This is a genomic window from Bacillaceae bacterium S4-13-56, from assembly GCA_040191315.1.
Lineage (GTDB): Bacteria > Bacillota > Bacilli > Bacillales > JAWJLM01 > JAWJLM01.
In genome coordinates this window covers 1-57,671 of record JAWJLM010000016.1, presented here as the reverse complement: position 1 = coordinate 57,671, position 57,671 = coordinate 1, and the positions used below count along the sequence as shown (strand labels likewise).

The window sequence follows — 57,671 nt, the reverse complement described above, 5'->3', positions numbered from 1 at the left end:
CTTTTAATGTTAGCCAAGTAATTTGATAGATTTCTGGATCTCCCGTTATAAGAAGACGTATGGCTTCTAGTATTCCTTCTACAATGTAATCCATGGACATCACCTAAATATTTAGTAGTTAGTTAGCATCTGGGAAGAACAATGGTTGACCATATTTTTCTTTACCAAATTCCCTAATAACCTCTTGAACATCTTCTCTAATCATAAAGTCAACGAAAGTTTCTGCTGGCTCAGCTTTAATTTTATCATTAAGTTCAGGGTTAACCTGCATCACATGATAAATATTAAATAATTCATCGGCTCCTTCAAAAACGATTTCAAGATCCATCTCACTCTGGAGAGCTAGATAAGTAGCACGGTCAGTCATTGTATATCCAGCTTTTTGATCAGCTACTTTTAAAGTGTCTCCCATACCTGACCCTGTCTCTTGATACGTTTGTCCTGTTGGTATTTCCACTCCAGCTAATTCCCACAGAGAAAGCTCCATTTTATGTGTTCCAGAATCATCTCCACGGGATACAAAAATACCTTCTTCAGAAGAAGCGAAAGTTGTAAAAACATCTTTAAGTGAATCTAATTCTTTTATTCCTAATGGGTCGGCTTTTGGACCGACTATGACAAAGTCGTTATGCATAACAAGTTGATAATTGATTGCCTGTCCACCATCTACTAACTCCTGTTCAGAAGCTGGAGCATGTGTTAGTAGAGCATCTGCTTCTCCGTTTTTACCCATATCTAATGCTTTACCAGTTCCGACAGCAATAGTTTTTACTTGGTATCCCGTTTCTTCCTCGAACATAGGAACAAGAACATCTAATAGTCCTGAATCTTGTGTACTAGTAGTTGTTGCTAAAATAAAAAAGTCATCTTCTGATGCATTGGCATTTCTATTTTCCTCTTTACTATTTGCATCATTTTCTTGTGTTTCATTACTTACATTTTCACTGCCTTGTGCATCACTATCTGAACAAGCTACAAGACCTACTGCAAACAATAATAACATGAATACATACAGAATTTTCTTCATTTTTTGTTACCCCCTAATTTTTTGAATCGAGTCTAAAGAAAAAGGATTGATCCCCAATCTTTGAATATCCTCCATGAATAGAGGATCTTTAAATACATCATCAAGTCGTTGACATGCTGCACTCTCCACAAACTCTTCTCTCATAACCCACTGGTATGGTTCCTTTTTTAAAGGATAAAAAGATAAATCCCATTTTTTCGCAGTATCTTCTGTCAATAGACCTAAATCCTTTTTCCCAAGATGAACCTGCGAAGCTGTCTCGTCATGTGTACTACATTCATCTTTATAACCTTTTACTAGATTTGGATTAATCCCATGTTTCCTTAGATAATAGTCTAATACCACTCTAGTCCCTGAACCTCTTTGGCGATTAGCTAAAGAAAGGTGGTTTTTCAGTAGCGACCAATCAGATGGATCGACTCCACTGTCCTTCTTATATCCCCATCCAATGGTTCTTTCCATAAATGTAAACGTAAATAATTGTTCACCTGGAAAGAGTCTTTTTATGTAGGGAATATTATACGTTTCTGTTTCTGAATCAAATAAGTGACACCCAGCAATATCACTTTTTTCATAATATAGTGCCATCAATCCTTCTAAACTACCAACATAGGAAGGGAATATCGTGATCTTAGGCTTTAATCCTTCTATAAAATTTGCCATAACCGGATCATGGCTACCTATAAACACAATGGGTTCTAATACACTATGACTGATGACTGCTTTCTGCTCACCTTGATGTAAGTAGGTGTCCAGATCCTTTTGATCAATCCTTAATCTTCTTCCAACACGGGAGGCCTTTATTTCATTTCTCTTAATCATTTCATAGATCGTATACTTTGATAATTTTAAAAGACTTGCTACTTCTTCTGGAGTATAGAAGGTCTGACTCATCTTCTCCACCACCTTTCAGTTAGTTTTAGTTTGGTTGAGTTTGGTTTAGTTGGTTTTAGTATAACTTATTTACTACGGTTTTCCATATAGGAAATGGTGAAAATTTTGTGACTGTCACAAATTATCCAGATACAAAATTGCCATATATGTGTCCTAGAATACTCATTTCCTTTTCCGCATCCCAAAGAACTGCTATGATTACAATAGCAACAGGAAGAAGGTGAAAATATGAAAATCGTTTTTCTTGGAACAGGTGCAGGGCTACCTTCCAAACAACGGAATGTCTCTTCCCTTGTTCTTGAAATGCCTCAGGTGAGACAAGCCTCATGGATGTTTGACTGTGGAGAGGCTACACAGCACCAAATGCTACATACATCTATTCGTCCTGGAAAAATCGAAAAAATATGGGTTACACATATGCATGGTGACCATATCTTTGGTCTGCCTGGTTTCTTAAGTAGTCGATCTTTTCAAGGTGGAGAATCTTCTCCATTGACTATTTATGGACCTAAAGGGATAAAAGAATATGTTGAAACGTCGTTATCCTTAAGCGGGACACACCTCTCCTATCCATTACATTTTGTAGAAATAATAGAGGATGGTTTGCTTTTTGAAGACGATCAGATCATGGTTTTTTCTAAAAGACTTTCACACGGTGTCCCATGCTTTGGATATCGAATAGAAGAAAAAGACCGACCAGGTGAATTGATACCAGAAAAGTTGAAAGCCATTGGAATTCAACCCGGACCTATTTATAGGCAGATAAAAGAACAAGAAACCATTGAACTCGATGACGGGACCATTCTAAAGCAATCCGAATTCGTTGGTCCGAAGAAAAAAGGAAGAATCATCTCCATTTTAGGGGATACTCGCTTCCCTTTTCGACAACAATCATTTGTTGAAAATTCAGATTTACTTGTTCATGAAGCGACATTTTCACCTGATGATGTTGAGATTGCTCACCAATATTTCCATTCCACTGTAAAACAGGCGGCAGAACTTGCCTCTTCAAGTCATGTAAAGAGATTATTATTAAATCACATTTCCTCTAGATATGTACAAGATCTTGAAATTCAACAGTTAGAAAAAGAAGCTCAACTAATATTTCCAAATTCAAAAGTCACCTATGATTTCTACGAAGAATCGATTCCTATAGGAAGGAGCGAAAAACATGAAGAATGTAAATGAGTTGTTAGAGAGGCAAAAGCGATTTTTTTATAGTGAAAAAACCAAAACTCTGGATTTTCGCTTACAGCAATTAGACAAGCTGAAAGATATGATTGCAAACAATGAAGCAAAGATCATGGAGGCGCTAAAAAAAGATTTAAACAAGTCCGAATTTGAAGCGTTCACGACAGAAATTGGATTTCTGTATATGGAACTAAAAGAAGTAAGGAAAAAATTAAGATCCTGGATGGAGCCTGAAAAGGTAACCAATCCAATTACCCATAAAGGTGCAAAAAGCAGAATTTATAAAGACCCTTATGGGGTTGCATTAGTCATTGCACCATGGAATTACCCCTTTCAGCTTGCGTTGGCACCTGTCATTGGTGCTATTGCAGCGGGAAACTGTGTCATATTAAAGCCTTCTGAACTTACTCCTAATGTTTCCCGCTTGTTGGCAGAATTGGTTGCGCAATATTTTAATGAGGAATATTTTACTGTTGTTGAAGGGGCAGTAAAGGAAACACAAGAGCTTCTCTCCTCAAGAGTAGATTATATCTTTTTTACAGGGAGTGTCCGAGTAGGAAAAATTGTTATGGAGAAAGCAAGCAAATACCTTACACCACACACACTAGAACTTGGAGGAAAAAGCCCTACAATTGTAGATCATGATGCAAACCTCGAAATAGCTGCAAAACGGATTGCCTGGGCCAAATTCACTAATGCAGGACAAACCTGCATAGCTCCTGACTACTTATTTGTTCATGAGAAGGTCAAAGAACAGTTTATCGATTTACTTAAAAAATCGACGGAAGATTTATACGGGAATGCACTAAAAAATCCAGATTATGGTCGAATCGTTAGTGATGGCCACTATGAACGTTTAAAAAGCTTTCTCTTACATGCTAAAGTTCTATTTGGTGGGAATAGTGAGGATAAAGAATTAATCATTGAGCCAACCTTCCTTGGAGATATAGGCTGGGATGACCCTGTTATGCAAGAAGAAATATTTGGTCCCCTTTTACCTGTTCTCACATTTACATCTATAGAGACAGTAATAGAGCAAGTCCGTAACCATGAAAAACCACTAGCACTTTATTATTTTTCTGAGTCAAAGGAAAAACAAGAGAAAATACTTACTCAGCTTACCTTTGGTGGAGGATGTATAAATGATGCTCTATTCCATATTGCTAATCCTTACCTACCTTTTGGTGGTGTTGGTCAAAGTGGAACGGGCGCCTATCATGGAAAAGCAAGCTTTGATACCTTTACACATCAGAAGAGTGTTGTACATCAAACGACTAAATTTGATTTCCCATTTCGCTATCCAGGGAATAAGCAAGGGATAAAACTAATCAAAAAGCTCATGCGCCCATAAGCTAAAAATCAAAAAGAGACAATCTTTCGGAGTCCCGAACAAATTGTCTCTTTTTATGTTTTAAAATCATCTAAAAAATCTTTCTGAAAACTAGTGGTAGGTGTACTATCCTCATACTTTTTGTCCTTAAATGGTTTGAAAATCTCTTTCCCATACCTTTCTGTCAAATGGTCCATAGCTTCATATAGTTTCTCTTTTTTCGCAAAATCTTGGTAAGAAAAAAGATCCAACTGTTGTACAGCTTCTTGTTTTTCAATTAAATGTTGAGCAGTAACCCCTAGTAAACGCACAGGTTCACCGTTCCAATGATCTTCGAATAATTGTTTTACAATCGGGAATATTTCATCTGCTCGATGAACAAAAGCATTTAGTTGTTTACTGCGTGTCACAGTTTTTCGGTCATGGTAGCGAATCGTGATTTGAAGATTTTGTGCAAATACTTGCTTTCTATCCATTCTTTGCTCCACTTTCTTAATAAGTTTAAGAAAGAGTTGTTCAATACGCTTTTCATCCGTTGTATCCTCAGGTAATGTTTCTGAATTCCCAATGCTTTTAAAATCATGAACCGCATCAGGATCAACTGGACGTGGATCAATTCCGTTGGCACGATTTTTGAGTCTTTCTCCATTAATTCCTAAAACATGTTTTAAAGTTAAAACATCCGATTTTGCAAGATCACCTATTGTAAATATACTCAAAGGTTCCAGCTTTTTAGCGGTTTGCTTCCCAACTCCATACATTTCATGAACTGGCATTGGCCACAGCTTTTCTGGGATGTCTCGTTTTCTGAGAACTGTTAATCCCATCGGCTTCTTCATGTCAGACGCCATCTTAGCAAGAAACTTGTTAGGAGCTATCCCAATGCTACATGGCAAATCCAACTCACACAATATTCGTTGTTGAATATTTTTGGCTATCTCAAGAGGGGATCCTTGTTCCTCACAATCTGTTATATCCATATAACCTTCATCAATGGAGACAGGTTGAACCTGTGGGGTCACTTCTGAAAGAATGGAAAACATTTGTCTAGATGCTTCTCTATATCTTTGGAAATTCGGACGCATGACTATAAGCTCTGGACATAGTTTTTTAGCTTCCCATAATGGCATGGTTGTTTTTACACCTTTGGCTCGTGCTTCATAGCTACTTGTCACGATAATCCCACGTCTTTCTTCTGGGTTTCCAGCAATAGCGAGCGACTTCCCTTTTAGAGTAGGATCATAAGCCATTTCTACTGATGCATAAAAACTATTCATATCCACATGCAAAATGACTCGTCCATTTTTGGGATACCATCTCGACATTGCTCTCACCACTTTTCGTACTATTATCTATTTATTATAACATTTGAACAAAAAAGTTGGTTAGGTAAGTATTTAATGTACGCAAGAGGAGTTATTTCCCTCTCATAAAAAAAGAAATACCCCAAAAGTCAGATTTCAATCCAACTCTCGGGGTGCAACACTATATTTATGCTTCCATTTTGATTTTTAACTTACTTAGCATATCAGCTGTCATTTTATCAAGGTCATAATGTGGTTTAAATCCCCACTCTTCAAAGGCAGCAGTAGAATCAATAGAATCTGGCCAGCTTTCCGCAATTTTTTGGCGAATAGGATCAACGTCGTAGTCTAGTTTAAAAGAAGGGATATGCTGACGGATCGATGTTGCAATGCTCTCAGGATCCACGCTCATGCTAGTAATATTAAATGCGTTTCGGTGAATAAGTTTAGAGGGGTCAGCCTCCATAAGATGAATGATCGCATTTAATGCATCAGGCATATACATCATATCCATAAAGGTCCCTTTATCAATGTAAGAAGTATATTTACCCTCGTTTACCGCCTTGTAGTATATATCAACGGCATAGTCGGTGGTTCCTCCCCCTGGAGGTGTTACGTAGGAAATTAATCCTGGAAACCTTACTCCCCTTGTATCCACACCAAACTTATTGTAATAATAATCGCACAAGAGCTCTCCTGATACTTTATTTACTCCATACATGGTGGTTGGGCGCTGAATGGTATCCTGTGGTGTATTGACTTTTGGTGTACTTGGCCCAAAAGCACCAATGGAACTTGGTGTAAAAAATTGAGTATTCAGCTCTCTTGCCGTTTCTAAAGCTTGAACAAGTCCACCCATATTAACATTCCATGCAACTAAAGGGCTTTTTTCGGCAGTTGCGGATAGAAGAGCTGCCAAATGCATAATTGTATCTACATTATATTTTTTTGCGGCCTCATAAATGGCACCGTCTTTTGTTACATCAATAATTTCGAAAGGACCTTCTTTGACTACCCCACTATCGGTTTTTCGAATATCTGATGCAATCACATTTTCTGTTCCATACTGTTGACGCAACTTTACCACTAACTCAGAACCAATCTGACCTAGGGCTCCTGTTACTAAGATTTTTTTCAAATCTCCCACCCCTCTCTTTAAATAAAGCGAAACTTCAATCAGTGACAGTCGCCCACTGATTGTTAGCACCCAAGGGCATGGCCTAAAGGCCCTTGAACCAATCGGACATTCACGGGCAGTTTATCCCCACCTGCTCTTTTCGTTTCCTTAAGACTTGAGGTGGGGCTATTACTGACCGTTAATGCGGGATAAACAACTTATAGTAAGCCCAGCTCTTTTCCTATTTTCTCATAGGCTTCAATCGCCTGATCAAGCATTTCCTTCGTATGTGCAGCTGATGGCATGTTTCGAACACGACCTGCCCCTCTAGGAACAGTTGGAAAAACAATAGACTTTGCATAAACTCCTTCTTCATATAAACGTTTACTAAATGTTTGCGTTAATTTCTCTTCCCCAAGAATAACCGGTGTTATTGGAGTCTCACTCTTCCCAATATCAAATCCAATTCTACTTAGTCCATCTTTCAAGTACTGACTATTTTCCCAAAGACGATCCTGCAATTCAGTACTTTCCATTAACAAATCAATGGATTTAATACATGCTGCTACATCCCCTGGTGGGAGGGCTGTTGAAAATAAAAATGGACGACTTTGGACTTTTAACCAATCAATGAGATTTTTCTTTCCTGCTACATATCCACCAACAACTCCGATGGCTTTGGAAAGTGTACCAATTTGGAAGTCTACTTTATCAGATAGTCCAAAATGCTTTACTGTTCCGGCGCCTTTCCCAAGGACACCTGATCCGTGAGCATCATCAACATAAGTAATTAAGTCAAACTCTTCCGCAATTTCTACGATTTCAGGCAACTTTGCTACATCGCCATCCATGGAAAATACACCATCTGTAATGACCATAACTTTGTTGTATTGACCAGAATCTTTTGCTTCTTTGGCCTTTTGACGAAGATCATCCATGTCGGAGTGATTGAAGCGAATAACCTTGGCTCTTGAAAGACGACAACCGTCAATAATGGAAGCATGGTTTAATTCGTCAGAAAGAATGGCATCCTCTTTGTTCATTACCGCAGATATAGCCGCCATATTACAGTTAAAACCAGATTGATAGGCAATAGCTGCTTCCGTATGTTTAAATTCAGCCAGCTTTTTTTCTAATTCTTCGTGAAGTTCCATAGTCCCATTAATTGTTCGAACAGCACCTGCACCAACGCCAAACTTATCAATTGCATTCTTGGCAACATCTTTTAATCGTTCATCAGTTGCTAAACCGAGATAATTATTGGAAGAAAGATTAATTAGTTCCTTCCCTCGGATGATTACTTTTGGTCCATTTGCACTCTGAATAGGGTCTATCTCGTTATAAAGACCTCTACTTTTCAATTCCTCTAAGTTTGATTGTAAAAATTCTTGCAATACTTTTGCCATGGGAACAAACCTCCTAATTATTCTATTCATATGTAAGTGTTCTTGTTCGTAGATAATACCGCATTGTCCTTTTAGCGCGGACATTTGTTCTGTGGTAAAAAACTAATTACACAGGTTTTCACAGCGATATTATAACATATATTTATCATATTGTTTATACCCAAAAGACATACATAGTTAACCTATATTTTTTGGAAAACTTACCTAAAGTTTATTTTCATTCTATCCAATGACAGTTTAAGTATTCGGAAATAACAAAACCCCAGCTCATAACCATCGAAATGAGGTGGGGTTCTGTTATGTGTTATCGTTTTTTGGGGGTTACTTTTACGATCTCTATTACTAGTTCTGCTATCTTCACTAATTCTTCTACTGGAATTTTTTCATTAGTGGTGTGGATATCTTCATAACCCACAGACAAATTGACCGTAGGGATTCCAAAGCCAGCAATGACATTCGCATCACTTCCCCCACCACTCTTTAGTAATTCACTTGTTCTTCCAATGTTTTTAGCTGCTTCTCGAGCAACCTCTACCACATGATCTCCTTCTTTTTGCTTGAAACCTGGATACATTATGGTTACGTTAATTTCTACTTTTCCACCTAGTTCTTCTGCAGCCTCTTCAAAAGCCTTTTTCATTTTTTCTACTTGTATATCTAGCTTTTCCCGAACCAGTGATCGTGCTTCAGCTAAAATCTCCACATAGTCACAAACTATGTTGGTTTGCTGACCTCCTTGGAACCGTCCAATATTGGCTGTTGTTTCCTCATCGATTCGTCCAAGAGGCATTTTAGTAATGGCCTTGGATGCCAACGTAATAGCAGAAATTCCCTTTTCAGGCGCAACACCTGCATGAGCAGTTTTACCTCTAGCAATAATCTGTAGCTTAGCTTGGTTAGGTGCTGCAACAACAATATTTCCTACTTTTCCATCACTATCAATAGCATACCCATATTTAGCAATAATCTTATTAGGATCTAAAACTTTTGCACCCACCAATCCTGATTCTTCTCCCACTGTTATGACAAATTGAATAGTTCCGTGTTCAATAGAATTTTCTTTAAGGACACGAATGGCTTCAAGCATTGCTGCAAGGCCTGCTTTATCATCAGCCCCTAAAATAGTTGTTCCGTCAGAAACTATATATCCATCCTTAATAGAAGGTTTAATTCCCACTCCTGGAACCACCGTATCCATGTGAGAAGTAAAATAGATGGGGTCTACGTCATCTATCGATCCTTTTAGAGTGCATATTAAATTTCCTGCACCGTGCCCCGTTTGCTCTGTCGTATCATCCTGAAAAACCTCTAGACCAAGGTCTCCAAATTTTTTCTTTAATACTTTAGCAATTTCGGCTTCATTTTTAGTTTCTGAATCCACTTGTACAAGTTCAAAAAATTCATTAATTAATCTCTCTTGATTTACCATAAGGCATCCTCCTCTAGTCGACAGGAAATCATTCCACTACTTAACGTTAGCGAAGTGAGTACATTTAGTCAAATTTTTCCCTTACAGAGGAAGATTGCCATGTTTTTTAGTTGGAAGGTCAAGATGTTTGTTTGAGAGCATATCAAGCCCTTTCATTAAAAATTTTCTAGTCTCGCGTGGATCTATTACATCATCGACCATCCCTAAGGAAGCAGCTACATATGGGTTAGCGAACCTTTCGCGATACTCCAAAATCTTTTTTTGTCTTGTTGATTCTGGGTCAGGACTATTTTGAATTTCTTTTGCAAAAATAATATTTGCAGCTCCCTCAGGTCCCATAACTGCAATTTCCGCATTTGGCCATGCATATACCAAGTCGGCTCCAATAGATTTACTATTCAAAGCCACATAGGCTCCACCATAAGCTTTTCGAGTAATGACTGTAATCTTTGGTACGGTTGCCTCTGAGTAAGCATACAAGATTTTCGCTCCGTGCCGAATAATTCCACCGTGTTCCTGTTTAATCCCTGGGAAAAATCCTGTGACATCTTCAAAAGTAATAATGGGAATTTGGAAACAATCACAAAAACGGATAAACCGGGCTGCCTTATCACTCGAATCAATATCTAAACTCCCAGCTAAATGTTTAGGTTGATTACACACTAATCCCACAGTATTGCCGTCGATACGAGCAAATCCAACCACTATATTTTTAGCAAAGTCAGGATGAATCTCAAAAAATGACTCCTCATCCGCTACTTCCTTTATAATAGTCCTCACATCATAAGGGCGAATTGGATCAAAAGGAACCAAATCTGTTAAATTCTCGCAATAATCACTCTTCTTTGAAGATACTTCCACATATGGAGGCTTTTCTCTATTGTTTGAAGGTAAATAACTAATCAGTTTCCTTACATAATCTAAAGCTTCTTCCTCTGTTTTTGCTTTTAAGTGAGCATTGCCACTTTTCGAATTATGCACATCAGCTCCACCGAGGTCTTCAGAAGATATCTTTTCACCGGTTACAGTCTCTATTACTTTAGGTCCAGTAATGAACATTTTTGAAGTTTCTTCTACCATAATAACAAAGTCTGTAATGGCTGGAGAATATACCGCTCCTCCAGCGCACGGTCCCATAATAACTGAGATTTGAGGAATAACCCCAGAATAAATAGAGTTTCGATAAAAAACCTGACCATATCCATCTAAGGAAGAAACTCCTTCCTGTATCCGTGCACCACCGGAATCGTTTAAACCAATAAAAGGAACTCCGGATTTGGCAGCTAAGTCCATGACTGCTGCTATCTTTTTTCCGTGCATTTCACCAAGAGCTCCACCAAATACCGTAAAATCTTGTGCAAAGAGGTAAACAGGCCGCCTATCAATTTTAGCATAACCCGTAACAACTCCTTCTCCAGGAGCATGTTGATCCTTCATGCCAAAATCTTGAGCACGATGTTCCATAAATGGGTATAGTTCTACAAAACTATCTTCGTCTACAAGATAGTTAATTCTTTCTCTTGCCGTCATTTTTCCTTTATCCCATTGTTTTTTAATTTTTTCGTCTCCACCACCCAGTTCTACTTCACGTCGGCGTTCATACAACTCATTAATTTTTTGATAAATATCCACTAACTTTTCCCCTCCTCTTTTTCTTCGCACAGTTCAAATAACACACCATGTGCTGCTTTTGGGTGAAGAAAAGCAATTTTTGTATTATGAGCTCCCTCTTTAGGTTCTTCATTTAATAGAGGAATACCTTGTTCTTTCCATTCTGATAATCTTTGTTCAATTTGTTTAACTTTTAATGCAATATGGTGGATCCCTTCTCCTTTTTTAACTAAAAATTTAGCAATTGGGGATTCATCACTAGTTGGTTCAAGTAACTCTAACCGGCTTTCTCCAATCTTTAAAAAGGCAACTTTAACCTTTTCTGTCTCTATCTCTTCTATTGCTTCTAAAGACAGACCCAATTGATTAGTATAGAAAGGGAGAGCTTCTTCTATTTTATGAACAGCAATGCCAATATGGGTAATTTTTTCAGGTGGCTCCAATGAACCACCCTCTCCGTTTATTTTAGCCTGGATATACTTTGCTATTGCTTCAGTCGATGTTCCAGGAGTAAATATTTTTTGGACCCCTACTTCTTCCAAAAAAGGAATATCTTCAAACGGAATAACTCCACCCCCTATAACAGGAATATCCTCAGCCCCTCTTTTCTTTAATTCCTCCATAACCTTTGGAAATAGCGTGCGATGTGCTCCTGACAAAGAAGACAATCCAATCATATGAACATCCTCTTGTATAGCAGCTTGGACAATTTGCTCAGGTGTTTGCCGCAACCCCGTATAAATAACTTCCATTCCATGATCCCTCAAGGCTTGCGAAATGACCAATGCTCCCCTATCATGGCCATCCAGCCCCGCCTTTGCCATTAATACACGAATTTTTTCTCTCATGTTTAGTTTCTCCCCCTTTTTAATGTTAAACCCCTCTAAACTCTCCAAACTCTTTTCGAAGCACATCGCAAATTTCACCAATTGTGGCATAGGCTTTAACAGCTTCGTAGATATAAGGCATTACGTTTTCTTTTTCATGACTAGCTGCCCATTTTATTTGTTTTAAAGTTTGTTCTACCTGATTTTGATCTCTATTTTGCTTTCTTTTTTGAAGCTTTTCTACTTGGTCCCTCTCAAGCTCTTCATTAATTGTAAGCAAATCAGGATTTACCTCTTCGCCTACTTGAAAGGCATTCATACCTACAATAATTTCTTCTTTCCTCTCCATTTTTTTCTGAGTTTCATAGGAAGCCTGGTGGATTTCTCGTTGCATGTATCCATCCTCTACAGCCTGAACCGCTCCACCTAAATCTTCTATTTTTTCAAAATAGGCTTCTACTTCTTTTTCTATCTGATTTGTTAATTCTTCAACAAAATACGAGCCACCCAATGGATCAATTGTATCCGCTACACCACTTTCATAAGCTATGATTTGTTGGGTTCTTAATGCAATACGAGCTGACTCCTCAGTCGGTAAAGCTAATGCTTCATCCCTTGAATTAGTGTGTAGGCTCTGTGTACCTCCTAAAACAGCAGAAAGAGCTTGTAGGGCAACCCTTACAATATTATTGTCTGGTTGCTGTGCGGTTAAAGTTGAACCACCTGTTTGAGTATGGAACCTTAGTTTCCAGCTCTTTGGATTTTTCGCATGATACTTTTCCTTCATGATTTTTGCCCATATTCTTCTTGCGGCTCGAAATTTAGCTATTTCTTCAAAGAAGTTATTATGTGCGTTAAAGAAAAACGCTAATCGTGGAGCAAAATCATCAACTTCTAAACCAACTTCTATAGCAGCATCCACATAAGCCATCCCATTAGCTAATGTAAAGGCGATCTCTTGGACAGCAGTAGAACCAGCCTCACGAATATGGTATCCCGAAATGCTTATCGTATTAAATTTCGGTAAGTTTGTTTGGCAATATGAGAAAATATCAGTGATTAATCTCATTGACGGTTTTGGGGGAAAAATATAAGTACCTCTTGCTATGTATTCTTTCAGTATGTCATTCTGGATGGTACCTGTTAGTTTACTAGGATCAACCCCCTGTTTTTCTCCGACTGCCTGGTACATACATAAAAGAACAGCTGCAGGTGCATTAATTGTCATTGATGTACTTACTTTGTCTAACGGGATCTGATTAAAAAGTTCTTCCATATCATGTAAGCTATCGATCGCAACTCCTACTTTCCCTACTTCCCCAAGCGACATAGGATCATCAGAGTCATATCCAATTTGTGTAGGAAGATCAAACGCGACGGAGAGTCCTGTTTGACCTTGTTCTAATAAATAACGAAATCGCTGATTAGTTTCTTTTGCAGAACCGAATCCTGCGTACTGGCGCATTGTCCATAGCCGACTACGATACATGGTCGGCTGAATACCTCTTGTAAAGGGATATTGACCAGGATAGCCTAATTGCTTCTCATATTCATCATCTACAATTCCTGGCTCATACATTCTCTTTACAGGAATCGATGAACTAGTTGTAAAGGGGTCCTTCCTTTCAGGGAAACGCTTACATATCTTTTCTACTTCTTCTTCCCATTTCATTTTTCCCTCATTATCATTCGTCATGAACTCTTTTCCTCCCCTGTTCTACTCATTTAAAAAACCTTACTTATATATCATTATATGTACAGAATGGACTTCACTTCAACCATTTTACGCTTGTCCTGTTGGCAAGATGGTTGTAAAATAGGATAAGAGTCTGTCTTTAAAGGAGGATTAACCATGGCTAAAGTCAATAAACATCAGCATACAGTGCCTAAAAAGAAATCAAAGCGTGAGCGCCGTCAAAAAGTAATTGTCTATCTTATGATTATTTCTATGGTTTTGTCTACACTAGTAGCTGGCGCAAGCTTCTTTTTATAAAAAGATATTTTATCAATGAAAATAGTAAAGATGATTCTCTTAAGAAATAATCTTTTAAATTGATATAAGAAAAGCGCAAGCGCCCCTCGATCATCGACGTAAGGCGGTGGACCTCATCGAGCGAGATAAAGGAAACACGGTTCACGAAGTGAATCGATGTTGACTTATCGATGGAGAGGAGGGAACCGACTCTAGTCGATAGGGCGCTGGAGCTAGACAAATTTTATACTTTCTTATCTTGTAAGAAAAGCGCAAGCGCCCCTCGAAACAAGAAAAACACTTGTTTCTGCGAAGTAGCTCTATGTAGCTTTCCTTTGTGCGATTACTCGGGGGCAAAAACTTCGAAGATCACTCGCTGGAGCTAGACAAAATTTATACTTTCTTATCTGTCAAAAAGCTTTCGGATTTGTTCGAAAGCTTTTTCATTTACTTCATCGCGTGATGTTCCTTAGCTAATTGTTGAAAGGATTCCTCTCGATTAGTAACTAATATTTTAGTACCAATAGGAATTTTTTCGTATAAAATTTCTACAACTTCATTTCTCATGCGAATGCATCCGTTCGATACTTTTTTCCCTATAGAGTCCGGTTGGTTTGTTCCATGAACTCCATAGATCCTTCCATCCGTCCCCTTTGCATTAAATCCAATCCAACGTGTTCCTAATGGATTTTCAGGAGACCCCCCTTGAATATTCTTTTTTCGATAATAAGGATTCTTTGCTTTTACAATAATAGTAAATTCCCCTAAAGGAGTAGCATCTCCAATTCCAGTTGCTACTTTTTCTATTCCTTTTATTTGATTATCATCAATGAAAGCTAATTCATTACTCTCTACATTGACGATCACATAAGGGAAACCTGGAGTTGGATTTTCTCCAAAAGGCCACAAGGGAGAAATAAAGAGGAGTAAGGCCAAAGATAATGCTTTCATATGAACACCACCTTACCCATAGATTCCCTTCGGTTTTTATAATTCATACATTTAAATTATGTTTTTGCAAATTTTCTCTTCTTATTTTCACTTGGGACATCGTACACAAACGAATTTTTAATCAAAAGATATTGTTCAATTTCTCCAAGTAGCGCAAACAAATTAGCCCTCGTTTCAAACTCATTTCGTGTAATTGGGAGGTCTTGATTACGAAAGTTCTCCTTCAAAACATGTAACTTATCTAGGAAGATCGATGCTGTATTTCCAGGATGAACCGCTTTTCCAAGTGTTTCAAAAAAATCAGCCATATCATGATTCTGTTCGTAAGTATTGGAAATACGACTTACTAATGGGACCATTCTTTCCAAATGTTCAAATTGTTTTGTTCGCATTTTGAAATAATAAAAATAAGAATAAGTATTCCGTCGAAGCATATGATTTTCCACGTCATGAAAAGCAACATTCATAGCTTGATCTAATAATTTAGATGTTTCCGTAAGCTCTTTTCCAGTCCAAGATAAATCTCCGTTTCTTAAAAAATTCGCAATCTCTTTTAATACGATGGAAAAATTATCTTCTACTTTCTTTTGAATTTTTTGGAGATTATTTTCCAGACTTGGCATATACAAATTCATAATTAATGCTGTGCCTAGCCCAACCAAAATGATCAGAACCTCATTCAATATTTCCTGCATGCCAATAGCACCGAAGTTAAATAAATGAAGAATGATAACTGTACTTGAAACGATTCCTTCGGTTACTTTCAGTTTCACGGTTGCTGGTATAAATAACAACAACAAAAGACCAAAAACATAAGGATCATAGCCTAATACTTCAAAAAAGACAAAAGAAAACAAGATCGCTAATATACAAGCTACTAATCGAGACCAGGCACTTAGAACCGACCTTTTTCTAGTTACTTGGATACAAAGAATAGTTAAAATAGCAGCAGAGGCATAATTTTCGAGCTGCAATAATTGCGCTATCCATATCGCAATAGGAGCGCCTATTGCTGTTTTTATCGTACGATATCCTATTTTCATCGATTCTTAAACCGCCTTTTTTAAAAAGTGTAAGCATCCCTGAACATCGACGTAAGGAGATGAGTCACGTAGGCGTTTCCACTCTTTTCGGAGGGACGAGTAGTCATAGTCCCAACAGGTAGTGGTGAATTTAGCCTATGTTCCTTTATCTCTAAGATAAAGGAAACACGATGAACGAGGGCTCACAGAATGCTAGTCCGTTCGGTGTTGCGACAAATGATTTCGATGGACGAGTAACCTCAGGCCAGGGTGTCGCGTTTTAAACCAAACCTCCTTTATCGACTTGAGATGAGGAAACCGACTCTAGTCGACAGGCTGCCCCTCGAAACAAGAAAAACACTTTTTTCTGCGAAGTAGCTCTTAGTAGCTTTCCTTCCTGCGATTACTTGGGAAAAAACTTCGAAGATTATCCTATGAAGCTTTTTCACTGATGCTAGACAGATTTTATACTTTATTATCTTTTAAAATAGGAAACCCCATTTTTTTCACTCCAACTTATAAATAGCTGATACTAAAAAGGATGGTCGAAACCGACCATCCTCATCTTATATCTCTTCACAATGTTCGTCAAAAATTTTCTGCAATTTAGCGATAACTTCAACGGGACTAAATCCTTCAATATCATGACGTTCTACCATCGTTACAATTTTCCCGTCCTTTAAAAAAGCAAAAGATGGTGATGAAGGCGGATAACCTTCAAAATATTCACGTGCTCTTTCTGTTGCTTCTTTGTCTTGACCAGCAAAAACTGTCACTAACTGGTCGGGGCGCTTGTCAAAATGAATAGCATTCGCAGCAGCTGGTCTAGCAACACCACCCGCACATCCACAAACTGAGTTTATCATTACCAAAGTTGTTCCTTTTTTAGCTAGTGCTTGGTCAACCTCTTCAAGTGTTTTTAATTCAGTAAATCCTGCATTTACTATATCCTGACGTGCAGACTGAACAACATCATTCATAAATATATTAAATTCCATTCTCCCTAACCCCTTTAAATGAAAATATTTACTAAGTTCATAGTAGCAGTATTTCCTACCAGATTCAATGAGCTAAATCACTTCTACGAGATTATTTATAATCCCATAAGATCCTCCATTCATCCTCTTCCATTGTAACATACACTTTCTGCTGAATAGTAAAATTGCCAAACTTACTTTCATAGGCAAGAGTGACTGGAAACTCATATACTACATCGAAAGAATTTCCGTTTTTTTCAAAGGCCCAATTTTTCATCTTGTTCGCATGACCCACTTCATAAGAGAAGGTATTCACATCAAAGCTTAACAACAGCATCTTAGACCGTGTTTCCAAATAAGTGAACTTATCAAGCCTATCCATTATTTGTGGATGAAGTAGTTCCCATGAATCATCAAAATCACCACTCTGCTCGTAGGAATAAAAATCCTGAACGATTTTTTTTGCTTGAACACTAGGAGTAAATTGATAGGCTATGAATCCTGATATTACAATCAAAAGGACTATGCTAATTAAAAGGATTGGTTTAGGGTTTCTTCTTCTCACAGAAATCCCCCCTCGATAAAAAGTCTAGTACCATACTATTCAGCAAAAGAGGAGGTTAGTCCAATCGGTTGTTACTAGAAAAATTTAGAAAACTTGGAGTTTGTTAAAGGAATTCTAAAAAGCGTATTTTGCTTTTTAGAATTCCTTACTCTCTTGAGTACAAACTTTTATGATAAATTTTACACTTTCTCTTATCTTGTAAGAAAAGCGCAAGCGCCCTCGATCATCGACGTAAGGCGGTGGGGCCCACAGGATGTGGGTCACGTAGGCGTTGCCACACGATGTGGCGGTTTTAGCCTACGATCCTCCGAGATAAAGGAAACACGGTTCACGAGGGCTCGCATCCTGCGAGTCAGTTCGGTGTTGCGACAAATGTTTTCGGTGGGCCGAGTAATCGGATGTCGCGTTTTTAACCGAACCTCCTTCATCGATGTTGACTTATCGATGGAGAGGAGGGAACCGACTCTAGTCGATAGGGCGCTGGAGCTAGACAAATTTTATACTTTCCTATCTGTTAAAAAAGACTGCATGACTGCAGTCTTAGTAAATCGGCGTTGTATCTTTTGATATAGATTCCAAACGTTCTTTTAATTTTGAAAGGAATTGACCACAGATCAATCCATCTAAAACTCGATGATCAAGTGACAGACATAAATTGACCATATCTCGTGCAGCAAACATTCCATCAATGATCATTGGACGCTTAACAATAGATTCTACTTGTAAAATCGCCGCTTGTGGGTAATTAATGACGCCCATCGATTGAACGGAGCCAAAGGAACCAGTATTGTTTACGGTAAAGGTTCCTCCTTCCATATCGGAGGAAGTAAGCTTTCCTGCTCTTGCCTTTTGTGCAAGCTCATTTATTTCTCTAGCAATTCCTTTAATATTCTTTTCATCTGCATGTTTGATCACAGGGACAAATAACTGATCATCTTTTGCAACGGCAATAGATAAGTTAATATCTTTTTTCTGAATGATCTTATCTCCAGCCCATGTACTATTAAGCTGTGGGAATTCTTTTAATGTTTGAGAAACTGCCTTTACGAAGAAGGCGAAATACGTAAGACTATACCCTTCTTTTGTTTTAAAAGCATCCTTTTCTTGATTTCTATAAGACACCAGGTTTGTAACGTCTACCTCTACCATCATCCACGCATGTGGAATTTCTTGTTTAGCTCGAACCATATTTTGCGCAATCGCTTTTCTTACTCCAGTAACAGGAATTTCCACATCGCCAGGTTGAGAAGCTACAGGTTGTGCCGCTGGAGTTTGAGTTGCTGTACTTACCGGTTTTTCAACTACCTTCTCTTCTTGATTTGTAGTTTGGGTCGGTTTAGGGATGTTGCCACTTTCAATGACTTTTTCAACATCCTTACGAGTAATTCTTCCTCCGCGACCTGAACCAGACACTTGTGATAAATCAATATCATTTTCTTGAGCTAAACGAAGAACAGCAGGTGAGTAACGTTTTTTCATGGATTGATCTTCTGAGGTAACTGGATCTTCTGTTTGTTCAGAAGCCTGGTTAGCAGCTTTTTGTTCTGCTGTATTTTCCACCTCTCCACCTTCTGTATCCATATAACACATCAATTCCCCAACTGAAATTGTTTCACCTTCTTGGGCCACAATTTCTTTAATTACACCTGTAAAAGAAGACGGGACTTCAGCATTTACTTTATCTGTCATGACTTCCGCTAATGGATCATATTTATTTACATGATCCCCCACTTTAACTAGCCATGTACTAATTGTACCTTCTGTCACACTTTCTCCTAGTTGAGGCATGTTTATTTTTTCAATCGCCAAGATGGATCCCTCCTTTATAACCGATTAGTATTTAGCAAGCTCTCTCATTGCTTTTTCTACTTTATCTGGATTAACCGTGAAGTGTTTTTCCATTGTTGGAGCATAAGGCATTGCTGGAACATCTGGACCAGCAAGCCTTTGGATAGGTGCATCCAAATCAAATAAACAGTTTTCAGCAATAATGGCTGCGACTTCACCGATAATACTTCCTTCTTTATTGTCTTCTGTTACAAGAAGGACCTTCCCGGTTTTTGAAGCTGCTTCAATAATAGCCTCTTTATCTAATGGATAAATCGTTCTTAAATCCAATATGTGAGCAGTGATACCCTCTTCTGCCAATTTTTCAGCTGCCTGTAACGCAAAATGTACACAAAGACCATAGGTGATAACAGTTATGTCGTCACCCTCTCGTTTTACATCCGCTTTCCCAATAGGAAGTGTATAGTCTTCATCAGGCACCTCTCCTTTAATCAAACGGTATGCTCTCTTATGTTCGAAGAATAATACTGGGTCATTATCGCGAATTGCTGCTTTAAGAAGGCCTTTTACATCATAAGGAGTGGAAGGCATAACGATTTTAAGCCCTGGTTGGTTAGCAAAGACTGCCTCTACTGATTGTGAATGGTATAGGGCTCCGTGAACGCCACCACCATATGGTGCACGAATGGTAATTGGACAGTTCCAATCGTTATTGGAACGATAGCGTATTTTCGCAGCCTCTGAAATGATTTGATTTACAGCTGGCATGATAAAATCTGCAAATTGGATCTCAGCTACAGGTCTCATCCCATACATGGCAGCCCCAATTCCAACTCCAGCTATGGCTGATTCAGCTAAAGGAGTATCAATCACTCGATCCTGACCAAATTGGTTGTAAAGCCCATCGGTAGCTCGAAATACTCCCCCACGCTTACCGACATCCTCTCCTAAAACAAATACCTTTTCATCACGAGTCATTTCCTCTCGTAAGGCTTGAGTAACGGCCTGTATATAAGAAATAATAGCCATTAGGCTTCTCCCCCTTCCTCATACACATAACGAAGAGCATGTTCTGGTTCCGCATAAGCAGCCGCCTCCGCATAATCAGTTGCTTCATCAACTAGTTTTTTAATTTCATCTTCCATAGATGACTGAATTTCATCTGTCAGGATTCCTGCATCCTTTAAATATTTCGCAAATGTATGAATAGAATCCTTTTTCTTTGCTTCATCCACTTCTTCTTTTTCCCTATATGTTCGATCATCGTCATCACTGGAATGAGGAGTTAAGCGGTACGACACAGTTTCAATTAAAGTAGGCCCTTCCCCTTTTCTCCCTCGCTCTGCCGCTTCTTTTACAGCTGCGTAAACCTCTAGTGGATCATTACCGTCAACTGTATACCCTGGCATCCCATAACCAATCGCGCGGTCTGATACCTTTTCACAAGCCAATTGTTTGGAAACAGGGACTGAGATTGCATATTTGTTATTTTCAACCATGAAAATTACAGGAAGTTTGTGGACACCCGCAAAGTTAGCACCCTCATGAAAATCTCCCTGATTAGATGACCCTTCACCAAAGGTTACAAACGTAATAAAGTCCTTTTTTTCCATTTTCCCAGCCAAAGCAATACCTACAGCATGAGGCACCTGAGTTGTTACTGGAGATGAACCGGTTACTATACGGTTTTTCTTTTGTCCAAAATGTCCAGGCATTTGTCGACCACCAGAGTTAGGGTCTTCTTCCTTAGCAAAGCCAGATAACATTAGATCCTTTGCAGTCATCCCAAAGGTTAAAACTATTCCCATATCACGATAATACGGCAAAACATAATCCTTTTCTCTATCAAGAGCGAAAGCTGCTCCAACTTGAGCTGCTTCCTGCCCTTGACAAGAGATAACAAAAGGAATTTTTCCTGCTCTGTTTAACAGCCACATACGTTCATCAATTTTACGAGCTAATAACATCGTTCGAAACATCTCAAGGACATCATCATTTGATAAGCCCAATTCTTCGTGACGAAGGTTTGACAAAGTAAACCCCTCCATTCCTCTCTTTTATCCGTGAATTTGTTTCCCATCTACAGCAAGCGCTGCTTCCCCAATCGCTTCTGATAATGTAGGATGTGGGTGTATGGTGTGAGCGATCTCCCACGGGGTGGCGTCAAGTACCTTAGCAAGCCCAGCTTCTGATATAAGATCAGTCACGTGTGGACCAATCATATGAACTCCTAACAAATCATCTGTGTCTTTATCAGCAATAATTTTCACAAAACCATCTGACTCTCCATACACTAGCGCTTTCCCAATGGCCTTAAACATAAATTTACCAGTCTTCACGTTAAATCCTTTTTCTTTTGCTTGAGCCTCTGTTAGTCCAACACTAGACACTTCTGGATTAGAATAAATGCAGGTAGGTACTAAATCAGGATCCATTGGAACTGGATTTCCATTGGCCATATGTTCAACAGCAATAATCCCTTCATGGGAAGCAACATGAGCTAACTGTAATCCACCAATCACATCTCCAATAGCATAGATATGTGATTCCTTTGTTTGGTAATATCGATTAGTTTGGATTGCGCCTTTTTCCACAATAATGTCGGTATTTTCTAAACCAATATCTGATACATTAGGCTGCCTTCCAACCGATACTAAGATTTGGTCTGCTTCAAACGTTTCTTGGTTCCCTTTTCTTTCGGCAGCAATAGAAACCTTTTCTCCTTTTACTAACGTCTCTGGAAGAACTTTAGCTTCTGTTACTATCTTAACGCCTTTTCTTTTCAATAGGCGTTTCATTTCCTTGGAAATATCCTCATCCTCAGTTGGTAAAATTCGATCGAGATATTCAACCACCGTTACTTCTACACCAAAATCTGATAACATAGAGGCCCATTCAATACCAATTACTCCTCCACCGATGATTAGTATGGAAGAAGGTAGCTTTTCCATCTGAAGAGCCTCATCTGAAGTAATTACCTTTTCTCCATCAATCTCAAGTCCTGGTAATGTTCTTGGCCTTGAGCCTGTAGCAATCAATACATTTTTTGGGACGATCATTGTATTTTCGTCCCCATTTGCATACTCTACAGAAATCGTTCCAGGCATCGGAGAAAAAATAGATGGTCCTAAAATTCGTCCGAATCCTTCATACACATCTATTTTCCCTTTTTTCATGAGCATTTGGACACCTTTATGAAGTTGCTCTACTATATCATTTTTTCTTGTTTGTACTTGATCGAAGTGTAAGGTGGAACCTCCTGTGGAAATTCCGTATTTGTCAGCTTCTTTAGTTTGTCTAAAAACTTCTGCACTCCGTAACAATGCTTTAGATGGAATGCACCCCTTATGTAGGCATGTTCCACCAAGTTTTTCTTTTTCTACAACCGCTACCTTCATCCCCAATTGGGAGGCTCTAACAGCAGCAACGTACCCACCTGTTCCTCCGCCTAATACGACAAGATCATATTCTTCCGCCATGAAATCCCTCCTTTTATCTTAATTTGGATATTGTTTGGGAAGCTCTTTCCCACTTAATACCCTAACTGTCCCTGCATTTAGGGCTTCTAATTCATTTTCACCTGGATATACCAATATGTCTGCAATCCAATCAACACGAGAAGAAATTCTATGAACAAATTTCTTTCCGTAGGCTAACCCACCTGTTAAAACAATGGCATCCACCTGTCCTTGCAAAACAGCACTCATCGAACCTATTTCTTTTGCTATTTGATATGCCATAGCATCATAAATAAACTCTGCATGTTGATCGCCTTGTTCAATCATCTTTTCTACTTGCAGAGCATCATTTGTCTTTAAATAAGCCACAAGTCCGCCTTGACCAACCAGCTTTTTCATCATTTCTTCAAGATAATACTCTCCCGAATAACAAAGTGCCACTAGATCTCCGGCAGGAACAGTCCCTGCACGTTCCGGTGAAAAAGGTCCTTCGCCATGCAATCCATTGTTCACATCGATTACTTTTCCCTTATGATGGGCACCAACAGTAATTCCTCCACCCATATGAGTTACAATTAGATTTAATTCCTTATAGTCCTTTTGCAATTCCTTGGAAGCTTTTCTTGCAACGGCCTTCTGGTTTAAGGCATGAAAAATGCTTTTCCGCGGTATTTCAGGAACACCAGATACACGAGCTACTTCATCTAATTCATCGACAACTACAGGGTCTACAATATAGGCTGGAATATTTAATCCACTTGCTATTTCATGGGCTAGGATCCCCCCTAAATTAGAAGCATGCTCGCCGTTGAACCCATTTCTCAAATCTTCTAGCATCTTCTCATTTACTTCATAGGTGCCACCTTCAATTGGTCGCAATAGTCCCCCGCGACCACAGACAGCATCTAATCGAGAAATACTAATCCCTTCATGATCTAACGTGTCCAAAATCATTCTTTTTCGAAACTCATATTGATGAATAATCGTTTGGAAATTTGCTGTTTCTTCTGACTTATGCCGTATTGTTTTTTCGAAAATGCATTGATCATTTTCAAAAACCCCTATTTTTGTTGAAGTTGACCCAGGGTTAATGACCAAGACTCGATAGGTGTTTGAATCCAATGTGATTGACCTCCGTTGAAAACTTAATTTTTACGATGACTCAAGATGTGGTGTCCATTTTGAAGGAATTGTCTTCTAGAGCGTTGCATTCCTTCTATTCTTTCCTCAGCCATTCGATCAGCTGCTACGTAAGTCGGAATATTATCACGTTTTGCTATCTCAAATACTCTTGCAACATTATCATAAATCGTTTCCACTCTTTTCATTGCACGCTCTCTGTTATAGCCATACAATTCATCCGCAACATTTATTACGCCACCGGCATTAATCACATAATCAGGGGCATAACTGATTCCAAGTTCATGGATGATATCTCCATGCTTTGTATCTTTTAATTGATTATTAGCTGCACCCGCAATTACTTTTGCTTTCAACTGCGGAATGGTTTCATCGTTAATGGTTGCTCCAAGTGCACATGGAGAATAGATATCACAATCCACACCGTAAATTTCATCAACTTCAACTGCTTGTGCTCCAAAATCTTCTACAACACGCTGAACAGCAGATTTATTAATGTCAGTGACAATCAATTTAGCACCTTCTTTATGAAGGTGACTACAAAGAGAGTAAGCTACATGTCCGACACCTTGAACTGCAATCACCTTACCTTCTAAGGAATCTGTACCGAAAGCATCTTTTGCTGCTGCTTTCATACCACGATAGACACCATAGGCCGTTACTGGGGAAGGATTTCCTGAAGAACCGAATTCTTTGGAAATACCTGTAACGTAATCTGTTTCCTCATGAATAATATCCATATCCTGCTCAGTAGTACCGACATCTTCTGCAGTTATGTAACGACCGTTTAAGCCTTGAATAAAGCGACCAAAGGCACGGAACATAGCTTCATTTTTCCCTTTTTTAGGGTCAGCCATGATAACCGTCTTACCTCCACCTAGATTCAATCCTGCTGCTGCATTTTTATAAGTCATTCCCTTTGCAAGACGAAGAGCATCTTCTATAGCCTCCGCCTCCGAACCATAGGTCCAATAGCGAGTTCCACCTAGCGCTGGTCCTAAGGTAGTGTCATGAATGGCAATAATTGCTTTCAAACCACTTTGCTCATCCTGACAAAACAATAATTGCTCATAATCGTATTTCTCCATATACTTGAAAATTTCCATCATTAATTCCTCCCTTAATTTTTGTTCACTGAACAAATTGCTAACGCTAAAGAATATAATTTACTCTCTGCCGAATCGGCTCGAGAGGTCAAAACAATTGGTGATTTTGCTCCATATATAATACCGGCGACTTTTGCTTGCGCAAAATAAACAAAAGATTTATATAAAGCATTCCCAACTTCTATCGTTGGTACAAGTAGAATATCCGCTTCTCCTGCAACTGGCGATTCAATTTTTTTATGGAGTGCCGCCTCTTTTGAAATGGCTATATCAAACGCCAGCGGACCATCTATTATACAGTCTGCTATTTGCCCACGTTTTTGCATTTGAGACAACAGAGCAGCATCAACCGAAGCTGGCATAGATTCATTGACGACTTCCACAGCTGCTAGAGGAGCTACTTTAGGTAACTGAATACCAATAGAACGTGCAACCTCTACTGCATTTTGAACAATCATTGTTTTGTCTTTTAAAGAAGGAGCAACGTTCATTGCGGCATCTGTCAGAAGAAACAACCTGTTCTGTGTAGGAAATTCGAATACAGAAACATGTGATAAGACTTTCCCATTCCTTAAGCCATTCTCCCTGTTCAGAACCGATTGTAAGAGCGTTTTTGTTTGTAGATTCCCTTTCATTAAAATTTGGGCTCTACCTTCCCTTACTTCTTCTACTGCCTTTTGGACACATCCTGCCTCTGTCTTCTGGTGAAGAATTTGAATCCGTGGACCCTTGTGATCTAATTTTGCATTATTTAATAACGGAACAAGTTCAGCTTCGTCTCCAATCAAAATAAAAGAGGCCAAACCTATTTTTACTGCTTCTTTTATTGCTAAAATCACTTCTGAATCTGCCGCTTGAGCTACTGCAACAGTAACTGGGCTGCTCTGGAATGACCGATCGAGTAACGATTTTAAATTCACCTTACCACCCCTTTTTCTGCAATTCCTACATATCAATTTCTAGTTTTTCCATCTTATAATATAAATTTCTTAATGAAATTCCAAGTTGCCTTGCTGTCTCTGATTTATTCCCTTTAAGCTTTTTCATGGTATCCTTTATCATTTGTCTTTCAAACTGCTCCACCATCACAGGTAATGAATCTCCCTTAGGTGTAAAATAAATAATTTCCTCTAATCGGTTTTCCTTTTCTAAATGTGGAAGGTGCTCCTTTTGAATAATTGTGTCATTCATACTCATAAAAATCATCGCTCTACCAATGATATTCTCCAACTCACGTACATTCCCAGGCCAATGATAATCTTTTAAGTATTGTAGAGCATCCTGTGAAATTGTAGTTACATGTCGTCCATAATCCTGATTTAATCGATTCATAAGATGATAAATGAGCTGATCAATATCTTCTGTACTCTCTCTTAATGGAGGAATAAAGATAGGAAGACGATTCAGTCGATAATAGAGATCCTCTCTGAATGTTCCATTGACTATAGCCCTCTCTAAATTTTGGTGTGTAGCTGCGATGATACGAACATCAACATGAATAGGTTTAGTCCCACCAATTCTTACAACTTCTCCTTCCTGTAAAAGTCGAAGAAGTTTAGTTTGAACATGTAAAGGAAGATCACCAATCTCGTCTATGAAAACGCTTCCTTGATGAGCCTCTTCAAAGAGTCCCTTCTTAGTTCCATGCTTCACACCTGGATAGGCTCCTTCTTCATACCCAAATAGTTCACTTTCTAATTGAGTAGGTGTCATTGATGCACAATTAATACGTAAAAATTTGTTGTGTTTTCTTTTACTTTCATTATGAATAGCATGAGCAAATAGTTCTTTACCAGTACCTGATTCTCCTCGTAGTAATACAGTGGCAGGTGTCTTTGCACCAACTCTTGCTTGTTCTAAAGCAAGTTTCATCTCATCTGATGATGCAACAATGTCAGAAAAAGTATACTTTGCTTCTAAATTTCGAATGAGTTGTCTTGCACGTTTCAATTCTACAGTTAATTTTTGTATCTCTGAGACATCATGCAGAACCCCAACACTTCCCTTAATCCTTCCATCTACAATTACAGGGGCCACATTTACAAGGACATCTTTTTTTGAGGGACCAACTCTCATTCTAACACCACGAACCGGCCTTCTAGTTTCCAAAACCTTCATGTGCATACTTTCGCCTTCAGATATATCTGTGGAGGCTGGCTTTCCGATAACATCCTTCTCTTTCAACTCCGTAATTCGAGTATAGGCTGGATTGATCATGAGCCCATTCCCTTTTTCATCAACTACAGAAATTGCTTCATCAGATGATTGAATGATAGCTTCCAACATTTTTTTTACTTCTTTTATATCTGTTAGCTCCTCGGCTAAATGAACAACTTCGGTTATATCCTTAAAAACAGCAAAGGCTCCTTGAATTTCCCCTTCTTTTCCTATTATAGGAATGCGAGTGGTTATGATCTTTTTTCCATTGTTTAAGGATAATTCTTGATTTATCTCTTTTACTCTTGTCTTCATTACATGACCTAATCGAGAATCTGGAATCAGTGATGCAATCCCACTGTTATATACGGCCTCACGTTCTACGTCAAGAATTGTTTCTGCACTACGATTCATGAACGTTATTACTTCATCGGGGTCAACAACAACCATTCCATCGTGAATATTGTTCAAAATTAACTCTTGTTTATCAGACTGGTGTTTAAGTTCTTTCAACAATCTCTCCTTTTCCTCTAATAGTGCAGAGGTTATGTAGGCAACAGACCCAGGAACAACCACACACTTTGATGGTTTCTTTTCCATTAAGGCCTCAAATACAGCTTCAGTCCCTGTAGCTTCAAAAATAATGTCTATGTCTTCCTTCATCCATTTTTCCCATTGTCGGTCTGTGGGTATGCCGAGGCTGTGAGCAATTTGAATTCCAGGAGCAGATTGATCATGATCAATAACAGCTTCAATTTTCATTTTATCTATTTTTTCAAATAGCTTTAAAAGGGCACTTCCTCCCTTACCAGCTCCAATAATTATCACATTTTTCATACCAATCCCTCACTAATGAAAAAAAATGCACACTTTTATCATAATTAATTTTGAAGAACTTGGCAAGAGGTTAAAATAAATTCCCTTTCCCCTCTCCCTTTGCTATACTTCCCATATATAGAAAAACCATAATTACAAAGGAGAACTAGGAATGTCCAGATTTTTTGCCCTACTTATTATTCTGATACCAGGTGTTCTTGCAACATATGGCATAAAACTTATGAGGGACGCATTATTTGGGGAATTAACACCAATCTTTGTTAATATCCTTATCCAACTCATTGCTGGATTGCTTTTTTTTCTATTCGGACTGTTCTTTGTTGGAGGTTTTATTTTGTATCGTGACAAAAAAAGAAATTTAACTAAAGGAAGATTTGCAAAAAAACGCTAGTTTTTTAATCGAAAGTAGTTCGAAAGTATTCGATACCTATAGACCATTACCTTAATTTATTTCATAATCAATATCCTTTTCCCATATTGTCTGATGATGAATTTAACAAAAGGATTGATGGGTCAGAAATTCGCGAGTTCCATTCCAATCAATTCTTACAGATTTTCCGAACGGGAAAGACTAGCCTCCTATAGTGTTGTGGTATGAGAGTGAGATCAAATACGGAGTACTAGTATTAAACTTGGTGCTAGTAGAATTTAGAAAAGCGCAAGCGCCCTTGATCATCGACGTAAGGCGGTGGACCTCATCGATATTAAGGATCGTCGGCTAAAACCGTCACATCGTGTGACAACGCCGACGTGACCTACATCGTGTAGGCCCAAAGGAAACACGGTTCACGAGGGCTCGCAGGATGCGAGTCAGTTCGGTGTTGCGACAAATGTTTTCGGTGGACCGAGTAATCGGATGTCGCGTTTTTAACCGAACCTCCTTCATCGATGTTGACTTATCGAAGGAGAGAAGGGAACTGACTCTAGTCGATAGGCTGCCCCTCATAACAAGAAAAGCACTTGTTTCTGCGAAGTAGCTCTATGTAGCTTTCCTTACTCGGGGCAAAAACTCCGAAGATTACTCGATGATGCTTTTTCGCTGGAGCTAGACAAATTTTATACTTTTTTATCTTTTTAAAAGGGAATGCCAATGGCATTCCCTTTTAAAAAGATAAAAAATATAGTGAAACTTTAATCAGTAGAATTCCTCCACTGATTGTTAAAACCAAAGGTATGAACTTTAGTCGAGTTTATAGTACATGAAAAAATTAGGCTTTCCAATTAGGACTTGCACCCCAGAGTATAAGGGCTTCACAGAAAGCAAAATACGCTTTCAAGAAGAGTTTAACGATAAGCCAAGTTTTTCTAATATTTTATACTAGTTCTTTAACAAAAAATTGTTCATACAAAGAACGTACAGCTGGAATAATGCTTTCTTCTTTAACCCCAAACATCATAGAGACTTCTGATGATCCTTGGTTAATCATCTCAATATTTACGTTTGCACGAGCAAAAGCTTCCGTTGCTTTTGCCGCTACTCCTATTGCACTATCCATTCCTTCACCAACAATCATAATCATAGCTAAATTTCTTTCCACATTTACTGTATCTGCTTGCAAATCGGTTTTTATTCGATCAATCACTCGTCTTTCCTTTTCAGGAGTCATTTGTTCCTCTCGTAAGATGACTGATAAATCATCAATTCCTGAGGGAACATGTTCAAAAGAAATACCTTCTTCTTCTAAAATTTGAAGCAAACGCCTTCCAAAACCTTTTTCACGGTTCATTAAATATTTTCCAACATAGATACTAATAAAACCACGGGCACTCGCTATTCCTACGACAGGGCCTATTTGTTCTTCGGATGAACGTTCAGATAAGATCATTGTCCCCGGTTTTGTTGGATCATTTGTATTTTTAATACATACTGGAATTTTTGCACGAAAAGCTGGAATTAAAGCCTCATCATGAAAAACTGAGAATCCAGCATAGGATAATTCTCGCATTTCTTTGTAAGTAAGTACCTTTATTTCTTTAGGTTGCTCTACAATGGATGGATTGACACAGAAGACAGAATCGACATCCGTAAAGTTTTCATACAAGCTTGCTTGAACACCAGCGGCTACGATGGAACCTGTAATGTCAGATCCTCCTCTAGGAAATGTCATTAACTTTCCTTCTGTGGTGTAACCAAAAAATCCTGGAATAACTGTAATACCATCCCTTTCTCTTAAAGTTAAAAGACGATCATAGCTTTCTGGAAGAACCTGGGCTTTTCCAGGATCATTACTTACAATGATTCCAGCATCCATTGGATTTAAATAAGTAGCCTTTAGCCCTAATGTCTCTAAGTAAGCACTTAACACTCTTGCAAGTGTATCTTCACCCATTGCTTTTAAAGAATCTAATTTTTCAACATCCAACAACTCATTGGAATAAAGTACCTCATCAATTCTCCTAGATAAATCCTCCAATAAAAGAGAGGGAAGATTTAAATCAGAAACGATAAGTTGAAATCGATCAATAATTTTCTCCTTTGAACTTTCAACATGATTTTGGTCCATTAAGGCTTCGAACAAGTTAATAAATAAATCAGTCACCTTAATATCTTCAGCAAATCTTTTTCCAGGTGCTGAGACAACAACAATCCGACGTTCCTCATCAGATGTAATAATATTTGCTACTTTTTTGAGTTGTGCAGCACTTGCAACTGAACTTCCACCAAATTTAACAACCTTCATTTTAAGAATTCACCACTTCTAAGTTATTTTCATATTCATATATTTTAAAACAATTTTGTGAACTTTTAAAGTATTTTTGGAAAAACGTTCGATAAGTATGCTTTTTCTATGCATACTTAGAAAAAAATTAGGTCTACCCAATAAGAAAAGAGAAAGCGCTCTTCGAAACAAGAATAGCAATTGTTTCTGCGAAGCTCTATGTAGCTTTCCTTCCTGCGATTACTTGCAACAAAATCTTCGAAGAATACTCGATGAAGCTTTTTCGCTGGAGCTAGACAAATTTTATACTTTATCTTAAAAAAAACTCCTTCTTCACCATAAGAAGGAGTTTTTTTATTCTCAGCTTGCTCTATGTTCCAAACGTAACCGATCAGCTACCATAGCTATAAATTCACTATTGGTGGGTTTTGCTTTTGTCATACTAACGGTATAACCAAACAAAGTAGATATGGATTCATAATTCCCACGGCTCCATGCTACTTCAATAGCATGACGAATAGCCCTTTCCACGCGTGATGCAGTTGTATTGTACTTCTTTGCTATATCTGGATAAAGGACTTTTGTGATAGATCCTAACAACTCAATGTCGTTATAAACCATGGATATAGCTTCTCTTAAATACATATAACCTTTAATATGGGCTGGAATTCCAATTTCATGAATAATATTTGTAATGGATGTATCTAAATTTGGTTTCTTCTCTGGTGTATTCTTTCTAATCTGTGTTCTTTGTTTGGTTATTCCAGATTTTCCACCACTAACTTGTACAATTTGATCTAATAAGTGCTGCAAATCAAAAGGCTTTAAAATAAAATACGATGCGCCAAGTTCAACTGCCTTTTTCGTAACTTCTTCTTGACCAAATGCAGTTAGCATAATGACTTTTGGCAATGTTTCTTTGTCCATGTCCCTCATCATAGAAAGGACCCCTAAGCCATCAATATGCGGCATTATGATATCTAGAATAAGAACATCAGGATCCATCTCCTCTAACATATCAAGGCATTCCTGCCCATTATAAGCTGTCCCAATGACTTCCACTTCCTGTTGTTCCTCAAAAAATTCTTCTAGCATATGTACCAATTCATGGTTATCATCCGCTAGACACACTTTAATTTTGTCCATATACATAGTTCCTCCCTGATAAAGTAGTATTCTTATGTTAGACCTTCTTGTTTTCCAAGTAATGAATTCGACACAAGCACTATATTTCCTCTTTTTGAGGAAAAAAACATTATTTTTTTTGTTTTTTCGCTTAAATACTTTGAATTACTCCCGTTTTCGATAAATTTCTACAAAAACTTGATAAAAATCTAATGTTTGTCGAAAAATCTTTATCTAAAGTAAGTATAACATAGCCATATATAAATTCAATTATATTTAGAATACTTTGTCATTTCATAAGAAACATACATGATTTTACACTCACAGCTCACCATGAAAATTAATTAATACTTGAGGAGAAATTCTGAGATTATTAGAAAACTTGGCATTCGCCAAGCCTTTGTGGAGAATGTCTTAGTTGCACTTATGCAGATAGGAAAGTTTTATACTTTCCTATCTGTTAAAAAAAACCAGGGAAAAACTCTCCCTGGTTAACTTGCCTTTTGTTCATTTTTGTAAATATTAATTCCTGCTTCATTTAACATCCATTCAATATGGACGCCGTAGCCACTTGTTGGATCATTAACAAATACATGAGTTATTGCCCCAATTACTTTTCCATCCTGTATAATAGGACTTCCACTCATCCCTTGCACAATTCCTCCAGTTTTTTGTAGGAGCTCTTCGTCCGTTATCTTAACGATCATCCCTTTTGTAGCAGGGTGTTTTTGTGGTATTGAACTAACGATTTCCACATCGAATTCTTCCACTTTTTCGCCATCCACAACCGTAAGAATTTTTGCTGGACCTTCTTTTACTTGGTGAGATAAAGCAATAGGTAGTGCTTTATCACTTATTCCGTTAGTTACCTCTTCATCTAATACACCGAAAATCCCAAATGGGCTGTTTCTTGTTACAGAACCAATTCGATCTGCTTTAATCGAAAACTCTGCCTGTTTTTCACCTGGAACACCATTGCTTCCCTTTTTTATGGAGGTGACATTTGATTCAACAATAGTTCCCTTATTAATATCTATGGGCTTCTTAGTATCCATGTCTGAGATGACATGACCCAAAGCACCATATTTTTTGGATTTTGGTTCATAAAAAGTCATAGTACCAATTCCTGCTGCGGAATCACGGATATATAAACCTAACTGATACTTTTGATCCTTTTCATCAAATATAGGAGTCAATTGAGTAGTAAAAATCTCATCATTTCTTTTGACTTCCACATCTAATGGACCATCCTTTTGTTTGAACTTTTGGACAATAGGACCCACTTCATCCATGGATTCCACTTTTTGCCCATTAATTTTTAATATCATATCTCCGACTTTAATTCCCGCTTCTTCTCCAGGGGAAAAACTTTTTTGTCCGTCACTAACTTTATGGTGTCCAACAATAAGAACTCCTGTTGTGTTTAACTTAACACCAATAGACTGCCCCCCAGGAATAACTTTTATATCCTCAACAACCCGTACATCCACTTTTTTAGCAGGTACCCCTGCTGCCTCATATACAAGAGAGCCTGACCCAACTTCATTAGGTTTAATTTCTTGGCTGTCTTGATCAAATTTAATTACTGAGGAGGATGCGTAAACACTTCGGCTTTCCCCAAACTCCATCGCAATCGGCTTATCCGACTTTAACACGGTAATTTCAGTGGGAATGCTTAAATACTGAGCAACGGGGGATATAAAAGGAAGTAATAGGATTGAAAGAAGGAGAAGGGATCCAAAACTATATCTTATAAAATTGTGATTGATTTTCTTCATTTTGTCACTCTCCTTACTCTCACTCCTGACCCTATCCATTCAGAATGTTTTTTGAATGTATTCATAATGTGACCTTGATTAGCTAATTTTAAACAGTGAAAAGAACAGAAATAATGTCATCATTTCCTAATTAAAAAAATGAATACAATTTAAATTATTGAAATAAGAAAAGCAAGCGCTCTTCGAAACAAGAAAAGCACTTGTTTCTGCGAAGTAGCTCTAAGTAGCTTTCCTTTTCCTTTGTGCGATTACTTGGGGCAAAAACTTCGAAGATTACTCGATGAAGCTTTTTCGCTGGAGCCAGACAAATTTTATATTCCCTTATCTTAAAACAAAACCACTACTTAACGTAGTGGTTTTTAGTTTTGACCGAGTGTGCCAAAGATAATAATTCTTTTGCATGTTCCTTTGTTAGCTCAGTCATTTCAGCACCAGTCATCATTCTACTGATCTCTTCGATACGCTCATTTTTAGTTAAAGTCACTACTTTTGTTTTCGTCCTGCCTTTCTCTAAGTCCTTTTCTATTCTGTAATGGGTATCAGCCATAGATGCAACTTGAGGCAGGTGGCTTATACAAAGAACCTGTGAATGTGTAGAGATGGAATAAATTTTCTCTGCTATAGCTTGGGCTACTCGGCCACTTACACCTGTATCAACCTCATCAAAAATAACACTGGTTATTTTTTGATGTCTTGAAAATATTTGCTTTAGAGCAAGCATAATTCTAGATAATTCTCCACCAGATGCAACTTTATTAAGGTCTTTTAATGGTTCACCTGGATTTGTGGAGATTAAGAAACGAATCCTATCTATTCCCTTTTTAGTTAAAAATTTTTCAGCCGTTTGAAATTCAATATCAAATTTAGTTTTTTCTAAATATAAATCTTTAAGTTCATCATGAATTTCTTTAACGATTTTTTCTGCCATTTTCAGCCGCACATCATGGATTTGTTTGGCCTCCAATAATAAATCCTTTTGTATCATTTCTATTTGTTTTTCTAAATTTGCTACATGTGTTTCGCGGTGAGTGAGTTCGTCCAATTCATTTTCAATTGTGGCTGCATAATCAATTATTTCTTCAACAGTATAACCATATTTTCTTTTCAATCGATGCAATTCATTCAACCTATCTTCAATATCATCCAACTGATCTGGGTCATATTCTAAAGAATCCAAATCATTTCTTATTTCAAAAGAGAATTCCTCAATAAAGTAGTAAGCAGATGTAAAGTCCTCGATTTTCTTTTGCAAATTAGTACTTTTATTTTTTAAAGGTTCTAACGAAGTCATTGCATGGGATAACCAATCTAGTGCCCGATTTTCTCCGTGAAGGGCCTCATAGGACTGTTGAAGCGCCTCATAATATTTCTCGAAGTTTAAAAGGTCATTTCTTTTTTCTTCTAAGGCTTCGTCCTCCCCCGGCTCTAAATGCGCCTCTTGTAGCTCTTTTAATTGAAAAGATAAGAGGTCAATCCTCTGTGCCATTTCTTGTTCATTTTGGGAAAGTTCTTTTAACCTTTTTTTAACTTGTTCAAATTGCGAGTAATTCTTTTGGAAATCCGTCAGTAAAGGCACCATTTTCTTTGAATCAAAGAGATCAAGGAATTCAAGATGACGTTCAACATCCATTAATTGCTGACTTTCATGCTGACTATGTACGTCGATTAAAGATTGTCCAATTTCACGAAGAATTCCAAGCGTAACTAACTTCCTGTTTATTCGACATATACTTTTTCCGCTAGAAGTCATAGTTCTATGTAAAACAAGCATCCCATCATCTTCTAAATCAATTCCAAGATCTTTAGCCTTTTGAAAAACCGGATGAGAAGGATCTTCAATAGAAAATAATCCCTCAATTTCTGCCTTATCGGTTTGATGCCTTACATATTCGACAGATCCTCTGCCTCCGACTAAAAGCTGAATGGCATCAATAATAATGGATTTCCCGGCTCCAGTTTCTCCAGTTAAAACTGTTAATCCCTCTTGGAAGGGGATCGATATTTCATCGATAATAGCAAAGTCTTTAATTGATAATTCAACTAACAAAACAAGCACCTCACTATGTTAGAGTTAAAGCATATTCAAGAAACGATCTTGCAATTCCTCGGTGCTATCTTCCGTCCGACAGATAATTAAAATCGTATCATCTCCACAAATTGTTCCTAAAATTTCATCCCAATCCAAATTATCAATAAGCGCTCCTACAGCATTAGCATTACCCGGCAACGTTTTCATTACAATAAGATACCCCGCTCTATCGATTCTCACAAAAGCATCAATTAAAATCCTTTTTAATTTTTCAAGCGGATTAAAGCGTTGGTCAGCAGGCAAACTATATTTGTAACGCCCATCCTGTAATGGCACCTTGACTAGGTGCAGTTCTTTAATATCACGTGAGACTGTAGCTTGTGTCACGTTATAGCCTAAATCTTTTAAATAATCAACAAGATCATCCTGTGTTTCAATATCGTGATCTGCTATGATTTCTCTAATTTTAATATGGCGTTGTCCCTTATTCACTGACGATCCCCCTTTTTCTTAAACAATCCTATTAGATAAATTCTTATATTCTTAGAAAAAATTGACTTATCGTCATGTCCAATGCAGAAAGCCTAATTTTTTTCATGAACTTTCAACCGACTAGAGATATAAAGTGAAACTTCAATCAGTGCCCAACCCCCACTAATTGTTAGCACCCAAGGGTAGACCTAAAGGCTCTTGAACCAATTGGACATTTACGGGCAGCCAACCAGGAAGCAAGCTTCACCAACAAGGATGAAAAATTTAATGTTTTATTTTCATAGCAGTTTATCCCCCACCTACTCTGTTCGTTTCCCATAAGACTTGAGACGGGGGTAAGACTGACCGTTAATGCGGGATAAATTTTAATAGTTAGAATAAAAAGGGACTATGAAAGCCCCTTTCCCTTGTTACTTAATTCATTATGAGCTTCTCTTACTACATGTTCTATTTCAACATTTGATTCGATATTTCCTTCTTTCTCTGAATGAAAGGAAAGATGTAGTAAGAATTCAATATTCCCATCTCCCCCTGTAATAGGAGAATAGGTCAATCCTTTTACAGAAAAGTGGTTAGAAATAGCCATTCTTATTACATTTTCAATCACTTCTCGATGAATGTCTGGATCTCTAACAATTCCTTTTTTACCCACTTGCTCTCTACCAGCTTCAAATTGTGGTTTAACAAGTGCAACAACTTGGCCACCATCAGCAATCAACTTGGCAAGGGTAGGAAAGATAAGCCGTAGAGAAATAAAGGAAACGTCAATGCTTGCAAAAGTAGGAGTCTCATGAGTTAAAGCTTCTTCCTCAAGATACCTAAAGTTAGTTCTTTCCATAACTATGACCCTAGGATCATTCCTTATTTTCCAGTCGAGTTGGTTATACCCAACATCAACAGCATAACTTAACTTTGCCCCATTTTGTAAAGCACAGTCTGTGAAACCTCCTGTAGAGGAACCTATATCTAAAACGATTTCATCTTTTAAAGAAAGGTTAAATACCCCAATGGCTTTTTCTAACTTTAACCCCCCTCGACTAACATAGGGAATTGGCTTTCCTTTTACCTCAAGAAGAATATCCTCATCCACCTTAAGTCCTGGTTTGTCCAACCTTTCACTTTTATGGAAGACAAGTCCAGCCATAATAGCTCGTTTTGCTTTCTCCCTTGTTTCAACTAATCCTTTTTCAACTAAAAGTACATCAAGTCTAACTTTTTTCACTCTTAATACGCCCTTTGTTTTTTGGAAGGAGTCATCTGTTGTATGTTTTTTACTACAGCTGCTGAAGTTAAATCAATTCCCTCTAACAGTTTGTTTACACTACCATGCTCAATAAAACGATCAGGTATTCCCATACGTTTAATTATTTTACCATAATAATTATTTTCTTCTGCAAATTCTAATACCGCACTACCAAACCCACCTTGCAGAGCAGCTTCTTCAATAGTTAATATTGGCACATCTTTGGAAAATAAATCGTGAAGCATTTCTTCATCTAAAGGTTTGATGAACCTTGCATTAACTACACTAACTTTTATTCCTTTGACTAAAAGAGCCTCTCTTGCTTGTAATGCCATAGGAATCGTCGTACCAAATGTTAAAATGACAGCATCTGAACCTGGTTCTAACACACTCCATTTACCTATAGGTATAACTGATAATTCCTCATCCATCATTACACCTAACCCATTCCCACGTGGAAAACGAACCGCAATTGGACCATTATTATATTGAATAGAAGTATAAACCATGTGCTGACACTCATTCTCATCTTTCGGCATCATAAGAACCATATTTGGTATATGTCTTAAGAAGGATATATCAAAAACTCCTTGATGAGTCTCACCGTCTGCTCCAACAAGTCCGGCCCGGTCAATACCGATAGCCACATTTAGGTTTTGACGACAAATATCATGAACCATTTGATCATATCCGCGTTGTAAAAAGGTGGAATAGATAGCCAGAAAAGGTTTCATATTCTGAGTTGCTAAACCAGCAGAAAGGGTTGCTGCATGCTGTTCTGCTATTCCCACGTCGAAAAGCCGATGTGGAAACTCCTCTCCAAATTTATCTAATTTAGAACCTAGGACCATGGCAGGTGTAATAACGGCCAATCTATCGTCCTTTCTGGCAATCTTTCTTAATGTTTCACTGACCACAGAACTCCATGCAGGAGCACTGTCGACAGATTTAATTTTTTCACCTGATTCAATCTTATATGGCCCAACTCCATGCCAACGATCTTTCGTATCTGTCTCTGCAGGATCATATCCTTTTCCTTTTTTCGTTAACACATGGACAAGAACTGGACCCTCTGTTTTCTTTGCGTATTCTAGATGTTCCTCAAGATCACGAAAATCATGACCGTCTACTGGTCCATAATAAGTAAAACCCATTTCTTCGAAAAACATCCCAGGTACTACAAAGTATTTCATACTATCTTTAAGTCGTTCAGCTGTTTGGGCTAACCGTCCACCCACAGCAGGAATCTTTTTCAATAGCAATTCCATTTCATCTTTCATCCAATTATATTTCCCAGCACTTCGCATACGACCCAACATGTTATGGAGAGCTCCGACATTAGGAGCAATAGACATTTCATTATCATTTAATATAACAATCATATTCTTTTTTTCATGTCCAATATGATTTAATGCTTCAAGGGCCATCCCACCTGTTAGTGCACCATCACCTATAATAGGAATAACTTGATGAGACTCCTTTTTCAAATCTCGGGCAAGAACCATACCCATTGCTGCCGATAAGGAAGTAGAACTATGTCCTGTTTCCCAAACATCATGCTCACTTTCATTCCTTTTTGGAAAACCACTTAGGCCCTTGTACTGCCTTAATGTCTCAAATTCACTAGCACGTCCGGTTAAAATTTTATGAATATAAGATTGATGTCCAACATCCCAAATAAGCTTGTCCTTTGGACTCTCAAATATCTTGTGGAGAGCTATTGTTAATTCCACAACTCCTAAATTGGCTCCTAAGTGCCCCCCGGTTTTTGAAAGTTTCTCAATGAGGAAATTGCGAATTGTTTCCGCTAACTTCTCTAGTTCTTCATTAGAACATTCTTTTAGGAAAGAGGGGTCATTAATTTTATAAAGATCCATCATCGGATCACACTCACCTTCATCTTGTTTTTCCATTTACTTTCTTCCTATCATCCTTCAATAAATTAATTTTAAATTTATTTTCGATAAAATCCAACACTTTTCCAACAAAAAAAATAATAGGAGTAGAAGAATGGATGGCCATATACTTACCAAGTGCTTTTCCACCAACTGTCATAGCTGCTACTGTACTAGTAAATATAACGGAAATTACAATATGAGCAAATGATTCCTCTCGTTCCCCTATCTGTAATGTTAATTGTAGGACAACTAATGCAGAGGCAGTACCACTCACAATTCCCGAAATGTCTCCAATCACATCATTACAAAAGCTAGCAAATTTATCTGCATTCCTAACGATACGGATCGCATGTTTTGAACCTTTTACTTTTTCAGCAGCCATCGCATGAAATGGTGTTTCATCTGCTGCTGTGGCCGCTATTCCTAGCATATCAAAAACAACACCAATTAAAACAATGATAAATACAATAACCACACCAATTGCCCATGAAACCCCACCTAAAAAATAAGTAGAGACAATTGAAAAAATAGCCGCTAACACAAAAGTGATAACGGCGATACTTATACTAAATTTCATTGATTTTTTAAGTTGACTTTTCATTTGCCATCCTCATTCGCATATTATGTAAATTTGGGATGGTCACTCAAAAGGTAAAAACTGCGGCTTAGGTCCAGTAGGTTTTCCCAGATAGTTACCATGTGTTGCCACATTGGCGGTTCCCCATTAAAACCATCTTAGCTACGTCACCGTCAGCTAGACTGGATTGCCACTTAGTCCGCACTATAATCCCTAATGAGTGTCCATAGAACAGTCTAGGAGATTTCCTCGACAGCCACCTTTTACCGTTCCTTAGCCTCTTTTGCAGTACTGATTTCATACAACGAAGAATCAACAAATAGTGGCCATCCATCTGCTGATCCTTATAGCCATAATCCCCTCAGGACCACTCAAGGCAGGCTACGCTACGCTCAAGGAAAACTAGATTTCTAGTTTCCCCACGTAGGTTCATACCCCATTCCATCACGCTAACCAGGCTGCTAGCATCACAGAGATGGGCCTCCGCGGAAGCAGGGTCAACGCCCACATGCCTTTGTGGATCGCCCTGCTACCTTAACTCCCAGCATCGACCCAAGGCTGGGCGCCTCAAGCCAACACAAGGAACTTCATCGTTGTGCCCTTTGGCGGATTTTTAGGCCCGCCTTCAGGAACGGAGGACCGACTAGAATACTGCACCACCCCATAAAGTGTAATAGAATTATACCATAAAAAACTTTGATCTTCAATGAACCTAAGTCTTAGGCTTCTCTTTCAGATACGTAGTATAGCAACTGTTCTAACTTTTTTCCTTTTATTGATAGTTCATCCAAAATATTCACTGCTTTTGTAACATATAATGATTTTTGCCTTATTGCCCCATCAATTCCTAGTAATTTAGGATACGTGCTTTTATCTCTTTCCTCGTCACTTCCTATAGCCTTTCCAGTTAACTTCTGATCACCTATGACATCTAATATATCATCCTGGACTTGAAAGATAAGACCTAAACAGGTGGCGAAGTTTTTAACATTTTGTAGGACTGTTCCCCTTACTCCAGATAAATAGGCCCCTGCAATAATGGAGAAACAAAGCAATTGCCCTGTTTTTAACTGATGAATGTTTTCCAAATCATCTAAAGAAATTTCAATTCCTTCAGCCATAATATCCAGCATTTGGCCAGCAACCATACCCTCTGGTCCAGCTGCTTTTGAAAATTCTCTAATTAAATATATTTTTTCATGGTCAGATAATTGCTGGTTGGTTGAAATAAGTTCAAAGCTATAAGTGAGTAATGCATCCCCAGTTAAAATTGCAGTGGCTTCACCAAATTGTCGGTGATTTGTAGGCACGCCTCTTCGCAAATCATCGTCATCCATAGCTGGCAGATCATCATGTATTAGTGAATAAGTATGAAGCATCTCAATAGCAAGAGCAATTGGAATTCCTTTTTCTAGCTCTCCCCCAAAATCATCTATAGCACCAAGTAATAGAATCGGTCGAAGTCTTTTCCCGCCTGCCTGTAGAGAATATTCCATAGAAGTCTTTAAACGCTCAGGGATTTCTTTGTTCTTCAATATTTGATGCAGTTCCTGGTTAATAAGAACTTGCTTTTTCTGCACATATTGTTCAATACTTACATCCACTACTTTTCCTCCTGAATGGTAAACGGTTCAAACTCACCTTTTTGATTAACAATTTGTTCCATTTGCTTTTCTACATGAAGAAGTTTATCACTACAAAATTTGGATAACTTCATTCCTTCTTGATAGTATTCAATGGCTTTTTCTAAAGGGACGTCTCCTTCTTCTAGTCTCTCTACTATCTTTTGAAGAGCCTCCATTGCTTCTTCAAAATTCATCTCATTATTTGTTTCTTCTTTTGTCAAGATTCTTCCTCTCCTTTATCAACCATTCCCCACACCTGACAATCTAATAATCCATCTGATAGCTGAACTTTAATAGGATCTCCCGGTTGAACCTGTCGGATAGATTTTATAATTTCCTCATTCTTCTTCGTAATACTATATCCTCTTTGCATTATAGATAGCGGGTTTAATAAAGACAGTTGATTGATCTTCCGATGAAATAATTCTTGCTTTTGCTCTAGCCTTCTTTCCATTGTTCTTTGCAAATCTTTATTTAATTGAGTGAGTTGTGATTCCATCCATTGTATTTGCTTTCTAGGATGATTTTGGTGAAGTCTGTGAGTCAACTGAAAGACTTCTTCCTTTTTTGTATCATAAAGTCGGCGTATATTTTTATCGAGTACATCTTGAAGTCTGTCTAATTCCTGTTCCTTTTGAACTATTAGTTGTTGAGGATAACGGAAGGCGTAGGATTGATTTAAAGAATCCAGTTTTTTCCTGTGCCCATCGACCGTATAATTTAAAAACTTATTTAATTGCTGAGTAATTGAATGAAGTTTTTCTAGCAATTCCTTGCGGGATGGTACAGCTAATTCTGCTGCTGCTGTTGGTGTTGGTGCTCTCAAATCAGCTACAAAATCAGTAATAGTTGTATCTGTTTCATGTCCTACTGCGGAGATGACTGGAATTTTTGATTCAAAAACAGCGCGAGCAACCGATTCATCATTAAACGCCCAAAGTTCTTCGATAGACCCTCCGCCCCTGCCAAGGATTAATAAATCGAATATATTTTTCTGATTCGCCCAGCCCAATGCTCGTGTAATGCTTCGAGGAGCAAGCTCGCCTTGTACTGACACAGGTAAAACCGTAATTTTCACTAGAGGAAATCTTCTTTTTATTGTTGTCAATATATCTCGGATGGCGGCTCCAGTCGGAGATGTAATAATCCCTATATGTTGAGGAATTATAGGGATTTTTTTCTTGAAACTCGGATCAAAAAGCCCCTCTTGTTGAAGATTCTTTTTCAATTGCTCAAAAGCCACAAAGAGGGAACCCATACCATCAGGTTCCATTCTTTGAATATACAATTGATAGAGCCCATGCGGCTCATATAATCCGATGTCTCCTCTAAGTAATACTTGCATTCCATTTTCTGGTTCAAACCGTAATGACCTAGTATTAGCCTGAAACATAACAGCTTGGATCCTAGCCTCGTCATCTTTGATGGTCATGTAAAGGTGACCGCGACTATGTCGTTTGAAATTTGAGATTTCTCCCTTCAGCCATACATTTTGAAGATGGGAGTCAGTTTCGAGCTTTCTCTTCATATACTTTGTTAAGGCCCCAACTGTTAAATATCTTTCGTTCACTTCTAAGAGATCCTTTCTTTTTGCTCCAACAATCTAGCAGCTTTTATCGTATTATGTAGAAGCATCGTTATAGTCATAGGGCCTACACCTTTTGGGACAGGTGTAATATAAGAGGCAACTGGTTCAACAGAGGCAAAGTCAACATCCCCTGTTAGTTTTCCATCGTCTTTTCTATTCACTCCAACATCGATAACCACGGCACCTTCTTTTACGTACTCTGCCGTAATCATGTGAATTCGGCCAACAGCTACAATCAAAATATCTGCTTGTCTTGTAATCTCTTTCAGATTTTTTGTCCTAGAATGGCAATAAGTCACGGTTGCATTTTCATTCAAAAACAACTGACCTACAGGTTTACCAACAATATTACTTCTCCCAACGACAACTACATGTTTCCCTTCTATCGGAATGTTTTGGGATTGAACCATTTTTACAATTCCGAATGGTGTACAAGGGAAAAATGTATCTTGCCCTGTCAGCATTTTTCCGATGGTCGTTGGATGGAATCCATCTACATCCTTCTCAGGAGAAATGGTCTCAATAATAACTTCTTCTCGAATTTGTTTTGGTAAAGGAAGCTGAACCAGTATTCCATGAACAGTTTCATCCTTATTTAAGGATTGGACTACTGTAACTACCTCCTGTTCTGTCGTATCCGCTGGAAGTTCTATCACTTTTGAACGGATTCCTATTTGTTCACAGGCTTTACTTTTAGCTTTCACATATGATTTGGAGGCAGGGTCCTCCCCAACAATAACAACTGTTAATCCTGGTTCAATTCCTTCTTTTTTCAAGCCTTCCAACTCAAGTTTCATTTCTTCTCGAAATTTTGAAGCCAATTCATTCCCCCAAATTACAGTAGCTGCCATTTTACCTCTCCCCTTCTAAAATTTATTTCAACATTTTTGATAAAACACCATGGATAAAACTGCTCGATTTATCATCCCCATAAAGCTTTGCTAATTCAAGAGCCTCGTTTAATGCTACTTTATCAGGAACATCATCTACATATCTGATCTCATACACAGCCATACGTAGCAAAGTCCTTTCTACAGCTGCTATGCGTTTCATTCTCCAATGTTCTAAAAACTGCTCGATCAATTGATCAATCTCTTCCTTTTTTTCTTTTACTCCAAAAACAACCTGATGGAGATAAGCATCTACCATTTCTCCCTCAAGCACATGGTCAATTGCTTCATTTACATCAATATCATTCATATCTATTTGAAATAAAATTTGAAATGCTTTTTCTCTAGCTTCTCTACGATTCACTCTCATATCTCCTTTGCTTGATATCCTCTAGGAATCATAACACGAATGAAAGGCAAATTCCATAGCGCCCTTGGGGCATTGGGATTCTCAAAAAGATATCGAATCAAGAAGACTTAGCTTTCCTTATTGTGCTGGATCGAGGCAAAAACTTCAAAGATTACTCGAGGAAGCTTTTTCACTGGAGCTATACAAATTTTATATTTATCTTACAAAAAAAGCCATAAAAAGGCTCCCCTTCTTATGGCCATGACAATCTTATTCTTCTGTCTCTTCTTCCACTTTTGAATCAAATTGAATACTAACCACATGAACATTCACTTCTTTAATTTCTAAGGCAGTCATATTTTTTAATGTTTGACGTATATTTTCTTGAATTTTCTGTGCAACTACTGGAATTGAGCTATCGTACTCTAACTGTACAAATACATCAATACTAATTCCATCGTCCTCCAATTCAACCTTAACGCCTTTTCCATGACTCTTTTTACCTAAACGCTCACGAACTCCTGCAGCAAAATTCCCTCTCATTTGTGAAACCCCAGGAACATCAGAAGCCGCGATCCCCGCGATAACTTCAATGACCTCAGGAGCGATTTCTACATTACCTAATGACGTATCTTCACTAACATTAAGTGGAAAATTCTCGCTCATACCTGTCACTCCTCTTTATTCACTTTCACTATTCATTATAGTGTACTTTTCAAGAAACTTCGTATTAAATTCTCCATTAACAAAAACAGAATGATTCATAACCCTTTGATGGAATGGAATGGTTGTTTTAACACCTTCTATAATGAACTCATCTAAAGCGCGTTTCATTTTTTGGATTGCTTCTTCTCTTGTATTTCCGTAAGTTATTAGTTTTGCAATCATAGAGTCATAATATGGTGGGATTACCCACCCTGGATAAGCAGCCGAATCGACTCTTACTCCATATCCTCCAGGAGATAAGTAAAAGGTTATTTCTCCAGCAGAAGGCATAAAGTTTTTAAATGGATCCTCAGCATTGATTCGACATTCAATAGCCCAGCCCTTAAATTGAACTTCTTCCTGGCGATAAGATAAAGTCTCCCCATTTGCAATTTTAATTTGTTCTTTTATTAAATCTACCCCTGTTACCATTTCTGTAACAGGGTGCTCTACTTGGATTCGTGTATTCATTTCCATAAAATAAAATTTATTTTCATTATGATCAAAAATAAATTCGATGGTACCGGCTCCCGTGTACTGAACTGCTTCAGCAGCTTTTACAGCTGCTCGCCCCATTTGTTGACGAATTTCCTCAGATAGAGCTGGAGAAGGAGTTTCTTCTATCAGTTTTTGGAGTCTTCGCTGCACTGTACAGTCTCTTTCCCCTAAATGTATGACATTTCCATGTTCATCTGCCAGAACTTGAATTTCTACATGTCTAAAATCCTCAATGAACTTTTCTAAGTAAACTCCAGGATCACCAAAAGCAGTCTCAGCCTCTTTCTGTGTGACACGAATTCCTTTGATTAATTCTTCTTCGTTGAGAGCTACTCTGATCCCTTTACCTCCGCCACCAGCTGTGGCTTTTATAATAACGGGATACCCAATGGATTCAGCAATCTTTTTTCCTTCTTCTTCATTCTTTATGATACCATCTGATCCTGGAACAATGGGAACACCAGCCTGCTTCATTGTTTCACGAGCTACATCCTTTGTTCCCATTTTCTGAATCGCATGTGGAGATGGTCCAATAAACTTAACCCCACAGGCTTGGCAAATTTCTGCGAAGTCTGCATTTTCTGCTAGAAATCCATAACCTGGATGTATAGCATCCACTTCTGTTAAAGTAGCAACGCTCATAATATTTGTCTTATTTAAATAGCTTTCCTTACTAGACTTTGGACCAATGCAATAGGCCTCATCTGCAAGCTGAACATGTAAACTATCACGATCAGCTTCTGAATAAACGGCTACTGTTGCAATCCCTAGTTCTTTACAGGCTCTAATTATACGGACAGCAATTTCTCCTCTGTTTGCAATTAACACCTTTTTAATCAACTTCATCAATCTCCTTATTGAGTTTTCACTCTGAATAACGGTTGACCGTATTCTATGAGCTCCCCAGTTCCCGCTAAAACTTCAACGATCTCCCCATTTACTTCTGCCTCGATTTCATTGAATAATTTCATAGCTTCTACAATGCATACAACTGTATCTTTAGAAACTTTGGAACCCACTTGAACATAATCTTCACTCTCTGGATTTGGAGCACTGTAAAAAGTACCAACCATTGGAGAAACAATTTCGTGATTATAGTTTTTGATTTCCTCTTTCTTTGGTTCCTCAACCTTTTGTGTTTCCTGTTCAGGCTTTACAGTTTCTTGAAATTGAGGCTGATGTTTTTCCGCAATTTGTGCAGGAGCTTGAGTGACTACTTGAGTCGTTTCCATCTTCTCCTTTTTTAATTTGACCTTTTCACCGTTAGCTTCATAAGTAAATTCATGAATAGTTGATTCATCAATTAGTTTAATGATTTCTCGAATTTCTTGAATTTTTAACACAACAAGGCACCCCTTTGTCATTCATTAGTTTTATTAACAGGTACTAATAACTTCTCTTAACATTTTACGCTAAATAACATATAAACATCAAGCATCCACATGTTCTATTCTACAACATTAGAAAATTGGACATTCGTTAAAGGGACTCTAGAAAGAATATCTTGCTTTCTTAGAAGCCGTTTGAGTGCATGCTTTTATGACTAAATGCCTTAGTTTGAGTGCCTCCCCCAAAACCTATAACACCTTCCAACCCTATCTTCATGTCCATCGAGTTGCACTTGTCACTCACCGAGGTTCGGATAGCGCATAAGTTCAACTGTCTTTCGAAAAATCGTCACATAATCACGCTATTTCGTCACTAGGAGTATGAGCAACGGCACTCAAACCATGGATTTAACACTCAAGCAACATCGGCAACACTCAAGTTAATCTACTAGCACTTTGTCCCGGAAAGCGTCACTTAAAACAGGCATGTTAGGATGTATAAAAAAAGTCTACCCTATTTAGGGTAGACTTTTTTAGCTTAGTTTTCGCTTGGGCTAAAGCTCACATCCACTGGCATCACCCCAAACTCATCGCGAGTAAGCTGCATAATCTCAACAACAGTCTCATCTGAAAGCTCGTCTGCTTTTACTGTAACATGAACAATATCATCGTCAGCACGAACAAGTACATCAGGATAGTTGTATTGTGCCATGATCGTTTGTTCTAGATATGATTCCTTTGATTTACGATCTTCTAGATTATCAATCTCATTTAATGCTTCGTTTTTTTCTTCGGAGGATACATCGCTGGATGCAATTACGTCATCTAATCTTTCTTTTGTAGCATTATAATCATCTTCGCGTTCCATTCGAATAGCTGTAAACAGTTCATCACTTGTAATAGAAGATATCACTGAATTTTCATCTCCAGAAGCTTCTGTTACATCCCCATTTTCAGTCAAATCTTCTTGTTCTTCATTTAGATTTGCCACATCATTTTCAGCTGTATTGTTTTCTTCTTGATCTAAAAAAGCTACCTGACCATCACTTGGTGACATCATGTAATAAACACTTAGTACAATCATAAGACTTAACATGGTTAATAACCAAACAGTTTGTTTTTTTAATAGCATTATTATTGCCTCCCCTTATTATTCTTTTGGATTAACAGAAATTCGGTGGGTTGGTACATCTAGAGCGCGTGAGACTGCTTCAACTATCCATTGCTTAATTTGCATGTGTTCCGCGCCGTTTGCAACAATTAAAACCCCACGAACCTCTGGCTTTTTGGTTTGGATGAGTATTGGTTCTTCTCTATCCCCTTTTCGAACCAACACCACTTGTTCGTCATTGGAGGTATCCTTCAACATTCTTTTCCCCCCATTTTGATCTGTCTCTTCCGTTTCTTGTTTACCAGTTACTACATTTTTTTCATAAATCTTTAAGTCTGTAGCATCCAGATTTACCATTACATCAACGTTTGAGACTCCTTGGATTTTCTCTAGAATTTCTGTCAACTCCTTTTCATACATCTCTTCTACTTCCGAAACAAGTCCCTTATCTTTCGCTTGATCCTCATCATCTTTTAAAAGTGAGACCTCGTCCTCGTTTTGTTCATTAGGAAAAGATGATGAATCTGGTTCCTCACTTGGTTTTAATAAGTTTCCACCGAGTAAGAGTGCAATCCCAAGGACACTAAGGAGAACAACATACATTTTTTTCCTTTGTTTTGATGATGGTGAATCGCCAGAGGATTTATCAGAAAATAATGATGTGACCCATTTAAACATTATTCACACCCCTCCCCACATTGTAAGCTGATCATTTCTTCATCTATTTCCCATGCTTTTGCAAGAAGTGAACGGATTTTTTCCTCCTGTTCAGGGGGCTCTTCCTGCTGATTTTCTGAATGGTTTAAAGTAACTCTTACTAGTTCCACTTCCTCAATGGTATTTTGTTCAGAGTTTGATGAAGAAACGACGTATACATTTATATTAGAAATGGCTTCGTAATCCACCCGATCCTCCTCAAACTCAAAGGAAATGGATTTTATGGTCATATCATATTCGTCCATCATCTCCTCCTCCACCTTTTCTTTTAATTGGACAGCCATCTGGTCTAATATATATGCATCTTGTTGGGCTTGTATTTCTTTTTTCTTTAATTCTATTGAATTTTCTAAAGAAACTTCTTTCACCTCTCCTTGAAAACTCTGGAGTCCTCTTTGGACAATTGCTTCAGAATCCAGCTTAAATAATTCAAATACCGGATTTAAGAAGATAAGAATAAGAAGTAGACCCATCACTAACTTGGTATACGTTTTAAATGAAGATGAGGGTAATAACAGATCAACAACCATAGCAATAAGCAAAAATATTATGATCTGAGTAACCCATTCGATGATGAAATCCATATAGATCCTCCTTTAACGAATCATCATCGTAATATTACTAGATGCAACGACAATCACGATGGATAGAAAAAACATAAGCGTAACTACTAATAGAGCAGCAAAAATTAATAGAATATGTTTGCTTATAATTTGTAAACAATCAATGATAATCCCGCCACCGATTGGTTGTAGGACAGCAGCTGCGACTTTATATATTAAGCTTATGACAAATACTTTAAATGCAGGGAATAAGGCAAGTCCGAGAATAATAATGACCCCAACGATCCCCACAGAATTTTTAAGAAGAAGAGATGCACTTAAAACGGTATCTGTTGCATCTGTAAACATACGTCCAATCACCGGAATAAAATTCCCTGTTACAAACTTTGCTGTTTTAACTGCAATACCGTCTTGAACACTAGATGCAGCCCCCTGGACAGATATTACAGCTAAAAAAACAGTGAAAAATGCTCCAAGAATGGCCAATGCCCCATTACGAAAAAGACCCGCTAATTGCGTTACTTTATATTCTTTGTTTAATGTGCTTACAATCGAGAGCAAAGCTGACATAAAAAGCAAAGGTAGAACAATAGATGAGATCAAAATTCCACTTGTATGAATTAAAAATATAATAATTGGATGGAAAAAGGATACCCCAGCTAGGCTGCCAAAGGATGCCATTAATCCCAAGATTAAAGGAAGAAGAGCAACCATAAACCCACTCATTGTATCTATGGCATCTTTGGTATAAGAAATAGCCAACTGGAAGCTATTTAAAGCGATGATAATTAAAACAAGGTAGACTACAGCATAAGCGATTTTACTTACAGCTTGTTTTTCAAATGCATTTTGGAGAGATTGTAAAACAACACTAAATAAAGTAAGTAAAATTAAAGTACCCAACAGTTTACCGTTGGCGACAAACTCAAAAAATAAAAAAGTAAATAGACCAGTTATCCAATCTTTGAAAGAGATAGAGTCTTTATTTTCTATAAATTCAACGAGACTACCTTTTTGAATTTCTGGTAAAAATCCTCCATATTCATTGACCACCTGATTCCAGTATCCTTCGATTTCATCTAGTGATATTTGATTGATAGGATTAATTTCCGTTTCCCCTTCATCGTAGTTGGGATTCGCAGCAGCCTGTGTTGGGAAGGAGAGTATAAGGCTTAAAAAGATTATTGCTGCATAAGGCATTCGAACACCCAACGTAAGTCCTCCTCTTTTGAATCATACCGGCATCATCCCTAAAATAGTCTCAATGACTGCAGTTAAAATGGGAACCGCAAGCGTAAGTATAAAAATTTTGCCTGCTAATTCTATTTTTCCTGCTACGGACCCAAGACCAGCATCTCTCACAATTTGCGCTGCAAATTCAGCAATATATGCAATTCCAATAATTTTAAGTATCGTTTCTAGGTACACACCATCAATGTTGGCTTTTTGGGCCAAATAGTCTAAAAGGGAAAAGATATCAGTTATATACTCTAGTAAACTAAGAAAAATGAGTACACCTGCTAATAGGATGATAAAAAAAGCAATCGATGGTTTTTGATCCTTCACAATAATATAGAGAACGGTTGCTATCAGAGCGAAAGATATAATCTCAATAATTCCCATTCCATGATTCCTCCTACATATCAGCTTTGGAATAAGAATACCGATTTAATTTCTTGAAACAGATCACTCAAACCATTCAAAACAATAAGCAACACGATAATAAAAGCAACCAAAGTTGCAAAATTGGCAATTTCTTCTTTCCCTAATTGTTTTAAAATGGTATGGATCATCGCTACAATAATTCCAATTCCAGCTATTTGAAATAAGAGATATACGTCACCGAGCACGATCCTGAAGCCCCCTTTTGTTATAAAAGTAAAATGATTAATAATAAGCCGGATAACACTCCTAAACTTTTCGACATATTCGAATATTTTTTCTTTTCTTCCTGTGCCTCCTCAAGTTCCCTATTAAGGTGAATTAAAGCAAGTTGAATGTGCTTTTGCTGTTGACTGACGTCCAACTGTCCTAAAGTTTGCCCGAATTGGAGTAAAATCTCCTTTTCGTTTTTGTTTAAGGCAAACATTGGCCAATACTCTTCAATAGTTTGGATCCATATGTCAGGAAGTGATCTTGCTTCCGTTCTTAAACGTTGACTCAAAGCAATAAATAGTACATTAATCGGCGCAGGAATTTGTTTTGAAATATGAATAAACGCATCGGCAATTGGGGATTGGGCATATACTATCTCTGCCTCAAGCATTTGTAGGGCATTTTTAAGCTCCCTGATTTGTCGTGGTCTGGATTGGAACTGTCGAGCAAATTCAAAGCCTATCCAAGTTGTAGCGAATAGAAGGATGGCGGCTCCGATCCATTGCATATGGATTTCCCTCCTTTACTGACCGAATGATTGTGGAATCTTGATTATAAATATGAATAGGGCTCCTATTTGGAGGAAACCCAGGAAGCATGACGTACCTTTGAAAAGCTTTTCGTTCAATTAATCTACGAATGGATGGACGATGTTGAATCTGTTCAATGGAACTTCCATGAATGGAACAAATCAAGGTAATTCCTGCATGCATAGCTTCCTCAATTGCCTCTACATCTTGATGACTGCCAATTTCATCTACTATAAGCACCTCGGGTGACATAGATCGAATCATCATCATCATTCCTTCTGCCTTTGGACAAGCATCCATCACATCCGTTCTTACTCCAACCTGATGCTGAGGGACTCCATTGACAGAACCAGCAATTTCTGAGCGTTCATCTACAATTCCAACTCGATAAGAAGGAAGGTGTTTTGTTCCAGAACCTATAATCCTTGATAAATCTCTAAGAAGGGTTGTTTTTCCAGACTTTGGTTCCCCAATTAATAAGGTGCTTTTTATCTTTTCGGGAAATAGGCTTGTGAATAAAGAGTCAGCGCAGCCTATTTTCTCTTTTGCAATCCTAATATTAAATCCAGAAACATTACGAATGGCTTTTACCTTACCAGCCTCTACGTTTACCTTCCCAGCTAGTCCAACACGATGTCCGCCTTCAATTGTAATGTACCCTTGCTTTAACTCTTCTTCCAAGCGATACAAAGAAAACTCACTTAACTGATTGAGTAAAAACTTGCCATCGCTTTCGCTAGCAATGAGATTACTTCGTATTTCGTTATCATGATCAAAAACAAATTCCAAAGGACGATTGATCCTAATTCTTATTTCTTGCAAATGTTCCCATCTTTTATCTAGAGCTTGCGTAACCTTACGTTTTAATTCAGGTGGTAGTAAACGCAATATTACATCCATAAGACATACTCCTTCATTAGGACTTTCTATATGATGAATATATGAATGATTCTAATTAAATATGAACCCTGTCCAAATAAAAAAGCCAATTAGGATTCTATCTCCTAATTGGCTTTTACTAGACAGATAGGAAAGTATAAAACTTTCCTATCTGTACAAGTGTAACTATGGCATTCACCGCAAAGTTTTTCGAATGCCAAGTTTTAAAATTTTAATTTGATTAACCGCGTGATACGTACTTTCCATCACTTGTATTAATAATAAGTGTATCTTCTTCATTCACAAAAAACGGAACTTGAACAACTAATCCTGTTTCAACAGTTGCTGGCTTTGTTCCTCCAGACGCTGTATCTCCCTTAATGCCTGGCTCTGTTTCTGTTACTTTGAGTTCAACGGTGTTTGGAAGTTCTACCCCCAAGGTTTCTCCCTGATAGGTCATGATATTGACTTCCATATTTTCTTTTAAAAATTTTAATTCATACTCGATTTGAGATGTTTGTAATTCTAATTGTTCAAATGATTCATTGTCCATAAACGTATGAGCATCACCTGAAGCATATAAGTATTGCATTTTACGATTTTCAATATGTGCTTTACTCACCTTTTCACCTGCACGAAATGTCTTCTCTTGAATTCCGCCATTACGAAGGTTTCTTAGCTTTGAACGAACAAAAGCTGCTCCCTTCCCAGGTTTTACATGCTGAAATTCAATAACTTGCCAAATACCACCATCCACTTCGATGGTTAACCCTGTTCTAAAATCATTTACTGAAATCATTCTTTCTCCTCCTAACCGGCTCTATTAAAGTGTAATTAATTCTTTCGGTGAGTGGGTTAAACGTTCATTTCCACCTTCCGTAATCAAGGTATCATCTTCAATTCGACATCCACCTACGTTGGCGATGTATATCCCAGGCTCGACTGTAACAACCATTCCCGGCTGAAGAACTTCCTCGGATCGGAAAGATAGCCCTGGTCCCTCATGAACATCAAGCCCAATTCCATGCCCTGTGGAGTGACCAAAATATTCTCCATACCCTTTTTCTTTAATATAGTCACGTGTAAGAGCATCAGCTTCAACACCAGAAATACCAGCCTTAAGCCCTGCCATACCACGAAGTTGTGCTTCCAGAACCGTGTCATAAATTTCCTTTAACTTTGAATCGATTTCTCCAACTGCCACTGTTCGGGTGATATCAGAACAGTACCCTTTATACAAGGCACCAAAATCTAGTGTCACTAATTCCCCACTTTGGATCCTCTTTTCAGAAGCAACTCCATGAGGAAGAGCCGAACGATAGCCAGAAGCTACTATGATATCAAAGGACGAAGATGTCGCACCTTTTTTTCTCATAAAGAACTCTAGTTCATTGGAAATATCTATTTCAGGAATTCCTGGTTTAATATAAGATAGGATATGTTCAAATGCTTGGTCTGCTATACGAGCAGCATCCTTTAATATAGTAATCTCATCTTTAGTCTTAATCAAGCGTAATTTTTCAATGACTCCACTTACTGGCACTAATTCAGCCTTAATTTCTCTATTATAAATCTCATATTGAGAATAAGTCATATGATCTTTTTCAAATCCAACTCTTTGAACATCTAATTGGGTAAGTTGGTCCGAGACTTCTTTCATAATTGGTCCTTTATGTTCAATAACAGTAAAATCTTTTGCTTGACTAGTAGCTTGTTCAGTGTAACGAAAATCTGTAAGTAATAATGCTTGCTCTGAAGTGATGAGTACTACTCCGGCTGTTCCTGTAAATCCAGTTATGTACCTGCGGTTTTTATCACTTGTAATCATGATAGCTTCTATATCGTTATCTTTTAGAGCTTGTCTTACTTTGTTAAGCTTTTCCATGTCCCTCACCTTTCCCTTCTTCTAATAAAGCAATCAATGCCAACTTATATCCTAAAGTTCCGAAACCCACAATCTGCCCCACACAAACAGCAGCAAGGACAGAATGGTGGCGGAACTCTTCCCTTTGGTGGACATTTGAAATATGGACCTCAATAACTGGAGTTTTTACAGATGCTATGGCATCCCTTAGTGCGTAGCTTGTATGAGTAAATGCTCCAGGATTAAAAATAACACCTGAATAAATATCCTCGCTTTTGTGAATGGCATCGATTAATTCCGCCTCTGAATTTGATTGAAAGCCAACAAGCTCACAACTAGATTTACTTGCCTCCTCTTTTAATTGGTTAAGCACATCCTCTAACGTTGTATGGCCGTATACATCAGGTTCTCTTTTCCCTAGGCGGTTTAAATTCGGCCCATTTAAACACAATATTTTTTTCAAAAGTCTCACCTACAGTCTAATTAATTTCTTTATAAAGTTTACCATAACATGTAGGTTTTTGTTAGTAAGTTAATTCCCCCTTTGAGTATCATCGTAATCAAAAGAAATGGAATATCCAATGAATGTTCCATACAAAATATAAATACAAACAGTTGCCACTATAGTTGTTGGATTTATCGATGAAATAGGAGGTACGGCAGAGAAAATGGGATTGGCAATCCAAAACATGATTCCCCAGAGTGCAGCTCCAAAAGCGATTCCTATCCCTATTCCTAAAGTCTTTTTTAGAAATGCATAATATAAAATAGCAACTACTATTGAAATCACACCGCAGGTTAGGATTCCTACCAATTCACCTAACCAGCGATCAGTCCAAGATTGATTCATAAAAGAGCGAGGAAAAAAACTTGCAGGAGAGACATTTGAAAAATTAAAGTAGTACAAAACGCTCCCCATAAACCCCCAAAAAAGCCCTCCAAACACACCAGTAATTATAACTCTTTGAAATAATGTCATTTTAGGTTCTTGTTTATTTTGTTCTAGCTTTTTTTCCAAAGATTCCACCTCCACTTTGTAGGATTACCTGAATTAGAAAAAACCATGCTTTCTTTCAAACATTCTCCTAGTTTAATGTCTGTTTTTTTAGTAAACTATAGGTAAATTAATTAATGAATGAATGGCGCACACGGTAACAAAAATATTCCTCATCACAATCAAGGATTAATCCGTTTAAAAATGGGAATGATGAAAATAGATGCATATTTCTTTACTCCCTATTAGTTGGTAAACATACATTAAATAAGGGTTTTATTTCCATAACTTTCACTTAATTTTGGATTTAAACAAAAAAGGAGGCATATTTAATGAGAAAGCATATATTTCCTACCATATTCTATCTAATTATCGGTTTTGCCGTATTTGGTTTTTTATACAGATTAATTAAGGAACCTGGTCAACTCTTCATGAGTCTATTAGTAATTATCGGTATTATGGTCGTATTTTATGCTATTTACCATTTTTTTCTATCTGGAAGAACTGGTTCAAAAGATATGCAAAGATATAAACAAGCCGTGAAACAATCAAAGAAAAAATATAAACCAAGTAGTTCACCTATTCAGAAAACTACTAGTCTGAAAGGTGGTCTATCCAAGCCAAATAAGAAAAAAGCAAGAACGAACTCCCATCTAACCGTTATAGATGGGGCTAAAAACAAAAAGAAAAATCGAGCTACAAATTAAGCGCTCGATTTTTCTTTTTGTTTTTATAAAGTAAAACTTCAATCAATGTCCGCCTCCCACTAATTGTTAGCCTCCAAGGGTATGACCCAAAGGCCCTTGAACCATTCTGACATTTACGGGCAGTTTATCCCCACCTACTCTTTTCGTATCACTTAAGAGGTGAGGGATTATTCCCATGAAAATAAAACATTATTTTTCCATCCTTGTTGGTGAAACTTGCTTCATGGTTGGCTTCCCTTTCATGCGGGATGAATTAACTGTTCCAGTTTTTGAGGAAGAGCTCGGCATGATCCCTGCCAATTTGTATGAGTTGTTTTCGATCCTCTGAAGAAAGGTTAAAATCTGTGATTGAGTATTCGGGTACAGGTATAAAGATTATGTCTTTAGCATCGGACTTATTAATATATAGATTGTCATGTGCGCTTAGCATTGTAGAGAATAACGCCTGTAACATATCAAAAGAATTGTTAATTTTCTTCTCTATAGGTTTATAGAGAGTTTTACTAAGCTTCATTCCAACAATAGGACGCTTCCTTCGCTGATCCTCTTTTTCAAACACCCAGAGTGGAAAACTACTAAGAAGTCCACCATCAACAATTACATGCTTATCTTTTGTAGGTTCAATTAATTTTTCTGGTATGAAAAAATATGGGATTCCAGCACTCATTCGAACAGCACGAGCAACAGAAAATGAACCTGGATCAATTCCATACTTCGGAAGATCATCTGGAATAACTATTATTTCCCCTGAAGTCAAATCTGAGGCCACCACTTTTAATGTCCCGTCGGGTAAATCTTCAAAGGTATGAACTCCTTTTGCCGAAAGATGTGATTCCAACCATTCTTCTAATGTATTTCCTTTATATAATCCCATTCGAAAATAAAAAGCTAACCATCTTGGAAACGGAAAGAGGCGATCAATTAACGATTTATCTAGAATCGTTTTTTCATCTAACTCTTTTAATATACTTTTGAGTTGGTTGCTTTTATATCCCGCAGAAACTAAAGCTGCCGTAATTGCGCCAGCTGAAGTACCTGCTGTACGAATAAATTCGTAATTCTTTTCTTCTAGAACTTCTATTGCACCTATAAATGCTAGGGCTTTCATTCCACCACCTGAAAATACACAATCAATTTTCAATCTCATTCTCTCCCGCCCAATTTTCCTGTTTAGTTTATATATAGAGTAAATTGCCGGGATTTATGATTGAAATTATTGGGGGAAAGCATAAGAAAAAAGCCTGCCCTTTTAAGGAGCTGTAGCTTTGAATTAAAGTTTGAACAAAAATATCTCATAAACCCACATTTTACGTTAATTTAAAGGAACCCATTTTGAAAAAAAGATTAATCAAAATGGGTTCTTTGTTTGTGAAACATCACACATTTTTTGTAAAAAAGTTTGATCATTTCTTCTGACCGAACTTCAACTAAAGCTTCCTGTAACACAATAAGCCAGAGCCTCTAATAACTTGTTTAGCAGATGCTATACTTTATTTTTTCCTTTATTATTAGTAAACCTAAATATAAGTGAGATAAT

The 57,671-nt window shown here is 37.7% G+C and carries 56 protein-coding genes (1 of these 56 running past the window's edge); 5 read left to right on the top strand and 51 right to left on the bottom strand.

All coding sequences use genetic code 11. The annotated features are described in order from the left end of the window. The 3 genes in view from RZN25_06745 to RZN25_06735 are tightly spaced (at most 24 nt apart) and all read right to left on the bottom strand, a layout consistent with a single transcriptional unit that may run on beyond the window. Window positions 1–94 carry the 5' end (the start) of an ABC transporter permease gene (locus RZN25_06745; protein ID MEQ6376526.1) on the bottom strand. The gene continues 608 nt to the left of window position 1, outside the view, so 94 of the gene's 702 nt are visible here — the first part of the coding sequence; its start codon is at window positions 92–94; its stop codon lies beyond the left edge, outside the window. A 24-nt stretch (window positions 95–118) separates the two neighbouring features. Then, window positions 119–1,027, bottom strand: a complete 909-nt coding sequence (locus tag RZN25_06740; protein MEQ6376525.1) for a substrate-binding domain-containing protein — start codon at window positions 1,025–1,027, stop codon at window positions 119–121. A gap of 6 nt (window positions 1,028–1,033) precedes the next feature. Continuing rightward, window positions 1,034–1,921 (bottom strand): helix-turn-helix transcriptional regulator, encoded by an 888-nt coding sequence (locus RZN25_06735; GenBank protein ID MEQ6376524.1) that lies wholly within the window; start codon window positions 1,919–1,921, stop codon window positions 1,034–1,036. A gap of 228 nt (window positions 1,922–2,149) precedes the next feature. On the opposite strand from RZN25_06735, the gene rnz reads away from it, so the two are divergent. Together rnz and RZN25_06725 are read left to right on the top strand one after the other, a co-directional pair. Beyond that, complete coding sequence (rnz, locus tag RZN25_06730; GenBank protein ID MEQ6376523.1) at window positions 2,150–3,109, top strand: ribonuclease Z; 960 nt, start codon at window positions 2,150–2,152, stop codon at window positions 3,107–3,109. Next, on the top strand, window positions 3,093–4,463 hold the full coding sequence (locus RZN25_06725; GenBank protein ID MEQ6376522.1) for an aldehyde dehydrogenase: 1,371 nt from the start codon (window positions 3,093–3,095) through the stop codon (window positions 4,461–4,463). The genes rnz and RZN25_06725 overlap by 17 nt, the downstream gene beginning before the upstream one ends. A 53-nt stretch (window positions 4,464–4,516) precedes the next feature. Here RZN25_06725 and RZN25_06720 read toward each other — a convergent pair whose 3' ends face one another. The 7 genes from RZN25_06720 to RZN25_06690 form a co-directional block, all read right to left on the bottom strand. Further along, window positions 4,517–5,767 carry a DNA polymerase IV gene (locus RZN25_06720; protein MEQ6376521.1) on the bottom strand — a complete coding sequence of 417 codons (1,251 nt, stop codon included), beginning with the start codon at window positions 5,765–5,767 and terminating at the stop codon, window positions 4,517–4,519. A gap of 166 nt (window positions 5,768–5,933) precedes the next feature. Next, window positions 5,934–6,893, bottom strand: a complete 960-nt coding sequence (locus RZN25_06715; protein ID MEQ6376520.1) for an L-threonine 3-dehydrogenase — start codon at window positions 6,891–6,893, stop codon at window positions 5,934–5,936. Between the two features lie 188 nt (window positions 6,894–7,081). Next, complete coding sequence (locus RZN25_06710; GenBank protein MEQ6376519.1) at window positions 7,082–8,269, bottom strand: glycine C-acetyltransferase; 1,188 nt, start codon at window positions 8,267–8,269, stop codon at window positions 7,082–7,084. 304 nt (window positions 8,270–8,573) lie between these two features. After that, window positions 8,574–9,698 carry a M20/M25/M40 family metallo-hydrolase gene (locus RZN25_06705; GenBank protein MEQ6376518.1) on the bottom strand — a complete coding sequence of 375 codons (1,125 nt, stop codon included), beginning with the start codon at window positions 9,696–9,698 and terminating at the stop codon, window positions 8,574–8,576. Window positions 9,699–9,779: 81 nt separating this feature from the next. Then, window positions 9,780–11,330 carry an acyl-CoA carboxylase subunit beta gene (locus tag RZN25_06700; GenBank protein MEQ6376517.1) on the bottom strand — a complete coding sequence of 517 codons (1,551 nt, stop codon included), beginning with the start codon at window positions 11,328–11,330 and terminating at the stop codon, window positions 9,780–9,782. Then, window positions 11,330–12,157 carry a methylmalonyl-CoA epimerase gene (gene mce / locus RZN25_06695; GenBank protein MEQ6376516.1) on the bottom strand — a complete coding sequence of 276 codons (828 nt, stop codon included), beginning with the start codon at window positions 12,155–12,157 and terminating at the stop codon, window positions 11,330–11,332. Before mce ends, RZN25_06700 begins: the two co-directional genes overlap by 1 nt. A 25-nt stretch (window positions 12,158–12,182) precedes the next feature. Further along, complete coding sequence (locus RZN25_06690; GenBank protein MEQ6376515.1) at window positions 12,183–13,832, bottom strand: methylmalonyl-CoA mutase family protein; 1,650 nt, start codon at window positions 13,830–13,832, stop codon at window positions 12,183–12,185. A gap of 156 nt (window positions 13,833–13,988) precedes the next feature. On the opposite strand from RZN25_06690, the gene prli42 reads away from it, so the two are divergent. Then, entirely contained in the window at window positions 13,989–14,129 is a 141-nt protein-coding gene (gene prli42, locus RZN25_06685; protein ID MEQ6376514.1) for a stressosome-associated protein Prli42, read from the top strand. Window positions 14,130–14,555: 426 nt separating this feature from the next. On the opposite strand, the gene RZN25_06680 is transcribed toward prli42, so the two are convergent. The 12 genes from RZN25_06680 to RZN25_06625 all read right to left on the bottom strand — a co-directional run bounded on the left by RZN25_06680 (window position 14,556) and on the right by RZN25_06625 (window position 28,109). Next, the gene (locus RZN25_06680; GenBank protein ID MEQ6376513.1) at window positions 14,556–15,059 is read right to left on the bottom strand and encodes a L,D-transpeptidase; all 504 of its coding nucleotides are present in this window, start codon (window positions 15,057–15,059) and stop codon (window positions 14,556–14,558) included. Window positions 15,060–15,115: 56 nt separating this feature from the next. Next, window positions 15,116–16,102, bottom strand: a complete 987-nt coding sequence (locus tag RZN25_06675) for an aromatic acid exporter family protein (GenBank protein MEQ6376512.1) — start codon at window positions 16,100–16,102, stop codon at window positions 15,116–15,118. Window positions 16,103–16,647: 545 nt separating this feature from the next. Next, window positions 16,648–17,079 carry a BrxA/BrxB family bacilliredoxin gene (locus tag RZN25_06670; protein ID MEQ6376511.1) on the bottom strand — a complete coding sequence of 144 codons (432 nt, stop codon included), beginning with the start codon at window positions 17,077–17,079 and terminating at the stop codon, window positions 16,648–16,650. Window positions 17,080–17,170: 91 nt separating this feature from the next. Further along, window positions 17,171–17,623 (bottom strand): hypothetical protein, encoded by a 453-nt coding sequence (locus RZN25_06665; protein ID MEQ6376510.1) that lies wholly within the window; start codon window positions 17,621–17,623, stop codon window positions 17,171–17,173. A 540-nt stretch (window positions 17,624–18,163) separates the two neighbouring features. Continuing rightward, the gene (locus tag RZN25_06660) at window positions 18,164–19,432 is read right to left on the bottom strand and encodes a dihydrolipoamide acetyltransferase family protein (GenBank protein ID MEQ6376509.1); all 1,269 of its coding nucleotides are present in this window, start codon (window positions 19,430–19,432) and stop codon (window positions 18,164–18,166) included. Window positions 19,433–19,456: 24 nt separating this feature from the next. After that, complete coding sequence (locus tag RZN25_06655; GenBank protein ID MEQ6376508.1) at window positions 19,457–20,440, bottom strand: alpha-ketoacid dehydrogenase subunit beta; 984 nt, start codon at window positions 20,438–20,440, stop codon at window positions 19,457–19,459. After that, window positions 20,440–21,390 carry a thiamine pyrophosphate-dependent dehydrogenase E1 component subunit alpha gene (locus RZN25_06650; GenBank protein MEQ6376507.1) on the bottom strand — a complete coding sequence of 317 codons (951 nt, stop codon included), beginning with the start codon at window positions 21,388–21,390 and terminating at the stop codon, window positions 20,440–20,442. Before RZN25_06650 ends, RZN25_06655 begins: the two co-directional genes overlap by 1 nt. A gap of 78 nt (window positions 21,391–21,468) precedes the next feature. Next, window positions 21,469–22,890 (bottom strand): dihydrolipoyl dehydrogenase, encoded by a 1,422-nt coding sequence (gene lpdA / locus RZN25_06645; protein MEQ6376506.1) that lies wholly within the window; start codon window positions 22,888–22,890, stop codon window positions 21,469–21,471. 18 nt (window positions 22,891–22,908) lie between these two features. Continuing rightward, the gene (buk, locus tag RZN25_06640; GenBank protein MEQ6376505.1) at window positions 22,909–23,991 is read right to left on the bottom strand and encodes a butyrate kinase; all 1,083 of its coding nucleotides are present in this window, start codon (window positions 23,989–23,991) and stop codon (window positions 22,909–22,911) included. Window positions 23,992–24,014: 23 nt separating this feature from the next. Further along, window positions 24,015–25,115: a branched-chain amino acid dehydrogenase gene (gene bcd / locus RZN25_06635; GenBank protein ID MEQ6376504.1), complete on the bottom strand. Its 1,101-nt coding sequence runs from the start codon at window positions 25,113–25,115 to the stop codon at window positions 24,015–24,017. A 14-nt stretch (window positions 25,116–25,129) separates the two neighbouring features. After that, complete coding sequence (gene yqiS, locus RZN25_06630) at window positions 25,130–26,035, bottom strand: phosphate butyryltransferase (protein ID MEQ6376503.1); 906 nt, start codon at window positions 26,033–26,035, stop codon at window positions 25,130–25,132. A gap of 25 nt (window positions 26,036–26,060) precedes the next feature. Next, window positions 26,061–28,109 carry a sigma-54-dependent Fis family transcriptional regulator gene (locus RZN25_06625; GenBank protein MEQ6376502.1) on the bottom strand — a complete coding sequence of 683 codons (2,049 nt, stop codon included), beginning with the start codon at window positions 28,107–28,109 and terminating at the stop codon, window positions 26,061–26,063. Window positions 28,110–28,260: 151 nt separating this feature from the next. On the opposite strand from RZN25_06625, the gene RZN25_06620 reads away from it, so the two are divergent. Further along, a complete protein-coding gene (locus RZN25_06620) occupies window positions 28,261–28,500 on the top strand; it encodes a DUF2627 family protein (protein ID MEQ6376501.1) in 240 nt (79 codons plus the stop codon). Window positions 28,501–29,422: 922 nt separating this feature from the next. Here the strand turns inward: RZN25_06620 and RZN25_06615 are convergent. From RZN25_06615 to RZN25_06480, 28 genes are all read right to left on the bottom strand, one after another. Then, window positions 29,423–30,790 (bottom strand): aspartate kinase, encoded by a 1,368-nt coding sequence (locus RZN25_06615; protein ID MEQ6376500.1) that lies wholly within the window; start codon window positions 30,788–30,790, stop codon window positions 29,423–29,425. Between the two features lie 339 nt (window positions 30,791–31,129). Further along, window positions 31,130–31,915 carry a sporulation transcription factor Spo0A gene (gene spo0A / locus RZN25_06610; GenBank protein ID MEQ6376499.1) on the bottom strand — a complete coding sequence of 262 codons (786 nt, stop codon included), beginning with the start codon at window positions 31,913–31,915 and terminating at the stop codon, window positions 31,130–31,132. A gap of 470 nt (window positions 31,916–32,385) precedes the next feature. After that, complete coding sequence (gene spoIVB, locus RZN25_06605; GenBank protein MEQ6376498.1) at window positions 32,386–33,672, bottom strand: SpoIVB peptidase; 1,287 nt, start codon at window positions 33,670–33,672, stop codon at window positions 32,386–32,388. A gap of 340 nt (window positions 33,673–34,012) precedes the next feature. Further along, window positions 34,013–35,719, bottom strand: coding sequence for a DNA repair protein RecN (gene recN, locus RZN25_06600; GenBank protein ID MEQ6376497.1), 1,707 nt, complete (start codon window positions 35,717–35,719; stop codon window positions 34,013–34,015). Between the two features lie 24 nt (window positions 35,720–35,743). Further along, window positions 35,744–36,193 (bottom strand): transcriptional regulator ArgR, encoded by a 450-nt coding sequence (gene argR / locus RZN25_06595; protein ID MEQ6376496.1) that lies wholly within the window; start codon window positions 36,191–36,193, stop codon window positions 35,744–35,746. Window positions 36,194–36,581: 388 nt separating this feature from the next. Next, on the bottom strand, window positions 36,582–37,415 hold the full coding sequence (locus RZN25_06590; protein ID MEQ6376495.1) for a TlyA family RNA methyltransferase: 834 nt from the start codon (window positions 37,413–37,415) through the stop codon (window positions 36,582–36,584). 2 nt (window positions 37,416–37,417) lie between these two features. Further along, the gene (gene dxs, locus RZN25_06585) at window positions 37,418–39,313 is read right to left on the bottom strand and encodes a 1-deoxy-D-xylulose-5-phosphate synthase (GenBank protein MEQ6376494.1); all 1,896 of its coding nucleotides are present in this window, start codon (window positions 39,311–39,313) and stop codon (window positions 37,418–37,420) included. Between the two features lie 19 nt (window positions 39,314–39,332). Next, window positions 39,333–39,935 carry a hypothetical protein gene (locus tag RZN25_06580; protein MEQ6376493.1) on the bottom strand — a complete coding sequence of 201 codons (603 nt, stop codon included), beginning with the start codon at window positions 39,933–39,935 and terminating at the stop codon, window positions 39,333–39,335. Between the two features lie 695 nt (window positions 39,936–40,630). Further along, window positions 40,631–41,515 (bottom strand): polyprenyl synthetase family protein, encoded by an 885-nt coding sequence (locus tag RZN25_06575; GenBank protein ID MEQ6376492.1) that lies wholly within the window; start codon window positions 41,513–41,515, stop codon window positions 40,631–40,633. Then, on the bottom strand, window positions 41,515–41,730 hold the full coding sequence (gene xseB / locus RZN25_06570; protein ID MEQ6376491.1) for an exodeoxyribonuclease VII small subunit: 216 nt from the start codon (window positions 41,728–41,730) through the stop codon (window positions 41,515–41,517). Before xseB ends, RZN25_06575 begins: the two co-directional genes overlap by 1 nt. A gap of 23 nt (window positions 41,731–41,753) precedes the next feature. Further along, window positions 41,754–43,106, bottom strand: coding sequence for an exodeoxyribonuclease VII large subunit (gene xseA / locus RZN25_06565; protein MEQ6376490.1), 1,353 nt, complete (start codon window positions 43,104–43,106; stop codon window positions 41,754–41,756). A gap of 2 nt (window positions 43,107–43,108) precedes the next feature. Beyond that, on the bottom strand, window positions 43,109–43,975 hold the full coding sequence (folD, locus tag RZN25_06560) for a bifunctional methylenetetrahydrofolate dehydrogenase/methenyltetrahydrofolate cyclohydrolase FolD (protein MEQ6376489.1): 867 nt from the start codon (window positions 43,973–43,975) through the stop codon (window positions 43,109–43,111). Between the two features lie 22 nt (window positions 43,976–43,997). Beyond that, window positions 43,998–44,378, bottom strand: coding sequence for a transcription antitermination factor NusB (nusB, locus tag RZN25_06555; GenBank protein MEQ6376488.1), 381 nt, complete (start codon window positions 44,376–44,378; stop codon window positions 43,998–44,000). A 255-nt stretch (window positions 44,379–44,633) separates the two neighbouring features. Beyond that, window positions 44,634–45,029 (bottom strand): Asp23/Gls24 family envelope stress response protein, encoded by a 396-nt coding sequence (locus RZN25_06550; GenBank protein ID MEQ6376487.1) that lies wholly within the window; start codon window positions 45,027–45,029, stop codon window positions 44,634–44,636. 15 nt (window positions 45,030–45,044) lie between these two features. After that, complete coding sequence (gene accC, locus RZN25_06545) at window positions 45,045–46,406, bottom strand: acetyl-CoA carboxylase biotin carboxylase subunit (GenBank protein ID MEQ6376486.1); 1,362 nt, start codon at window positions 46,404–46,406, stop codon at window positions 45,045–45,047. A gap of 14 nt (window positions 46,407–46,420) precedes the next feature. Then, window positions 46,421–46,909, bottom strand: a complete 489-nt coding sequence (accB, locus tag RZN25_06540; GenBank protein MEQ6376485.1) for an acetyl-CoA carboxylase biotin carboxyl carrier protein — start codon at window positions 46,907–46,909, stop codon at window positions 46,421–46,423. A gap of 523 nt (window positions 46,910–47,432) precedes the next feature. Next, a complete protein-coding gene (locus RZN25_06535; protein MEQ6376484.1) occupies window positions 47,433–48,026 on the bottom strand; it encodes a SpoIIIAH-like family protein in 594 nt (197 codons plus the stop codon). A gap of 18 nt (window positions 48,027–48,044) precedes the next feature. After that, a complete protein-coding gene (gene spoIIIAG, locus RZN25_06530) occupies window positions 48,045–48,683 on the bottom strand; it encodes a stage III sporulation protein AG (protein ID MEQ6376483.1) in 639 nt (212 codons plus the stop codon). Then, window positions 48,683–49,306 carry a stage III sporulation protein AF gene (gene spoIIIAF / locus RZN25_06525; GenBank protein MEQ6376482.1) on the bottom strand — a complete coding sequence of 208 codons (624 nt, stop codon included), beginning with the start codon at window positions 49,304–49,306 and terminating at the stop codon, window positions 48,683–48,685. The genes spoIIIAG and spoIIIAF overlap by 1 nt, the downstream gene beginning before the upstream one ends. 12 nt (window positions 49,307–49,318) lie before the next feature. Further along, complete coding sequence (gene spoIIIAE, locus RZN25_06520; GenBank protein MEQ6376481.1) at window positions 49,319–50,497, bottom strand: stage III sporulation protein AE; 1,179 nt, start codon at window positions 50,495–50,497, stop codon at window positions 49,319–49,321. A 21-nt stretch (window positions 50,498–50,518) separates the two neighbouring features. Next, window positions 50,519–50,908, bottom strand: a complete 390-nt coding sequence (spoIIIAD, locus tag RZN25_06515) for a stage III sporulation protein AD (protein MEQ6376480.1) — start codon at window positions 50,906–50,908, stop codon at window positions 50,519–50,521. A gap of 20 nt (window positions 50,909–50,928) precedes the next feature. Next, window positions 50,929–51,135 carry a stage III sporulation protein AC gene (gene spoIIIAC / locus RZN25_06510; GenBank protein MEQ6376479.1) on the bottom strand — a complete coding sequence of 69 codons (207 nt, stop codon included), beginning with the start codon at window positions 51,133–51,135 and terminating at the stop codon, window positions 50,929–50,931. Window positions 51,136–51,155: 20 nt separating this feature from the next. Then, on the bottom strand, window positions 51,156–51,668 hold the full coding sequence (gene spoIIIAB, locus RZN25_06505) for a stage III sporulation protein SpoIIIAB (protein MEQ6376478.1): 513 nt from the start codon (window positions 51,666–51,668) through the stop codon (window positions 51,156–51,158). Further along, window positions 51,613–52,590, bottom strand: coding sequence for a stage III sporulation protein AA (gene spoIIIAA / locus RZN25_06500; GenBank protein ID MEQ6376477.1), 978 nt, complete (start codon window positions 52,588–52,590; stop codon window positions 51,613–51,615). Before spoIIIAA ends, spoIIIAB begins: the two co-directional genes overlap by 56 nt. 220 nt (window positions 52,591–52,810) lie before the next feature. Continuing rightward, on the bottom strand, window positions 52,811–53,368 hold the full coding sequence (efp, locus tag RZN25_06495) for an elongation factor P (GenBank protein MEQ6376476.1): 558 nt from the start codon (window positions 53,366–53,368) through the stop codon (window positions 52,811–52,813). Between the two features lie 24 nt (window positions 53,369–53,392). Further along, on the bottom strand, window positions 53,393–54,454 hold the full coding sequence (locus RZN25_06490) for a Xaa-Pro peptidase family protein (GenBank protein ID MEQ6376475.1): 1,062 nt from the start codon (window positions 54,452–54,454) through the stop codon (window positions 53,393–53,395). Beyond that, window positions 54,441–54,896 (bottom strand): type II 3-dehydroquinate dehydratase, encoded by a 456-nt coding sequence (gene aroQ / locus RZN25_06485; protein ID MEQ6376474.1) that lies wholly within the window; start codon window positions 54,894–54,896, stop codon window positions 54,441–54,443. Before aroQ ends, RZN25_06490 begins: the two co-directional genes overlap by 14 nt. Window positions 54,897–54,965: 69 nt before the next feature. Then, window positions 54,966–55,460, bottom strand: a complete 495-nt coding sequence (locus tag RZN25_06480; protein ID MEQ6376473.1) for a YqhR family membrane protein — start codon at window positions 55,458–55,460, stop codon at window positions 54,966–54,968. Window positions 55,461–55,759: 299 nt separating this feature from the next. Here RZN25_06480 and RZN25_06475 point away from each other — a divergent pair, with 299 nt between their 5' ends. Beyond that, window positions 55,760–56,134, top strand: a complete 375-nt coding sequence (locus RZN25_06475; protein ID MEQ6376472.1) for an SA1362 family protein — start codon at window positions 55,760–55,762, stop codon at window positions 56,132–56,134. A gap of 253 nt (window positions 56,135–56,387) precedes the next feature. On the opposite strand, the gene RZN25_06470 is transcribed toward RZN25_06475, so the two are convergent. Next, window positions 56,388–57,281: a patatin-like phospholipase family protein gene (locus RZN25_06470; GenBank protein MEQ6376471.1), complete on the bottom strand. Its 894-nt coding sequence runs from the start codon at window positions 57,279–57,281 to the stop codon at window positions 56,388–56,390. Window positions 57,282–57,671: the final 390 nt, after the last annotated feature.

Excerpts from the sequence above, each read along its gene's own strand:
- RZN25_06740 (MEQ6376525.1), bottom strand. The coding sequence starts at position 1,027 with ATGAAGAAAATTCTGTATGTATTCATGTTATTATTGTTTGCAGTAGGT.
- RZN25_06735 (MEQ6376524.1), bottom strand. The coding sequence starts at position 1,921 with ATGAGTCAGACCTTCTATACTCCAGAAGAAGTAGCAAGTCTTTTAAAA.
- rnz (MEQ6376523.1), top strand. The coding sequence starts at position 2,150 with ATGAAAATCGTTTTTCTTGGAACAGGTGCAGGGCTACCTTCCAAACAA.
- RZN25_06725 (MEQ6376522.1), top strand. The coding sequence starts at position 3,093 with ATGAAGAATGTAAATGAGTTGTTAGAGAGGCAAAAGCGATTTTTTTAT.
- RZN25_06720 (MEQ6376521.1), bottom strand. The coding sequence starts at position 5,767 with ATGTCGAGATGGTATCCCAAAAATGGACGAGTCATTTTGCATGTGGAT.
- RZN25_06710 (MEQ6376519.1), bottom strand. The coding sequence starts at position 8,269 with ATGGCAAAAGTATTGCAAGAATTTTTACAATCAAACTTAGAGGAATTG.
- RZN25_06705 (MEQ6376518.1), bottom strand. The coding sequence starts at position 9,698 with ATGGTAAATCAAGAGAGATTAATTAATGAATTTTTTGAACTTGTACAA.
- mce (MEQ6376516.1), bottom strand. The coding sequence starts at position 12,157 with ATGAGAGAAAAAATTCGTGTATTAATGGCAAAGGCGGGGCTGGATGGC.
- RZN25_06690 (MEQ6376515.1), bottom strand. The coding sequence starts at position 13,832 with ATGACGAATGATAATGAGGGAAAAATGAAATGGGAAGAAGAAGTAGAA.
- prli42 (MEQ6376514.1), top strand. The coding sequence starts at position 13,989 with ATGGCTAAAGTCAATAAACATCAGCATACAGTGCCTAAAAAGAAATCA.
- RZN25_06680 (MEQ6376513.1), bottom strand. The coding sequence starts at position 15,059 with ATGAAAGCATTATCTTTGGCCTTACTCCTCTTTATTTCTCCCTTGTGG.
- RZN25_06675 (MEQ6376512.1), bottom strand. The coding sequence starts at position 16,102 with ATGAAAATAGGATATCGTACGATAAAAACAGCAATAGGCGCTCCTATT.
- RZN25_06670 (MEQ6376511.1), bottom strand. The coding sequence starts at position 17,079 with ATGGAATTTAATATATTTATGAATGATGTTGTTCAGTCTGCACGTCAG.
- RZN25_06655 (MEQ6376508.1), bottom strand. The coding sequence starts at position 20,440 with ATGGCTATTATTTCTTATATACAGGCCGTTACTCAAGCCTTACGAGAG.
- RZN25_06650 (MEQ6376507.1), bottom strand. The coding sequence starts at position 21,390 with ATGTTTCGAACGATGTTATTAGCTCGTAAAATTGATGAACGTATGTGG.
- lpdA (MEQ6376506.1), bottom strand. The coding sequence starts at position 22,890 with ATGGCGGAAGAATATGATCTTGTCGTATTAGGCGGAGGAACAGGTGGG.
- bcd (MEQ6376504.1), bottom strand. The coding sequence starts at position 25,115 with ATGGAAATTTTCAAGTATATGGAGAAATACGATTATGAGCAATTATTG.
- RZN25_06625 (MEQ6376502.1), bottom strand. The coding sequence starts at position 28,109 with ATGAAAAATGTGATAATTATTGGAGCTGGTAAGGGAGGAAGTGCCCTT.
- RZN25_06620 (MEQ6376501.1), top strand. The coding sequence starts at position 28,261 with ATGTCCAGATTTTTTGCCCTACTTATTATTCTGATACCAGGTGTTCTT.
- RZN25_06615 (MEQ6376500.1), bottom strand. The coding sequence starts at position 30,790 with ATGAAGGTTGTTAAATTTGGTGGAAGTTCAGTTGCAAGTGCTGCACAA.
- spo0A (MEQ6376499.1), bottom strand. The coding sequence starts at position 31,915 with ATGGACAAAATTAAAGTGTGTCTAGCGGATGATAACCATGAATTGGTA.
- spoIVB (MEQ6376498.1), bottom strand. The coding sequence starts at position 33,672 with ATGAAGAAAATCAATCACAATTTTATAAGATATAGTTTTGGATCCCTT.
- dxs (MEQ6376494.1), bottom strand. The coding sequence starts at position 39,313 with ATGGATCTTTATAAAATTAATGACCCCTCTTTCCTAAAAGAATGTTCT.
- RZN25_06580 (MEQ6376493.1), bottom strand. The coding sequence starts at position 39,935 with ATGAAAAGTCAACTTAAAAAATCAATGAAATTTAGTATAAGTATCGCC.
- xseB (MEQ6376491.1), bottom strand. The coding sequence starts at position 41,730 with ATGAATTTTGAAGAAGCAATGGAGGCTCTTCAAAAGATAGTAGAGAGA.
- folD (MEQ6376489.1), bottom strand. The coding sequence starts at position 43,975 with ATGGCAGCTACTGTAATTTGGGGGAATGAATTGGCTTCAAAATTTCGA.
- RZN25_06550 (MEQ6376487.1), bottom strand. The coding sequence starts at position 45,029 with ATGAGCGAGAATTTTCCACTTAATGTTAGTGAAGATACGTCATTAGGT.
- RZN25_06535 (MEQ6376484.1), bottom strand. The coding sequence starts at position 48,026 with ATGCTATTAAAAAAACAAACTGTTTGGTTATTAACCATGTTAAGTCTT.
- spoIIIAG (MEQ6376483.1), bottom strand. The coding sequence starts at position 48,683 with ATGTTTAAATGGGTCACATCATTATTTTCTGATAAATCCTCTGGCGAT.
- spoIIIAF (MEQ6376482.1), bottom strand. The coding sequence starts at position 49,306 with ATGGATTTCATCATCGAATGGGTTACTCAGATCATAATATTTTTGCTT.
- spoIIIAD (MEQ6376480.1), bottom strand. The coding sequence starts at position 50,908 with ATGGGAATTATTGAGATTATATCTTTCGCTCTGATAGCAACCGTTCTC.
- spoIIIAB (MEQ6376478.1), bottom strand. The coding sequence starts at position 51,668 with ATGCAATGGATCGGAGCCGCCATCCTTCTATTCGCTACAACTTGGATA.
- spoIIIAA (MEQ6376477.1), bottom strand. The coding sequence starts at position 52,590 with ATGGATGTAATATTGCGTTTACTACCACCTGAATTAAAACGTAAGGTT.
- efp (MEQ6376476.1), bottom strand. The coding sequence starts at position 53,368 with ATGATTTCAGTAAATGATTTTAGAACAGGGTTAACCATCGAAGTGGAT.
- RZN25_06490 (MEQ6376475.1), bottom strand. The coding sequence starts at position 54,454 with ATGGAAAAGCTTAACAAAGTAAGACAAGCTCTAAAAGATAACGATATA.
- RZN25_06475 (MEQ6376472.1), top strand. The coding sequence starts at position 55,760 with ATGAGAAAGCATATATTTCCTACCATATTCTATCTAATTATCGGTTTT.
- RZN25_06470 (MEQ6376471.1), bottom strand. The coding sequence starts at position 57,281 with ATGAGATTGAAAATTGATTGTGTATTTTCAGGTGGTGGAATGAAAGCC.